This is a genomic window from Phocaeicola sp. HCN-6420 (assembly GCF_037890145.1).
GTDB lineage: Bacteria > Bacteroidota > Bacteroidia > Bacteroidales > Bacteroidaceae > Phocaeicola.
This window is the reverse complement of record NZ_JBBKBJ010000016.1, coordinates 1-53,898: the sequence shown is the minus strand read 5'-3', so window position 1 is coordinate 53,898 and position 53,898 is coordinate 1. Positions and strand designations below refer to the sequence as shown.

Sequence of the window (53,898 nt, the reverse complement as noted above, 5' to 3'; positions counted from 1 at the left end):
TTTCTTTCTGGCGAACAAACATTCTGCCAGACATTTTTCATGCCCTGAATCCGATACGGCAAGGTGATGTCAGTTTCAAATTCATCGCATGTAGGAAATTCATTTCCGCCTCTTTCACGTCGCATACTTCTATCGTACTGAACAATTGCAGACGTTTGTCTACAGGATGAGGCTCCGACATTACCCTCTGCGCCATACTCTTGATGATACCTTGTTCTACCAGATTGTGTACCCAGCGTCCGTTCCCAAAATATTCATCCCGCATTCTGGTTTCTTTTTCAATCAGACGGTTCAGATATTCATCAGCTTCAGGAGTCAGGACAAAGTTGCGGCTTTTCAAAATGCGATGCGCTATTTCACTCAGTTCGTCCGAAGTATAATCATCGAAGTAGAAACGGAGTGGAAAACGTTCCTTTAACCCCGGATTACTTTTGAGCAGTTTTTGCATTTTATCCTCATAACCGGCCAGGATGACAATCAGGTCGGGATTCGGCTCCGATAATATTGTAAGGAGTGCATTGATAACTTCTTAACAAAAAACTGAAAACGAGCCTCATCGTTTTGTAAAGAATATCATGAACTCTTGTCATATTAAGAGATAATCCTTACATTTGAGTGAAGATAAAAAACGGATGGGTATGTCGTACATGAAATTTTTCCTTTGTCATAGCACCGGCTCATGGAGGCAGCAATTTCTACGACGGCTGGATGAAAAATGAGCGTTCGGCCATGATTTCGTGTAATGACGGTTTCCGTTTCGTGAGTTTTCTGATTGAAGTAATAGACTAAAAATATAAAAATATGTTAGCATATACCTATATGGAGCATGGACGTTTTTCGCTGATAGAGAAGCCCGTGCCGGAATTGAAAGGCCCCCGTGATGCAGTGGTGCGCGTCACATTGGGAAGTATTTGTACCAGCGATTTGCATATCAAGCATGGAAGTGTACCTCGTGCCGTGCCGGGCATTACCGTAGGGCATGAGATGGTAGGCATTGTAGAACAGGTAGGCGAGGAGGTCACCACCGTGAAGCCCGGAGACCGTGTGACGGTCAACGTGGAAACTTTCTGCGGCGAATGCTTCTTCTGCCGGCATGGATATGTAAACAACTGCGAAGACGAACACGGAGGCTGGGCACTGGGCTGCCGCATCGATGGCGGACAAGCAGAATATGTACGGGTACCTTATGCCGATCAGGGGCTGAACCGCATTCCTGAAGGTGTAACCGATGAACAAGCACTTTTCGTGGGCGATATTCTTGCCACCGGATTCTGGGCGGCACGTATCTCGGAAATAACGCCCGACGATACCGTTCTTATCATCGGAGCCGGTCCCACGGGTATCTGTACTTTACTGTGTACGATGCTGAAACGCCCTAAACAGATTGTCGTATGCGAGCAGTCGGAAGAACGCATCCGCTTTGTTCGTGAGCACTATCCCGATGTACGGGTTGTACGACCGGAAGCATGTGCCGGAGAAGTACGCAGACTCAGTGCACATGGAGGAGCCGACGTCGTGATCGAAGTGGCGGGAACCGACGAGACATTCCGCATGGCGTGGGAGTGTGCCCGTCCGAATGCCATCGTAACCATTGTCGCACTTTACGATCGTCCTCAGGTACTTCCGCTGCCCGACATGTACGGAAAGAACCTGACCTTCAAGACCGGTGGCGTGGACGGCTGCGACTGTGCCGAGATTCTTCGCCTGATAGCCGAGGGCAAGATCGATACCACACCGCTCATTACCCACCGTTTCCCGCTCGATCAGATAGAAGAAGCCTATCGCATCTTCGAGAACCGTCTGGATGGAGTCATCAAGGTAGCCATTACCGAAAAGACAAAGTAGCATCTGGAAATCGGTCAGAAAGTTGGCAATGCCTTTGCCGACGGGCAGAAATTGAAATAAACAATAAAGTCAATCAGCCTGTATAAAAACAGTTCAGGCCGATTGACTTTTTCTATATACGATGATATTTACCTCAGAAAATTACTTTTTCTCTTCCCCCTTAAAGAACTTCTTCCGGTAATACGAATTGGCAGTATAAAGTGCGGCAGCAGGATTGTTCCCCGTAACACGGTCTTTGGTTACCAGCGTAGTGGTATACGCATCAGCATACTTGTAGAACAAGCTGTCATGTCCCACGCACAAACCGATTACCACATTCAAGTCCGTTTTTGCCTCGTTCAGCAGACGTGCTTGTAGAATCGGGTTGCACATCGCAGCACCTATGCTTTCACATTCGGCAGGAATACCCATCGAAGTCTTAGGCTTGCCGGCAACCTTACAGATGACCGAGTACGCTTCGAAACCATTCGCCCGGAGAATACGAGCAAAGATACGCGCCTCGTTTATCAGTCCGATACAGTTGGCTATGCCGATACGGTGCGCATTAATCTTGCGGGCAAACTCCATGATCTCCTGCACACGCGTCCACTGGCAATACCCCTCATATTCCACTTCCGCACTGGCAATCATTATCCGGCGGTTATCCCCTTCATCATACCGTTCCAGCGCCCATTGCATATCCTCTTCCTTCAAGTTTGTAGTCAGGCAGAAATCAGGATAAGTACGGTCCTTATACTTACAGTTCTGTGTGCCGCAGTCCACACAAGAGTGTATTTCTTTTTCCTTTTCCATAAAGCAATTCATTTAGTTTTCAGAGAACGCTGCAAAGATATATATTTCTTCATTCAGATAAGTCCCAGACGATGAATATATGCCATGAACTGTTCCTTATAGTTTTCTCCGATAGGAATATACACATCTTTTCCGAAGAGAATGCGGAAACGTGAAATCTCGGTTATCTTGCTCAGGTTGACGATATACGAACGGTGTACCCTCATAAAGTTCGAAGGAAGCATGGCTGACAACTTTTGCAGACTGTTTAGCGTGATGACAGGTTTCGGTCGGTCCTCCAGATAAATACACACATATTCACTCATCCCCTCTATATACAAAATCTTCTCCTTATCTATACGCACCACCTTATACTCACTCTTTACGAATAAAGTTCCCTTTTCATCTTCCGCCTCCGTAGTATGATGCGTCAGCTCGTACATTCTTCTGGCTTTTTCGGCTGCTTTCAGACAATCCGTAAAGCCGAAAGGTTTCATCAGGTAATCGATGGCGTTGAGGCGAAATCCCTCGATGGCATATTCTGAATAAGCCGTAGTAAAAATAACCATCGGCGGATTCGGAAGTGAGCGGACAAAGTCGATACCATTCAAGTCGGGCATGTTGATATCAGCAAAAAGCAAGTCGACTGGCGTATGCGCCAGCGTTTCAGAAGCCTGGCAGGCATCCTGGCACGAAGCCACCAGCGTAAGAAAAGGAATGCGTGCAATGTAGCCCGCCAGTTGTGCCAGAGCAAGCGGTTCATCGTCGATAATCAGACATTTCATGATAGTGGAGGAATTATAAGTAATACATGGTAGGAAACTTCATCTTCAGTAATGGTAAACGTATAGTTGTTGCCATAAAGCAGGTGAAGCCTTTTCTTTATATTCTCTATGCCTATGCCGTGATGCGCATCGTTTGTACAGGCATGCTTGCTGTTGTGGCAGGCAAACAAAATTCCCTCGTCTGCCTGTGCGATACGTACGTCGATGTACGAATCTTCCCGATAGCTTACCCCGTGCTTAAACGCATTTTCCAGCAGCGAGATAAAGAGCAGGGGAGGAATCTGCACATGAGGCACTATCAGCGGAAAGTCCGTCCGTATACTTAACTTTTCAGTATAACGCAACTGCATCAGTGCAATATAATTCTCAAGAAACTGAATTTCTCGTTCCAGCGAAATCTGACTGTTGTTCGCTTCGTACAGCACATACCGCATCAGTTTCGAAAGCTCGATAATGGTCTTTTTGGCCTTTTCCGCATCAATATCCACCAGTGCGTGAATGTTGTTCAGCGTATTCATGAAGAAATGCGGGTTCAACTGATACTTCAGATATTGCAGTTCCGATTCCAGATGCTGATGTTCAAGTTCCTTGAGCATCTCGTCGTCGTGGAGCGACTTGAGGAAAAAACGGATAGTCAGGTTAAACCCCACCAGCAAGATTGCCACCGTAATATGAATCAGCAGGAAAGGCGGATGCATGGGACGTATCGGCTGCATCATTTTTTCTCCCATAGGAGGTACCGGAAGCCGGTCGGGGAAAAAAACGTCGTGGGCTGAGTCTTGTACGACAAACTCTTTCTGTTGCCGGAATCCCGGATGGGGATTAAGTACCTGAATACATCCCGGCAAGTATAGAAACAAAATACCGATAGTGAAGATGAGTGACACCACATAACGTGTATAATATTTCTTGAGCAGAAGTCGTGGAATAAGCACATAGTTATGTATCAGAAACAAAAGGAAGAAAGGCAATACCATGAGCCAGGTATCGCTTACCTCTTTCCAAAGTTCGGTTCCTTCCAGCGGATGCTCGTCGTCGAGCAGGAAACCGATGAGCGGTGTTCCCAGTATCAGCAACCAGATGGTAGCATAAATAATCTGTTCCAGAAGTAATTGCTTTTGTAAATGTTTCATGTCGTGCGTCACTCTTTTTACGCCTGCAAAAATACGTCTGTACCTAACCCGGTGCAACTAAAATCGGCGAATGGAATGATTTTGCAGACCAAGCGGACTTATTTTATCTTTTACTTCCATCCTCACCGGTTCTATTCAGGCAAAATCTGATTCGTCGGGAGTTGACCGAGAGAATAAGCGGGTTGGCTGATTCTATTTTCCGGAAAGCATCCCCTTCTTTACCTTTGTTCTCCTGAAAAAGAATTTTAAAACCTACGAAGATGAACATGAAGAAAATTGTATGGATATTTTGTCTGACGGCCCTGATACCCATACCGTCGGCAGCCTTTGCCGTAGCCTTACCCGACGAACCGCAACAAGAGAAAAAAGCTCCGGTAAAAGAAATACCCAATCCTGAGAAAACCGCACGCAAGCGGACCGATGAAATGGACAAAGTTCTCAATCTGACCGAGAAGCAATACAAGAAAATTTACAAGCTCAACCTGAAGGAAGAAAGAGAAAAACTGGAAGCCCTGATAGGACGTGGTGACAGAGATACCGGTTGCCCTCCGATGATGGGTGGCGGTCGTCCTCCGATGCGGCACAGTGACGGCGAACCTCCTATGATGGATGGCGGCAGTCAGCCTCCTATGATGGGACACGGCAGACGTCCGATGATGGAACCACCTGCCGATAATGACAAAATGAAGGACGATATCAGAGAACGTACTGAAAAGAAGATGAAAAAAATCCGTAAGATTCTTACCGACGAGCAATATGATTTGTGGCTTACCATGAAGCCCGAACCTCGTCCGGAGCCGGCAGACGGAGCACCTGTTCCACCTGAAGAAGCGCCCCAGTTTGACATGATACAAAACGAAGCAGAACAATAATGAACATGAAAACAGTCTACGGGATGGTAGCGATGATATGCGCTGCCATCTGGTTTGGTTCCTGCCAGAACGAAACACTCGATTACTATCCTATTGGTAAAAAACATTTAGGCGAAACCTATACCGAATATTCCGTGAATAATGTCATAACAAATGATACCGTGAACCGCATTATTCTCAACTTCTATCCGGAGGAAGTAACCTCCCTCTCGTACATGAACTATGACGAGTCGGCTTGCACATTCACCTTTCATCGCGGAAATACCTCGAAGTACCGTATTTCGTGGGATTATGAAACCGACGGAAGTTATGTCGAAGTGCAATACGGACAAAACGGTATGTGGTTTACCGTAAACCAGCAAAAACATTCGGGTGAATACCTTCTTACCGCCAACGACGGCATGGGAGTACGCATGTGCATACAGAGTGGCGGAACCATGATTTCCGGTGACGAACAGATAAAATATGCCATTTCCGTCACCGTAAACCATTTTTCCATTGAAGAAGCCGATGACTAAAGCAGGGCAATCAGCGCATCTACATCAGACTCACGTGTAGCCCAGCTTGTAACGAAGCGTACTACCGTTTCCTTTTCCCCGCGCGGTCCCCACAGCTCAAACGTTGCATGCGCCGAAAGACGGTCTATATCCTCATTCGGCAGGCAGACAAACTGTTGGTTGGTCGGTGAATCCAGATGCAGCTTATATCCCTTCTGCACAAAAGCCCGTTTCAGTTTCTGTGCCAGACGTACGGCATGTTCTCCAGCCTTCAGATAGAGGCCGTCGGTAAACAAGGTCTCAAACTGAATACCCAGCAGACGTCCTTTGGCAAGCAGTGCTCCGTGCTGTTTTATCAGCGGGAAGAAATGTGGCAGACGTTCCGCATGAGGAGCCACCACGGCTTCGCCGAAAAGTGCCCCTACTTTCGTGCCACCTATATAAAACACGTCGCACAGGCGGGCAATATCCTGCAAGGTAACGTCCGTACCCTGAGCAGCCAGTCCGTATCCCAGACGTGCACCGTCCATGTAAAGCGGAATATTCGCCTTGCGGCATACACGGCTCAAAGCCTCCAGTTCGCTGAGCGAATACAGCGTACCATATTCCGTTGGGTGAGAGATATAAACCATTCCCGGCGCTACCATATGCTCGTATGTTTCATCGCGGTAAAAGTTTTCGATGTATGCCTCTACTTCATCAGCGCAAAGTTTTCCCTCGTGCTGAGGCAACGTCAGCACCTTATGTCCGGAAGCCTCGATAGCCCCGGCTTCGTGTACGTTGATATGTGCCGTTTCCGCTCCCAGCACACCTTCATGATGTGCAAGCAGTCCGTCGATGACAGTTGCATTCGTCTGTGTACCTCCTACCAGAAAATATACGGCCGCTTCGGGTTGTCCGCATGCTTTCCGTACCAGTTCGCGTGCATGGCGTGTATAATCATCGTTTCCATATCCGGCAGTCTGTTCCAGATTTGTTTCCATCAGGCGGCGCATCACCTCAGGATGTGCCCCCTCCATATAGTCAGTATCAAAATGTAGCATAGCTTTTTTGCTCTTTAATTTGTTTTCGTAGACAAAGGTAGAGAAAAAAACTTTGCTCCGGCCGATATTCTTTCTTAACTTTGGCCGGAAAAAAGAATACCTATGCCTGTAATAGAAATAACCAGCCTCGAACACCCCGGAGTAGAAGTATTCGGCACCCTGACCGAAGCTCAGTTGCGTAACCGCATAGACCCCGAAAGAGGTATCTTCATAGCCGAGAGTCCGAAAGTAATCCGTGTAGCGCTCGATGCCGGTTACCAGCCCCTTGCCTTGCTTTGCGAGCAGAAACACATAGCAGGCGATGCTGCCGACATTATTCTCCGTGCCGGCGACATTCCAGTTTATACGGGCAGCCGGGAACTTCTGGCACGTCTTACAGGCTATACACTGACCCGTGGTGTTCTGTGTGCCATGCGCCGTCCTGCTCCCCGTACACCTGAAGAAGTCTGCCGCGATGCCCGTCGTGTTGCAGTCATTCACGGGGTAGTCGATACAACCAATATCGGAGCCATCTTCCGTTCGGCAGCAGCCTTGGGCATCGATGCAATTCTTCTTTCGCCCGATTCCTGCGACCCTTTGAACCGCCGTGCCGTACGCGTGTCGATGGGTTCCGTGTTTCTGGTACCCTGGACATGGCTTCCGCGTCCCGTATCTTCGTTACGCGAAATGGGTTTCCGTACCGCCGCCCTGGCACTGACCGACCGTTCTGTTCCCATCGACTACCCGGAACTCAAGGACGTTTCCCGTCTTGCCATCGTAATGGGAACCGAAGGCGACGGTCTTCCCGCCGAAGTCCTGTCGGAATCCGATTACGTAGTCCGCATCCCGATGTGGCATGGCGTCGACTCACTGAATGTAGCAGCCGCTTCGGCCGTAGCATTCTGGGAGCTGAGGGTACGCCGGTAAAATTCTTTACTTGCCGATATCCATCAGCCATTTACCATCCACCTTAACCATTTTCTGAGTATCTTCTTTGACACTGCCGTCGCCATAATGCTGCTTAAACGTCACGACAGCAGAGTTACCGTCTTCTGCTATTTCCTCGGAAACGATTTCCGTTTCCTTTAGTCCACCTTTTTTCTCAATCGTCTTGGAGCCTTTTTCCTGAACCATGGCAACCAGGCCCTCGCGTATCTCCTTGGCCTTGTCGGAATCAGCTTCAGAGATATTACATCCATTGATAAACTCCTCGTAATCATTGTCGCTCAGTGCCGACATATAATCCTTCAGTGCAGCTCCGGGCGTACTTGGCGTACACGATACCATAGCAAGAACAGCTACCAGCATCAGTCCTAAACGAATCAGTTGTTTCATCATAGTGCTAAATTTTTAGGGTTAATAAAAAGAAATATTTAGAATCGAAAAAGCTCGAGTTTACGGGAACCTGTATATTATTTTCAAATGTTTGTTGCGTGCTATATCGTCGGGCATGAGGTATGTACCGCCCATTGCCGGAACATTAATCTGTGTACGTCTGCCTTCGGAAAGACAAATACCCGCTTTCCGGTAAGCAAACTCTACCAGTTCGCTGCAATACATTCGTGAAGTATCAGTCAGATTGTAGTCGTGATCGAAAAGAACCCCCTGACAGGCCATCTTCCAGGCAGTACATGCAGCCTCCGAAGCAGCAAGCGAATCCCCCGTCATTCTGGCTATCGCACCACGTACAGCCCTGTCGGCCGCAAAGAAGCGCGACAATGAATCCGTTTTTACACGGTCGGAATCACCTTCAAAATCAGGTTCGTCGGGGACAGCATGGATTACGTACCATTCGTTGCCAATCTTTTTTAGAATACCGATATGCGAATAAACCCCGTCTTTGCTGGCGGAAGTTACAACGTGGCTCAAGAGCCCTGTGCCGCGCCGGAATGCCAGATCGCCATCAGCCAGCATCCCGACAGGCATAATCCGCTGGCTCTTTGCCTTCGTGTTCTTACAAGAAACGCACAAACAAAGGACCAGCAGGGCAGGGAGTATGTGAAGCAGTTTCTTCATATACGAACAAAGGTAATAAATTAATTTTTTTTACCAATGTCCGATGGAATGTTTTTGTTTAGTTTTTTTATGAATTATATTGTAAAGGCCTCTGTCTTTACAATGCGTGTACCGCCTGAAGCGCAGCTTCGTAATCAGGTTCATTAGAAACCTCGCTTACAAGTTGCGTATAGCGCACCTTGCCGTTTTCGTCTATCACGACCACGGTCCGTGCCATCAGTCCTTTCAGCGGACCGTCGGCAAGCTGGATGCCGTACTCCTTTACAAAGTCATCACTGCGGAAAACCGACAGCGGAACGACATTATTCAGTCCTTCGATGGTACAGAAGCGTGACTGTGCAAAAGGCAAGTCCATGGAAAGACACAGCACGACCGTATTCTCCAGTTCCGAAGCCCGGGCATTAAACTGGCGGACGGACATGGCACATGTGGGCGTATCGAGGCTGGGGAAGATGTTCAGGATGACCCGTTTCCCCTTGAAAGAAGATAAGTTGATGTCTTTCATCTCTGCATTCGTAGCCTGAAAGTCAGGAGCTTGTTGCCCTACTTTCACCATTGGCCCGGAAGTATGCGATTCCTGACCGCGGCAGATTACCGTTTCTCCATTTTCTATACCAGCGTTTCCTGCTGTGACGTGCATGGGTGTCAGACTCAATGTCAACAAAGTTCCCATGCCTAAAATAATTTTTGTAGTATTCATGACGAGAGCTTTTTTATTTATAAAAAATAAACGGCGAAGAATGTTCTGTCTTTGTTTCGCTTTTTTGTTTTTTTAGTTTTTGAAAAATCCTGTTTGGTATTGAAATCGCGATGGGGGAAGGTGAAGCTATTTATTCTTGGGGATAGGAGCATAGTCATTGGTCGTATCTTCAGCAGCCATCAGCACATCTTCCTCTTCGTTAATGGAATAGCTTACCGTATGATCTTTTAAATAAATGTGATTAAGCGTATATTCCAGCGATACAAGTGTCTGCTCCCTTTTCTGCGGTTTCAGTTCACATTCCCATATCGTGATGCAATGCCATCCCATTTTAGCCAGTTCTTTCTGCACCTTTTTGTCGCGTGCAATATTACGGTTGATTTTGTTTGTCCAGAACTCTGTATTCGATTTGGGAATGACGTAATATTTACACCCTTCGTGTCCGTGCCAGAAGCAACCGTTGACAAAGATGCAAGTATGATATTTTCGCAGTACGATGTCCGGACGGCCAGGCAGACGAGGATGGTTCAGGCGATATCTGAATCCGTGGGCGAACAGATATTTTCTGACTATCATTTCCGGCTTGGTGTTGGCTGAATGTATGGCAGCCATGTTTTTGTGCCGTTGTTCTTTGGAAAGGACATCCATAGATTGGGGTTACTTATTATACAGCTGAATAATATTCTCAATCGAAATAACTTCTCCTGGGCGCATCTTGTCATAAATGGAATTCCAAGTTTTGCCGATATTAATATATTCTCCAAGTTTGAATTTCAAACAAGGTTGTGTATTGCCGTCTTTATCTTTATAATTGCCAAACTGTAATTTTTCTATTTTGTAAAATCCGTCAATCTTTCCGCTTAGCATGGGAAGGAAATATTTTACAGCAATCAGGTTTATCGGTGGAATTTTTTCCATTGTATATACCCGTGCCTGATGATTATAGAACATTTCATGTTCTTCGTCAGTGGCACGGATAAGTCCTGTGAATACATTTTTTTCGGAAGTAATTGTTTCTGTAGGTATACCATTACTTGCTTCGGGAGCGTCATTGTTGAACAATGTTTCTGGGTCTTCTCCCATTTTACATTCCTGAACAATGAAATATTTATTTAATTGATTCAAAAGAGTTTCGTTCTCTGTTTGAAACTCTTTTCCCAATGCAAGAGAATAGATATTTGGGTCGGTGTATGGCGTGTAAATCTTACCGAGTAATTCCTGAAAATGTTCTTTGATGTACGAGTTCGCATTTACTCCCGGACGTGCTTTCATGGCATGAAACTGGAAGTTTTCTTCCAGAATTTTTTGTATTTCCTGACGGAATTTTTCTCTAACTATTGCTTTCCATGAATCTTTTTGCAGAGTGTTGTTACGTGCATACAATGATATAATATAAAGGAAGTTTACATCATAATGACATACAAGCAATGTATCACGGTCGAACAAACGGTTGTCAAACTGTCTATTATAAAAATAAGTATCTTCTTTGTCTGTTATCTTTAATTCTTCTTTATAGCTTAATTCTTCATTTAAACGTGCACTTATAAAAAAGTTCGGCATGACATTATATCCTTCTGTTATATCGTCCCTAAGTTTGGCTACACCTTTTGCTTTGGTTAGATTTTTATTTTCATCGTCACTGCTCATGAACAAGTTCAGATTCCATTGAATGACATTGCGGGCATAAGTAAACTGCTTGTAAACAGAATATTTCCCGATGGAGTTTCCTCGTTTATAATATTTTGAGTCACCAATATAATAAATAGGCTGGTCAGCATTAGTTGTCAGGCTCTTGTAAGTATACATGTGGTCTACCATTTTGCCATCTTCCTGCTCCTTCAAACCGTTAGGTATATCCTTGTCACCTATCAGTTCATCAATGATAGCTTCGAATACAATATTGAAATTCTTTACCAGCAAATACTCTTGCAAATCTGTATTTATCTGGACTTGTCTGGCTGCATCAAAGAAAGCGTAACAAAGCGTCCACAGTTCCAGTGCCTTGTCGGAAAAGTATTTGTATTTGATTTGCAGCAATCGGGTTTTTCCAAATCCTTTTAAGTACGTTTCAAATTGTTTTCCCTTAATCAAATTGAAGTTACAGTCTATTTCTTTTGTAAATCCATATTGGTCGCCAATATAGTTTAATATGGAAAAGAAGATAATCAGAAGTTCTTCATCAAAATTTATTTGTCGTTTTTTATTGACCGGATTTAGATAAACAGGATGATTGTTTTGGATAATGGCTGTAGTGGTACCTATCGTACGGGTCCAGTTAATCTTGTTATATCCGGAATGCAGATTTTTCAGAATGAAGAAGAAAAAGCTTCTATTGTTTTTGTTAAACTGGATAAGAGAAAGCAATATATCCAGAAAAGTATTGCTAAGCCTGCGGCTTCCTTTCCCTATCTGGATAATCTTTTTATGGTATACAATATCAGTCTGATTATTGCGGTCGGTTCTGAAGACATCGATAGTACGGTAAATCCATACAGCAAATTCGTAAATGAAATTTTTTTCCGTTTGTGTAAGCGGATTGCTTGTGTCGAGATTGATAATATCTTCCGGCTCATATTTGCCGAATACCAGCTCTTTTCCGTTTATGTCTTCTAAGAGAACCTTTGGTAAGATAAAGACACAATCGCACAGTAATGTGTTGTAAAAGTAACCTACATAATTTAATATTACGTAACCTTCTACATTCTCCAAAGCATCAATGCCGTGAAGAACATTTTTTACACTTGCTGCGAGATATTTATGCCCTTCAATGATGATTCTCATTAGTACTCTACCTTTAGGTTTAGATTTAATTCATTAGATATAGTCGTCAATATATTGCGCATTGTTTTCCCGTTCATACCTTTTATAAAATAAAATCCATTGGCCTCAACATATGAATATCCTTGTGTATTATTTTCTATTTCTTCATATTTGTTAGGGCTTATCATTGGACATCCCAAGCGCGAATATTTTAGATTTTTGATGATTGGAGCTATTTGTTCTACTCCAATTTTTTTTATAGCATTAATGTAGACATCGAAACGAGTCTTTCCTACAACTAAACTTCCGTCTGGAAATAAAACTTTTAATCTACTATTTCCATTATTATCTATTTCTTCATTGTCATTTTTTTCTAAATCTTCTTCGATGTCGTTATAAATTGTATCAACATTCAAATTATTTAGGAATAATTCTACTTTATCATTTTGTACTATTGCTTTACCATTTTGTCCTGCTTTATAGAACTTATCGAAGGAAAGTGTACCTCCGTCTGTATCTTTGAAAATAGTCCCGTCGAACCCATAATCTTTAAATACATCATTCCATAAATAGAATATGACTTTTCCAACAAAAGTTTCTGCACTGATGCAGCCATTATTCGTCTTACAAAAGAAAAAGCCTAGTTTCTTGTCTTCTGAATTGGTTGTAGAACTAATTTGAAGATTGATTTTTTCAAGGAATGACCACCAACTGTATTTACTTGTACCAATACATATATTCCAGCTTAGTTCGTTTCCGCTTTCATCATATCCTTTGCCGATAGGCATGTATTTCCATTCCCATCGACGTTTGAATGCTGAGTCAACGGGGAAAAGCGACTGGTCACTGGTATTCATTGTTGCCCATATATACAGATTGTCTGGAAGGAGTAATATCTCTCCTTTAAGGACTTGTTCTGTAACATTTCGTCCATACAAATCATTGATTTTCTCCGCTTGAGGTATAGAAAGCCCTTCAAATGCTTTAAGAAGCTGCTTTCTCATATCGTTGTCTGTATAGATAGGATAATCGGAGAATCCTGCATCATTTCTGTCAAGAAGTTGGAATAAATCTCCGAAAATCTGAGCACAGTTACCACGGTTGATTTCTTCAATGATAAGATATTGCTTTTGTGGCTCAGCCTCAGAGGCGGTTTGGGCATAAAATTTCCATGCTTGAATATAAGCTTGAAGGAAAGCTTGATTGACAAATTCATAAATGATACGGTCTTCTTTGATTTCTTTTCCGTTTTCAATGATTTTATGGCCGGATACATCTCTCATTGTTACTTGGATAGTAGTTGGCTTATATGTTCCTACAAAAGTAGAATAATCACTGTCTGGATGAAATGTTGTGCGAATAACACTTTCATTTCTTGTTGCTTCATTTATAGTATATGACTTTCCTGTACCTGGTGCTCCGTAGAATATTATTTGATGAGAGTAGGAATTATTATAGGTTATCTCACTACTATTGTAAATAATTTTTTCATACCCTAAGGCCATTTTCGCCATTAGGGCAAGTGTAGAAGTATATCCATACTCAAATTTATCAATTGAAGTTAATCCAGACAAATCGTTTCTTGCATCATTGGCAGAAGCATCAGGTTTCTTTTTGAAATATTCTATATATTCTTTTAAAAGGGCTTTGGATATGGTACGAAGACCGTGAGCACCTTTACTTGTAGACTCAACAATATAGCAAAGTCTATCTTCATCTACAATTTTTATTTGTCCATTTGTAGATTCATCGTTCTTTCTGAGTATGGTATATTCTGACATAGTAAGGTCTTTTTATGTAATTTGATTAAAAGTTATGACTTATTATATATGTCAATGGTAGATTACTACAAAGATATTATAAAGAGGCTAATAATGAAAACAGATTACGGTTATTCTGATTTAGATGCTTATCATAAAGCTTGTTGATTGACTTGAACTATTGTAGTATTCATTATTGATAAAAATACTGATTTTTCCTTGTTTATTTCAAAATTTATATCCAATTTTACCTCGACACGAACGTGATAATATCTTAGCACGTTCGTGCTGATAGCTTGTCACGTTCGTGTCAATATCTAAACAGCTACGTGATGAGGCTTTTGTGTAAAGACGTTTGATAAAATATTTACTAACCAACTGATACTAAATGGCTATTAAATTCGATTTGTTTGAGAATCCGGTGAAAGAAGGTGTATCTTCTCCAAAACTACATGCGAAAGTAATTACTAAAGATGTCGTTACCACCCGTGAAATTCGTGAATCTATCTCCAAAAAATGTACGGTGGCTCCTGCTGATGTAGCAGCCGTCATTACTGCTTTGAGCAGTGAATTGTACGAAAAGCTGAGTAATGGCTATACCGTACATTTGGACGGAATTGGCTATTTTAGTTTAAGTCTGAAGTGCACGCCCGACATCAATCCGAAATATATAACGACTTCCGATATTCGTGTGCGAAGCATTAAGTTCACTCCCGATAAGGAACTGGCAGACCGTTTCAAGGAGGTGAAGTTTGAACGTTCGGCAGATTCTTCCCGACATTCTTCAAAGATGGACGATGAAGAGGTGAAACAGAAGCTCGCGGAATTCTTTGCAGGACATAGTTTTCTCCAGCGCCGTGACTTTGAACAGCTCACGGGATTCAATCAATCTAAGGCGACAAGATATATTCGTCGGCTGGTTGAGGAGGGAGTGTTGAAGAATGTCGGGTCGAAGTTTCAGCCGGTGTATGTAGAAATAAGATAAAAAATTAGTTATGTTAGATATAGATAAAGCAATATATGATAGCAATAGTACTATATGTAATAATATAGAATTGCTACGAGGTAATGAAAGAGGTTTATTGTCTCAGAATATTTTATCTCAATTACGAAATTTTCTAGAATGTATTTTTGTGAAAATATATGTGGCTTCGGGAAATTCATTAGTTGAGAAGGATTACGATAATATATGTCAAGCTGTCAAGTTTATGAAAACTAAACAGGGGCAATATCGTTTTTTGAATCAATTTCATAGGTTGTTGCAAATATCGGTTTCTCATTATACCCTAGACCCTGATAGCTCTGAAAGATTGATGCTTAAATACTATGAATATTTATTACGTATCAAGACTTTCATGAAGGAAAATTATAAAATGGAGTTGCTGCAAAATCTTGATAAATTTCCGTTGAATACAGATACTGCATTTACCTTGTATTATGAAGCTATAGAAAAGGTACTTGAGAATAAGGCTGCAATCATGCAAAAGACAATTCAGCACGGAAGATTTTATATAGAAAAGTCACATCCCGTTGTTGTTAATGGCACTATTTTCTATGAAGTTACATTTATTTCAGCTCATGATAAATCTAGTAAATTCGACAGGATAATAGCATTTACTCCATTAGAAATTCCTACTTATTATGCTGTTGAATTACATCTGGCTGAATGTGATATTCAAGTGTTAAACCGTAAAATGCCAATTATAGTGATTGTAGATTGGAATGTTTCTATTAGAAATTGTGAATTGAAAAATTTTGCAAAAATTTTTGGATATTCAGAAGAATATAGAGATACTAGAGAATATTCTAATTTGATGAAGTTTCTGACGGTGTATAAAATGAATATTGTAGAAATTTTGGATTCTTCACAAGAGTATTATGAAAGGTTTATTGAATATATTCAAAAGGGAGCGAAGCAACATGCTGTATCATCTCTTTTAATATCTTGTCGGAGCTTTATTTCAAAAAGAATGGACGGAGAAAATGTTATTCGTTACTTACTTTATCACTTAAGTAATAAGGTTATAAAAAAACAATTAGGTAGGCAACAATGTCCATATTTATCTAATCTGTATTTAAAGTATCAGTGCATTCCTTTTGATAAAATTCCATTTAATTTTTCATTGGTAAATCATAATCCGTCAATTTCCGATTTATTATATTGTATAGATGTTTCTGAGCGTAAGTATGAGTTATTTGCACGATTTATAAAAAATAATACGGAATGTAATGGAGTTTTATATACTCCGATAAATGACATACAGTACTTTGATAACCCAGAGGCATTGGCAGAAAAGTATAATAGTGTCTTATATGAAGGACATCAACATTTACGAATAGAGTCTTATAAAGGACATTTTTATATAAAAGAATATGAAGACCATGTCCGAGATATTATTTCAGGTCTCTTGAAATATACCAAAAATGGACTTGGTAATTATGTCAATTCGGTGGAGGCTTGGATGAGGACTTCAGGAATTAATATTGACAGTGAAGAAAAGAAAGTGGCTCTAAGAACTTTATTCAAGGATTCTAAAGTTGCTCTTATTTATGGTCCGGCAGGTACGGGGAAATCTATGATGATAAATTATATTTCTTTGTTTTTTAAAGAAAAACATAAGGTCTTTCTGGCAAATACAAATCCTGCTGTAGAAAATCTTCGTCGTAAGGTTACAGCTGAAAATGCGGATTTTATGACAATTGCAAAATATCTTTCGGGTAATGATTCTACTATAAAATGTGATATTTTATGTGTAGATGAATGTAGTACAGTCAGCAATCGGGACATGGTGAGAATTTTGGAAAAATCAAGTTTTCAGCTTTTACTCTTGGTGGGGGATGTATATCAAATTGAATCAATATTGTTTGGTAATTGGTTTAGTATTGCTCATTTTATTATGCCGAAAACTGCAGTAGTTGAACTAAATACTACATATCGTACGACTGATCATGGTTTGAAAGATGTTTGGGACCGAGTACGTCACATTACTGATGATAGATTGGAGTTCATTACTAGGAATGGATTTTCATCAGGATTGGACGATTCTATATTTCTTAAAAGTGCTGAGGATGAGATTGTACTTTGTTTGAATTATGATGGTCTATATGGAATAAATAATATAAATAGGTTTTTGCAGGGAAATAATTATAGTCCTTCTGTCAGAATTGGAGTGCAAACTTATAAGATAGGTGATCCTATTTTATTTAATGAATCAAATCGGTTCGCACCTCTTATTTATAATAATCTGAAGGGTAAAATTTTGAATATTGAAAAGGAGGAAGAATGCATTTATTTTACAATAGAAATATATATGGTTGTGAATGAATTGGATATATCAGGCTTAAATTTAGAGTTGTTAGATTCTGTGGCTGATAATACTTCCGTCATCCGTTTCAAAGTAGAACTTCAAACAGATGGAGATGAAGATGATGATGATTTGGATTCCATCGTTCCATTTCAAATAGCATATGCTGTTTCTATTCATAAAGCTCAGGGGTTGGAATATGATTCAGTCAAGGTGGTGATAACCAATGAAATTGAAGAAATGATAAGTCATAATATCTTTTATACAGCTATAACAAGAGCAAAGAAAAAATTGAAAATATATTGGAGTCCAGAAACGGAGAAGCGTGTTTTAGAAGATATGAAAGAACAGTTTAATGATAAAGATTACAGACTTTTCAGAGAGAAATTTAAATCTGAATTGAATTTGTAGTTTACTTTTAAGAAAATCAGATATATCGCGAGAAATATAGAGATTGATATTTGACTTTGTCGTAACAGCCCTTTGCAAGAGAAGTTTTTTGAAACAGGCAGCTACGGCAAAGTCTTTTATAATTTGCTTTAGTTTTGATGCTTACGTTCTTTGATTAGGTTGGTAAGTAAAAAAGAAGAAAACGTAAAAGCCTTTGAAATAAGATGATGTTTTTTATAATAAAATAAATGTTTCCTTTGTTCCCAACCATTAAGGACAAAGGAAACATCAGGTGAATACTTATTTTGCAGGATTGCCGTCTGCTGTCAACGGACTGACAGCATAATGCTGAAGTCACGGATAATGGGAGCTGCCGTACATTCTTCTACAATTAGACGGAATGACTTGGCTTCGACAGCAGGAAAGGCTTCGATGCGTTTGTGTCCTACGGAAGTAATGGAATACTACACCTATTTCGGCTTCGTGCCATTTTATCTGGTGGGGAGCAGGTATAGGTGTTGAATGGATGCTTCGTCTGCCGGATATCGTGTGGTCAAAAATGTTGGTCGATCCAGCGAAGAATGTTTTGTCTGGCTGTTTCCGGCTGAATAGCCTCTTCAATACTCATGCCTTCGGGGGTAATGCTGTCTACTCTTGCAAATCCGGCATTGAGAAGTTCCTGTCTGTCGCTTGCCTGTCCGGCGGTTAGCCATACCGGAACCTGATGCTTTCGTGCCCGTTGCAGAATGCGTTCGGGAAGTTTGCCCATAAGTGTCTGGCGGTCGGCGTGCCCTTCGCCGGTAATGACAAGGTCGGCATGTTTCAACAGTTCATCGAATTTTATGAGATCGAGCAGTAAGTCGGCTCCCGATTGTGCCGTAGCATTGAAATATTGCATGAAAGCGTAGCCTAAACCTCCGGCGGCTCCGGCACCGGGTTGCGTGGAAGTATCTTTTCCCATTAGGCGGGCGGAACTGTCGGCAAACTGTCGGGCGCGGCGGTCCAGTTCGTTTACCATCTGGGGAGTGGCTCCTTTTTGGGGAGCAAAGGTAAAGGCTGCTCCTTCTTTTCCATAAAGTGGATTGCGTACGTCGCTGGCTAAGGTAAACTGGCATCCGGCTGTTTGGCTGGTCAGTACATCGTTTATTGTTCCGTTAGGGGCGAGGATGTCGGTAAGTGCCTGAAGCATTCCTTTTCCGGCATCGCTGGTTCCGCTTCCTCCCAGTCCGATGATGAACTTTCTACAACCTTGTTGTATGGCGTGGGCTACGAGTTCGCCTACACCGTAGGTCGTGGCTATCAGTGGATTGCGTTCTTCGGCTTTCATCAATGTCAGTCCGCATGCCTTGGCTGTTTCGATAACGGCTGTTCCGTCGGGAGCAATACCATAGCTGGCAAGGATGGGACGCATCAGCGGATCGTGTACTTTGGTTTGGATGATTTGTCCGTGCAAGGCAGAGATAAAGGCTTCGAGCATGCCTTCACCACCGTCGGACATGGGGAGTGAATGGACTGTCACACCGCGGAAAGTCAGAACTTGTGCAAGGACTGCTTCTACTTCTTCTGATGTGAGGCAGCCTTTGAATGAATCGATGGCCAGAATGATTTGCATGGAACTATATTGTTAATAGTTTTTCTATTAGTGGAACGTAATATTGGTGTACCTCATCGGCTGTTGGAGTATGCCCGCCCGGGAAGTGCCAGGAGTGGGGATAGTATTTCAGAAAGAGTGGTTCGTAGTGGGCCAGATGGTCGTTCTCTCCAAAGATACCCCAGATGTGTTCGCGGTTCGCGGGCTGGTAGTGGTCCCATTGATGGAGCTGTACTTCGGCAAATTCATCAATCAGGGGCTGGTCGATGACGAAATGCTGGTTGCCGTTGGCACGAGGTGACTTGTATTCATGGGGCCCGATGCGTTCGGTCAGGAATTTGGTCATTTCGAAATATGGGTTTCCAAGCAGGGCGGGGAGTCCGTTTTCGGAAGCTATAATCTGGGCAAGAAAGGAACCGTTACTGTTTCCGACGAGTACATCGGGGGCTTCTTGTTGGCATAGTTGACGCAGGAATGAAAGTGCTTCTCGGGGATGCAAAGGCAAATCGGGAGTCAGAACTTGCGCTTTATTGCTGAGGCTTTCTTGCAATGCCTGGGCAGGTGTGCACGCACCGGAAGCGAAGAAGCCATGAAGGAAGATAACTTTTCGTTTCATTTTCAACAACCGCTTCCGTCGATGTTACAAGTTGCTCCTTCGCAGGCCGGGCGTGAATGTAGTCCGGCATCTTCGGGAGTTAATGTCACAGTACCGTCTTCCAGTACAAAACAGGGGATGCCGGCGGCTCCGCTTTTCTTTGCTTCGTCGAAAACGGGATGATGGTCGCGGAGTTTCAGGAATTCCTTGAGGTTTCTCACATGCTGGCCAATGTCGATAACTTCGTAGTTGCTGTCGCCTTTTATCTGTTCTTCTACGTAAGTGCAGTCGGGGCACGTGTGCATGCCGTATATCTTTATCATGATATTATATGGTTTAAAAAGTGATTTGTTACGCTGGCAAAGTTATATAAAAATCGGTTGTATGTATGAATGATTAATATTTTCTGTAAATTTGGTTGTTCCGAATAAGATTGTTTTTGATAAAACGTTGGTTGAATGAAAAAGACTGTAGCACTTATTGATAAATTTATTAGTCTGGCTAATGGTGAGGCTTTACCGGCAAGTAGTTTGAGAGGTGACTGGATTGAGCAGATGCTGGAAGATGGAGTTCTGATGGTTACTTCGCATGGCAGCCGGAAAACTTTACGTGCGATTGACGGACGTAGCTTTTGTGAGTACTTGTCGAATAAATGTAATATTCGGGATTTGGAGGAGTGTCGTCGGCTTTTGCTGTCGGATAATGTGGAAAGGGCTGTTCAGGTTGCTGTAACTGGTGATTCGAAATATAGGGAGAAACGTACTTTTTACGGTTTTCTGGTGAATAGTTATCAGCCTATACCAGCAACGGTAAACGGGTACCCCAAGACTATTTTGCCGTTGGAGGGGACTTTTGATTTTATCTACGATTATTGGAAATTTGCGATTCCGGAAGATGTGGTAGTAATAGGTATTGAGAATCCCGAAAACTTCAGGTATGTATCGGCCCAGAAAAAGCTTTTCGGTTCGGTTGTACCCGACGGGGGGAAGCAGCTTTTTGTGTCCCGCTATCCGCAGGAACAGAGTAAGGATTTGATTTGTTGGCTGCAAAGCATTCCTAACCGATATATTCATTTTGGCGATTTCGACTTGGCGGGCGTTCATATTTATCTTACATCGTTCTACAAATATTTAGGTGAGAGAGCTTCTTTCCTGATTCCGGCGGATTATGAATATCGGATAGCACATGGAAGCAGGGAAAGGTATAATCATCAACTTGAGAAATATGGGAAAATGCAGGTAACTGATCCACGCTTGGAAGAGCTGGTGGCTTGTATTCATCAGTATCATCGGGGGTATGATCAGGAGGGGTATATCGAAAGGATTTGAAGGTGATGGGAATAGATTGATTCCGGATGGTATTATACGATTATCGGTAGAAGCGCGAACGGATGTACATCTGTGTGGACGTATTTTGCATTTTTACAAGGGCAATATAACTGCAGGTAAGGTAGAACTACTATATTTGTATAGTATAAATTTGTATCATGATACCTCCTGCTATAGAACAATCAACGAAGGAAGAGCGTCGGGCGTATGTGCTCGAAGAGTGGAAATGCCTGCATAACTGTGAGCTGTGCGGTAAGTGTCACGTACTGAAAGGACAGGACGTGGAGGTTCTTTATGCGGATTACATAGAGGGATTGCGGAGCTATATGGATGTGACGATTGACATCCGGAACCGGAGTTATTGAGTTGATAAAGCTTGTCGGTTGCCGATGTTTCGTTAATTCCGAGATTCCGGAAAACAGACTTTTGCCGCATTCTTCAAACGGATAATCGGAAATCTTTTCGGAATCTCGGATAAAATGACGGGAAGGATACTTTACAGGAAGTTTTTTCAGAACTGAAAATGGATGGGTTTGGCAAAATCGGCTTTCTTCTCCAGTCCTTTTACGTTGCCTAAATTGGTCATCCAGCCGTCGATGTGCTTCAGGTAAAATACTTTGAACACGGGATTGGTGCGCATGTCTTTGTAAAGTTCGTGCACGATGGCACTCTTCTCGATAATGGCGTCGCGGATATCCTGACGTTCTTCGAAGACTGCTTCTGCCGAGAAACGGATCCAAGGTGTTTGTATTTCGTCCTTTTCCAGCTTGCATCCGCAAAGTTCGAGAGCGGGATTTGCCTGAAGCTCGGCATACACTTCTTTTTTTGCATTGGTACAGAACCAGAGCTTATCGTCTTCCAGTATCATGTATTGCATGGGGCGTACCTTGGGCTTGCCGTCGAGTCCGATGGTAGCCATAAACTGAATGCCGATGCGATCCAGGTAGCCGGCTACATCGCGCAGGGTAATTTCTTCGTTCATTATCGTTTCGTCTTTACTTGTGGGTTATTGCAAAAAAGGATCGATGGTTGACAACAGTTCAGCTTTCGGCATTGCACCGCTTGCTCTCCAAAGTACTTCTCCTCTGCGGAACAGCATGAGGGTGGGGACGGACTGAATCTGGTATTGTTGGGATAGTGCTGCATGCGTATCTACATCAATCTTGATAATACGGATACGGTCGCCCAGTATCTCTTTTACTTGTTGCAGGACGGGGTGCATCATTTTGCAGGGTTGGCACCAGGTCGCAAAGAAATCGACCAGCACGAGCTGATCGCCGGCAATTACGTCATAAAATGTTTCCATAGTTAATTTGTATTTTTGTTTATTATTGGTTGAGAAGTAAGCACGTTTCCGATCTTTTCGGTCTTGCTTGCCTTCGTAATATTGTTTTAGCAATGAAGTCCCATTTCGTAGGCTTCATTTAGTTTGGGGTTTCCGGTGATGGTACGTGGAGCAGTTACTCCGCCACAGAAAAGTGTACCCGCCAGACGGCTCTTCGGGAAACAATCAATCCAGCCTGTGAGGCCAGCTTCTGCTCGTTTGGGAACTTCCGGTTCTTCTTCGGCGGCAGTAGTTAGCATGTAGACGTCACGGAACTGATAATCCATGGTATACAACGCATTCATACGGTCGATGAGCACTTTCATCTGTCCGCTCATCTCGAAATAATAGATTGGAGTAGCCCATACGATGACATCCGCATGCAGCACTTTCTGCATGATGCTGTCGACGTCATCCTGAATAACACATTTGCCCAGTTTCTGGCAGGCTAAGCATCCACGACAAAAGTGTATATCTTTACCGATAAGTGAGATCTTTTCTACTTCGTGACCTGCCTGGAGAGCACCATTTATAAATTGATCAGCGAGCATGTCGCTGTTTGAGCCAGTGCGTAGACTGGTTGAAATAACAATCACTTTTTTCATGTTACTTTGTCTTTATTAGCTTTTGTAGACCAGCTCAAAGTTATAGGTTTCTTTCCAGTTTTCCGCATGTATTGTCTGAAAAAAATAGGTGTCCGGAATGTCTGAATGCAGGTCTTTCAGATTCTATTTTGTTTCTTGTCCGACTGTTTCCTGAAAATTTGTGCTGCGATGCTGCCCGAAAAGTTGTGCCATACGGAAAACATGGCTCCGGGAACGGCCGCCATAGGGAACATGGCAAAATGGGTAGTAGCCAGCGAAGTGGCCAGTCCGGAGTTCTGCATGCCTACTTCGATGGCAATGGCCGACCGTTTGGACGGCTCGCTTCCGGTAAGGGCAGTAAGTCCATAGCCTAAGGCCAGTCCGAGTACGTTATGCAGGATGACCGCTACGGCTACTATCAGGCTGCATGTAAGAATACTGGTAGAGTTGTGGGCAACGATGATGCCGATGATGAATGCGATGGATAGTGTGGAAATCATTGGTAACAGCGGTACGATTCGTCGGGTGGTTTGTCCAAAATAATGGTTCGCGGCAAATCCCAGTACGATGGGAACGATTACCACTTGTACGATACTTAAAAACATGCCGGCAATGTCTACGTCGACCGATTCGCCGGCCAGCAGCCACACGAGGGCAGGCGTGACGACGGGAGCCAGCAGGGTGGAAACGCCGGTCATTGCTACGCTCAGAGGAACATCGCCTTTGGCCAGGTAACAGATGACATTGCTTGCCGTACCTCCCGGACAGCATCCCACAAGGATTACTCCGAGAGCAAGTTCTTCGGGCAGGGCCAGCAGCTTGCTGAGCAGCCACGCCAGGGAAGGCATAATGAGAAACTGTGCCAGTTCGCCGATGAGGATGTCTTTAGGATGTTGCAGAACGGGCTTGAAGTCGGACGGGCGAAGTGTCAGTCCCATGCCGAACATTACCACGCCAAGCATCGGCGTGATGGCTGAAGTTCCTATCCAGGCAAACGAGGAAGGGAGAAAGAGTGCCACGACAGTCACCAGTACCACGATAAGAGTGATGTGTGCTGCAATCCATGCAGATAAGGTGAAGATTTTATTTTTCATTGCTCTCTATTCTAATTTTTTTGTCTTTCCAGTTTTTGTAATCTTCGGTGAAACGTTTTTTCTTCAGGAACAGACGAAGGGGGACGACGAATCATCTGGATTTTCTCTGCAAAAGTACGAAAACCTCGGATAACCGCAAGTCGAAAAATGGGTTTCAATAAGGAGGATTAGTTACGGTAAGAAATTTATGATGTTGAATTGCTCCTTAGTGTGAATGATAAGTAGTTTGTATGATTCGGATTTATTCAAAGTAGGTTTTCTTTTCACAATATAAATTCTTTGTAAAAATAATCTGCTATACGATAGATCTCTGTAATTTTGTCCCTTGGTAAATAGTGATTGTCCTTGCTCTTGAACTTTCTATAACATTGAAGTCTGGAAGGGAAAAGTTAGTTTCGTTTTGATGAATTATCTAAATAAAAATCATATGAATAAAATTTATTTCAACAAAGAGAAAAACATCCGTTTATGGTATATAGTTACCCTTTTACTATGTGTGCTGTTTTCGGGATGTGACAAGATGGAGGCACAGGAGTATATTCCTCAGGCACCTGACTATTCTGATTCAACTTTCTGGTATACAGAAGAAAATGATAAGACGGGAAAAAATGCCGACGTGTTTTATATTGTATCTACTTGGGAAAAAGATTGGAAGGACGAGAATGGAACAATAGTTCATTATGCGGATGTTTATAAAAAGAAACACCGTGATGATATGACAAAAGAGATTTCGGCTATAGCTGCTTATATGGGTAAGGATAATAATTTTTATTCTCCTTTTTATCGGCATATATGGGGCATAGAACGAAGCGGTTTTTTCAATGGTCGGGAAAAATGGGCGAAAGGTTTTGAAAACCAAAGGGTTTAGGCATGATCGGGAAAATGGGCTGAATATTTCGAAGCGGTTTTTCTCTTTACATGGCTTACATCTGCTTTACGTTTGAGGGGCTTTTCTTCGGATATTCGGGGGATTGCTTTACATCGGGCTTGCAGATGGGGCTAAAACGGCCTGGAAGGGTTTTATTTTCGGCTGTGTGGCCGTTTTATGGCTGGGTTGATGGATTTTGTTATATGATGGTGTGAACGGCTGTGTGGCCGTTTTTTTGTGCCTATTTTTAAAGATGTTGCCTTAAAATTCTTCCAAATAAGTATTATTTGGTATATTTGCAGCATAATAGAAACGAATATGGCAAAAGTGATTCATGTGCATTTGCTGCATAAAATAGACGGGACGAAGCAGAAAGATTGGTATTTCAGCAGTATATCGGCTGTTTATACGGTTCTGACGGCAGATCAGGTGGGGGCAACCAAGAATTACCTGCTTCATGCCGGGCTGTCTGGTAACGGCACAATATGCACGAAAAAGGCTATAATTAAGCAATCTACGCTCATCTCGGGTGGTAGTAAGGGAATGGTTAGAACGATATAATAGCGCCGTTAGAAAGGCTTGTAGGCGTTATTTCTTTGAATGCTGATTGGGGAGCTTATGGCTCCCTTTTTTTATGCCCCTACGGTTGGTTTTATTTGGTTAGGGGTTACTATTGGGGTTACTGTTAGGGGTTACTACTTCTTTAAGTTAGGGGTTACTTTAGGGGTTACTTTTTCAGTTCTCAGAGGGTACGCCCGAAATAGGAAACTATGTTATAAATGAAAGCAAGTGCCGTTTTTCTCTGTTTTCAGAGAGGAAAAACGACACTTGTTTGTGTGATATACCTTATTATAATAAAATAAATCCTTTGATTTACAGTGTATTTACGAGTTTGCTTCAGGTAAATTCCTTCAAAAGTGTGTGCGTGCGTCCTTTTTTAGCCTTCTGTAGGAGGCATGCGTGTACCACTTAGAAGAACTTGCTGATACTTCCGATTACTTCAAAGACATTGATGATGCGTGATTTGTCGAATTCCTGTTCATCGTAGTCATTGGTGTTGATGGGGATGAAGCGCAGCTTGTCCGGATCCGGCGACCTGCGGAGGATTTTAATGGTGCGGATGGTATCCAACACCACTGCATAGATTTCGCCATATTGGATGTCGTTGAGTGTGCATTGGTGCAGGGCAATGATGTCGCCATGGTTTATTTTGGGTTCCATGGAGTGCCCGGTGACATTGCACCAAAGGCTGGTTTTTTCGAATCCCCTTATTACAATGTTGGTGGCAGGTATGTTTACCTGTGAATTAAACACTTCATCAAAGCCCCCGATAAAGTCCACATCGTAGTATGGTGTACCGATGGATGGGTTCATAGATGTGGTAGGCAGAGTCGAAGAATTTGCTTCGTCTATTGTTTTAATGCCGTTCAAATCATCTTTCAACATGCTTCCTGCACCAGTAAGTAACCAATCGGCAGATAATTCCGGATAGGCTAATAGAATTTTTTCAATATTCATTGAGCTCATGCCTTTGCCAGACACCTTTGCTTTCCCAATAAGTCCAACAGAAAGACCGGCATTAACAGTCATTTGATTGTCATTTATGCCCTTTTTCTCCATGAAATATTGAAGTCTTTCTATAAAATTCATATCCTTATATTGATTTTCTTCCATATTTAGTTTGATGTATTGAAATAATTCTATATATTTGCAGCGTGTTTAAGATGTAAACAGCGCGCCAAATATACAAAAAAGGCGTGTGATTAGCGAATTTTAAGGATTAAAGAAAATGAAAGCAAAAGTAATTATAGCTCAAGCAACAGCCGAGACCGCCGAAGCTCTTTACGGACTGGTCAAGAAGATGGTAGATACAACAGCAATCAAGGCTTATCCCAGTGTAGATTATCAGGCAGTTTTCTTTTCAGCTGATAGATACGACTTAGACTTTGTAAAAAGAGTATTGGCGGATAAGTGCTTTTCTTTCAAAATTGAAGATGCAGAATAATACAATAAAATAAGTGAGTTTATGACACAGCAAGAATTTATGGAACGGACGGGGATAACCCCTACAGCAGAGGATTTTGATTACATCCATGCGGTTTATCTGAACACTTCGATGAACAAGGATGAGTTCTGCAAAGATTTCAAGAAACATGGGGACAGCCGGATTATCCGCGATGTTCATGTGCGAGTGCTGAACTATGAAATGAAATGTGAACGTCAAAAGGAAGTTATCGACAACCTGACCGATTTTCTGATTGGCAAGGCACATGCGTATGACGATACCGATTTCCGCAAAGAAGCGGTAGGGCTGGTCGGTGAGATGGAAGTGGTGAAACGGACCATTGAATTGGGGCTTCCGCTTTGGGATGAAGACAGGATGGTTGTCCTTTCGATGATAGAAGAACAAGGCAAATAGATTGCCGGATAACTGGCAGCCCGGAAAGACGGGCAGGGGCGGCAGGCACGGCCGGAGAGTTGGTAAATCGAAATAAGAAAGCGTAGAAAGCCGTCGGGGTTCGATTCCCCGCGCCCCACGATATAAACTTTTAAAATTTAGAGTTATGGCAAAGAATTTCAATCCGAGAACAGCAGAGAGTCTGTTCAAACAGAAGTTGCGCACGATGATAGGCAGTACGGCACATACGCAGAATATTGCCGACCAGGCGATGGAGCTGGCTGGACAATTCATGACGGAGGATGAGATAAGCAACTCGGATGCCTACCGGGTGATAGAGAATGTGAGCTGTGTGTGTGAGGAAGCGATGCAGGTGCTGGTCGAAGAACTGCAGAAAGGGACACGCCTTCATGAAATACTGACGGGTGATTAGGAAATAGCGGAAGCCGTTGAAAACCTTTGAACGAACGATAACGATTAAAAAGTATGACGATATGAGAAAGCAGATTTTGACAGATAACGAGACCAAGACCTTCTTGATGAAGACATTCGGATGCAGCCGTCAGGCTGTGTGGCAAGCACTGAATTTTGTCCGTGACAGCGATCAGGCGCGCCGGATACGCACTCTTGCCCTGAAGCGAGGCGGCAAACTGACTGACGGGAACTTCATCCCGAACTGCGAAACCACCTTCGAGGAGTGCGAGAAGACCATGACCTGCACTTTCGGTCCCCGTGTAAAACTCGTGGTCCACAGAAAGACCAATGATGTGGATGTGTACGTGGACGGAAAACGGACTGAAACCTACCAATGTGAATTTGTATCGGATTTCATGCAGCTGCAGCACGAGACCCAACAGATGGCATCTGCCTTATAAATAGAAATGAAATGGAGTATTATGGAAAGATATTGTGCATATCCTACAATGACCTGACTTACGATGACCGACCGGTGATGGTGAACGGAAAGGCAGACTACAGCAGAAGCCGCACGCTGAAAGGAGTTCATCCTTCCACTCTTTCCGAAGAAGAACTTGCTCCCATCATGTCGATACCCAATTACAAGAAGTTAGCGGCAAAGGAGAAAATCAATGTAGTTCGATCCGGAAGAGGTCTGGGAGGTTACGTTTTGGTAGAAATAGCCACCATGCCCCTACGGTTTCAGGAAAGGATAAAACTAAAATACGGAGATATGAAAGAAGACGTAATAAGAAACTGGCTCGGCAGCCATTACCACATCGATGCGAAAGCCCGGGAATTTTACACCCGGTTCCGTTTTGACAACGGAGATACACTGCCACCGGAACACATCCAAGAATATACGGTAAACGCTTCGGTAATTGAGGCAGTGATGCGTGCCATGGAGGATGCCACGTTTATGCGAAAGGCCATGAAGGCCGGGCCGGTGAACTGGGGCGAACTGGCAGGAGCCATCAGTTACTACCAAGCAGAGTTCGGACATACCTTGCCTGTCAGTTCCAACCGCTTCAAGAAGCGTGTGAATGACTTCAAGGCCAACGGCTATGAAAGCCTTATCAGCCGCAAGTTCATGAACCAGAACCGCCGGAAAGTGACCTATGACATTGAACGCCTGCTGCTGAGCATCGATGCCCAACCGGAGCAGCCCTTCAATACCACCGTGTGGGAACAGTACAATCTATTTGTGCAAGGAGAACTGGAGCTATATGACCCCGAAACCGGCGAGGTGTTGAATCCGGCAGACTTTACCGACAAGGATGGAAATCCGCTGGTATTGAGCCCGGCCACAGTAGCCAACTACCTGAACAACCCCAAGAACAAGGCCCTTCGCGGTAAGCTGCACATGAGCCAATGGGATTTCAACAATGCCTACCGTCCTTATCATCTGCGCAGCATCGGTGAATATTCCTTGAGTAAGGTTTCTCTTGACGACCGCGACCTGCCGCGCCCAATGAAGGATGGCAACCGAGTGAAAGCCTATTATGCCTACGATGTGGTGAGCGGTGCTGTGGTGGGATATGCCTACAACCGGTACAAGACTACCGAGTTATTTTTAGACTGCATGCGAAACATGTTCCAGACCCTGGACCGGAACGGCATGTATATCCCCGCCGAGTTAGAAGTGGAACACCACCTGGTAAGCGACTTTGCCGACGGATTGATGCAAGCCGGTACCGTCTTCCCCCTGATCCGCTGGTGTAACCCCGGGAACTCGCGTGAAAAACGTGCCGAGCACAAGAACCGCGAAAAGAAATACGGTGTGGAGAAACGCACGCAGGTAGGTATCGGCCGATGGTATGCCAAGCTGGAGGCCAACCGCCCGAAGGAAGAAAAGGTGTATGACGAAAAGAACAACACCTACAAGGTGAAGACCTATAGTTATGAAGAATTGGTAGCCGATGATATACGCGCCATTGAGACCTTCAACGCACAGCCTCACCCCAACCAAAAGCGCTATCCGGGCATGAGCCGTTGGGATGTGCTTTGCGCCCATCAGAACCCGAACCTTGCACCTTGGGACAAGGCCGTTCTTTACCGGTTCATCGGACAGCACACCGAAACAACCATCCGGCAGAACACCTACTGCACGGTGATGTACAACCAATACGGACTGCCCAGCCCGGAAATCATCGAAAAGCTGGAGCCGAGGAACTACAAGGTAGATGCCTATTATCTGCCCGATGCCGACGGAACCATCAACGAGGTATATATCTACCAGAACGGACGATATATCGCCACCTGCAAGCCCGTAGCCCGTTACAATGAGAATACAGCCGAGCAGACCGAGTACGACAAGGCAGCCTATACCGAACAGTCCAAGTATGTAGCTCAATTCGACAAGATGATGAAGGACGGCAAGATCAAGCGTGTGGGCATCCTTGCCAAAGAGGAAGCAAAGCTGATAACAGAGGTACAGGCGGAAGCCGTTCCCCTTCCTGCACAAGCCGAGGAAGAAGATTACTCAGCCTATATGGACATCAGTGCCTTCGAGCATGATGCAGTAGCCAAGATATAATTAACGACGTTAGAACGAATTTAAAACAGCATTCAAATGGAAATAACAAATGAAGTAAAGCAACGTATTGTGGCAGCGATAGCCGCCGACCGTGAAAATTATCCCAGTGACAACCGCCATGCCACGGCACTGGGCATAGCCCCCAGCGTTTACAATGCCATCAAGCGGGGCAATTATGAAAAGCAGGTCAGTGATGCCAACTGGGTAGGTATAGCCCGAAGATTAGGCGTGCAACTGCGTACAGAAATACCTTGGCTGGCAGCACAGACCCCGACCTACGTGTTTGTGAGCAAGCAGCTGGAAGTGTGCCAGGGAAGCGGGCTGAGTGCCATCCTGTGCGATATGCCCAATATCGGCAAGACCTTTACAGCGAAAGCTTACGTGAAGCAGCACAAGCACGCCGTATATGTGGACTGCAGCCAGGTGAAGACCAAACTGAAGCTGATACGCTACATTGCCAAGGAATTCGGTGTGACCAGCAACGGACGCTATAGCGACGTGTATGAGGATCTGGTGGCCTACCTGCGCACGATTGATACGCCCCTGGTTATCCTGGATGAAGCCGGGGACCTGCAGTATGAAGCCTTCCTGGAGTTAAAGGCGCTTTGGAACGCTACGGAACGCTGCTGTGCCTGGTATATGATGGGTGCCGACGGATTAAAGGAGAAGATCAACCGCGCCATCGAAGGCAAGAAGGTGGGCTATACCGAAATGTTGAGCCGCTACGGTGACTCCTACAGCAAGGTGACCCCGGACGATGCGCAGGAACGCGAAAAGTTTCTGAAGGCACAGGCTGCCATCGTCGCAAAAATCAATGCCCCGGACGGTGCCGACATTGCCAAGATTGTTCATAGCACCGGAGGCGGCTTGCGGCGCGTATATACCGAAATCGAAAAATTAAGGAGGATGCAGGCATGATAAGCAAGATAGAAATGCAAGCGATGGATGCTGTTATCGGTATCCATCGCGAGATGAGAAAAGCGAATGAGATAGACTGGGAACAGCGCAGATATGAAATTGCCAAAAGCATGCTTCCGGTAGTAAGAAGCAATTCATCAGGTATAATGTCTATAAAACAAGTTGCCAGACTTGCTGTGGACTATGCTGATGCTCTTATTGAAGAATTGAAAGGAGGTAACCGTGAAACTGAAGAGAGCCTACAGTCCCGGTGAGGTGCTGAACATGAAGATTCCCCGGTTCGAGTTTTCCGGGGACTGGCAAACCTCGATAGGCAACCCGGCCAAGAGCGGCGTGTGGATTATTTGGGGAGCCAGCGGAAACGGTAAGAGCAGCTTTGTGATGCAGTTGGCCAAGTACCTGTGTAGCTTCGGACGCGTAATTTATGACAGTTTGGAAGAAAGTACCGGTTTGTCGTTCCAGATGAGCCTGAAACGGCACAAGATGGGTGAAGTGAAAAAGAAGCTGATTATCCTTGACCGGGAACCGATGGAGCAATTGGAGGAACGGTTACGGCGCAGAGGCAGTCCCGGAATCGTGATTATCGACAGCTTCCAATACAGCGGCTTGAACTACAAAACCTACAAGGAGTTCAAGGAACGTCATCCCAAGAAACTGTTTATCTTCATCAGCCATGCCGAGGGGCTTCGTCCGGCAGGTAGAAGCGCCCGCAAGGTGGAATATGATGCCGATGTGAAAATCATGGTAAGCTGTTTCAAAGCCTGGTGCAAAAGCCGCTTTATGGAGCGGCCCGGTGAGCCCTACGTGATATGGGAAGAAGGTGCTGCCAAAACATTGAAGGACGATAATATGGAGGATTATTTGAATGATGGAATGGGAGAATAAGCTGTACCAGATACTCCTGAAAGAACAGGAAGCGGAGGCCGTGGTGGACGATTGGGTAGAACGTAACATACAAAGCGACCTCCGTCTGCGCAGGGCCAAGACAAAGGGACACGTAGTGATAGAAACCAGGGATGTGATGTTTGCTCGGAATATTCAGGTATGGCATCCGTCCTGCCAAATAAACATTAAAGATTTGAAGTGATGGAAAGGAAAGAAGAAAAGAAAGTGTGCTGCATCTGCGGCAAAGAGTATGAGGGCTACGGATACAATCCGTTCCCGGTGAAAGAAGAAGGCTGCTGCTGCCAATCGTGCAACTACAGTGTGGTGGTTCCGGAACGGTGGGAACGACACAAGGCTTTTCAACGTGGTGAAGCGACCGGTGCCGGGAAAGTGTACATCAGCGGAGCCATCGCGCACTATGATATGAATGAGCGCAAGGAAGCCTTCAGCCGTGCCGAGGAGAAACTGATGGCACAAGGCTATGATCCTGTAAACCCTTTCAGGAACGGATTGCCGGATGAAGCTCATTGGAGAGCCCACATGCGGGCCGACATTGCCCTGTTGCTGGCTTGTGACTATATCTACATGCTGAAGGACTGGGAACTGAGCAAGGGAGCCAAACTGGAGCTTGACGTAGCCAGTTCGTGTGGCATTAAAGTATTGTTTGAATAACCTTTTAATAGTGAATGTATGGAAGAAAAACAGAAAGTTCAGGTCGTATTTGAATTTGACCGTTCCGAGTATGACGCGTATCTCTTTTTGATGAATCAAAAGAAGACGAAAGAGGTAGAGCAAATATGGAACACCATGAGCGGTGAGCCTGTGGTTGCGGATATTGATTTGTTTGAAGAGGACAGCCAGTCTGTAAAACTTATGATGATAAGTTTGGCAATTCTTTCAGTGGAGAAAAAAGTGAAAGGATGATATGGCACAGGAAGTAACCAATTTCGCCCGGTTCTATGCATTGTTCAACAAACTGCCTTATCAGGGCGATCGGGAGGAATTCAAAAAACAAATCGTGCTGCAGTACACGTGGAACCGGACAGACAGTCTGAAGGAAATGACGGCCAAGGAGTATGAAGTTTGTTGTACTGCTCTGGAGAAACTGAGCGGACAAGACGAATGGCGGCAGAAACTTCGCGAGGAACTGCGACGGAAACGCAGCGTCTGCCTGAAGCTGATGCAACAGTTGGGTATAGACACCACCGACTGGAACCGGGTGAACGAATTCTGCAACAACCCCCGGATAGCCGGCAAGCCCTTTGTTCAGGTTAGTACAGCCGAGCTGGAACAACTGGCCATCAAACTGCGGGCTATCCAACGAAAAGGAGGTTTAACCGATAAATAGAGCAATATGGATAAAAAAGCACATGAAGCGCTTGAGCGCATAAGAAAAGACGTGACCCTTACGACATCCGATATGGAGAACCAGGATGCAGCGGAGTTTTTCAACGAACTGGCCGACTGGGCGTATGCCAATGGGGAGGCCATGCTGATAGACGATGAACCGGAAAAGCAGGATGATTATGAGGATAGATGACCAAGACAAGCTGATAAAAGCGGGGTTCTGTATAATACGAAAGGATGATTATCCAGGCCCGAGGATAAAGATGTGTACCGGCATAAACGGTGGCTGGAAGACATACAAGAAGTTTGAAACCAAAGCAGAAAGAGACAGGACATTCGCTTTGCTGCTGAAGGATGACAAAGTAATAGCTGATTAACAACTAAAATGATTTAAAATGGAAAAGAACAATCAAAGTGTGGACATCAAGTCCCTGAGTAAAGAACAGCGAGCAGCCCTCATGGCCCAGCTGCAGCAAGAAGAGAAAGAAGACCGCATCGCCCGTCGTGAAACTTACGAGGCATTACGCGGTGAGTTTATGCACGAAGTAAAGACCAACGTTCTTGAGATGGTGAATGCCGTGACCGGGTTCCGCGGATGGCTGGAAAAAGAAGCCGATGCCTTTACCAAGGTGATGAAGGAATACGGCCAGGTGAAAAGCGACGAACAGCGCAGCTATACCATTACGGACGGAGACTTCCGTCTGGAAGTGAAAAGCAACAAGGTGAAAGGCTTCGATGAACGAGCCGACATGGCAGCCGACCGTCTGATTGACTATTTGAAGCGCTACATGCAGAACAGCGAGAAAGGTTCTGATGATCCGATGTATCAGATGGCCATGACCCTGCTGGAGCGCAACAAGATGGGCGACCTGGACTACAAGAGCATTTCAAAGCTGTATGAACTGGAAGATAAGTTCGATGAAGAGTATGCAGACATCATGCGCCTGTTCAAGGAAGCTAATGTAGTGCAGCGCAATGCCACCAACTACTACTTCAGCCGCCGCAACCCTGAAAACGGCGTATGGACCCGCATTGAACCCAGTTTCTGCCGTTTGTAGCCGAAACCCGTTAACCCTATAAACAGAAAGCGCCGCAGTTGTTATAATTGCGGCGCTTTTGTTCTTAAAATAGATGGAAATCAGTTATTTTTGTAAGAGAAATAAAATGTATGGGCAAAGGACGGGATAAAGAACTGATCAAGCTGCGTGACGAGGCACTATGCCGTCGTTACTACTATTGGACAGAAATACAGCGGTTGCGGTTCGACGATGCTTTAAAAGTGTTGTCGGAGCGCGAATTCTTTATATCCGAGGAACGTATCATGACCATCATCCGCCGGAAATCACGTGAGGGAACAGACTACAATCTGAAGCCTGTTCCCAAGGTGAAAGCCCCCCGTCTGACTGCCGCCCAGCTGGAACTATTCCCCATAAGATGACGGCATGGCCGATTCATCGTGCAGTGTGAATGAGAACGTCATTTCATAGACCTTGATGTAATGCGGCATGGCATACGAACGGCTTTTCTCGCGTACCAGCGGCGAAGCGTTGTCCGTGCATTGCAGACACTGCAGCGACTTGTATAATTTCTTGGCCAGCTGCTGCCTTTCCCTCACCTTGTCATACGTGCCGGATGCGTAGCTTGTATCGTCGTAACAATCGATGGCCAGCCGGACGGTCAGTGCGGATTCGCTTTTCTGTGCCCCGTATCCGAGGTCGTGCCAGTCGGAGTTTGTATTTCCGATTAATACACAAGGGAAAGTGACCGGGTACTGGTCTTCTTCTGCTCCCATTTCCAATTGTCCGTAGTCCTCGTCGATGAGAGAGAGTTCCGGCATTTCCTGTGCAATCTGTTCCATGATTGCGATAAAAATTTCGTCCATATCGTTATTGGTTTAAAATGTTGGTAATTTCCTGGTCCACCTTTTCCCGGATACGCCGGTTCAATTCTTCGCTTTCGCCCATGAACTGGCGCTGCGGGATGCGGATGTGCAGTTTCTTTTTTTGGGTAAGCGCCATGTTCCTCCAGAACTGTGCCTGCGGATTCAGTTCCTTCGGCTTGGAACGTCGTTTGACGCGTTTCTTTTGCCCTGTGCCGGTTTTTTTTCTTTTTCCCGAAGCCTTGTAGAACTTGGCCCATGCAAAGCGCCTCATGCGGTCTGTGACGGTGACATCGATTTCCCCGCCCCAGTTGTTGATGGGTGCATAGACCACCTCGTTGAATACCCTTACCCGGTAGTCTGCAGGTGTATATCCGACCGATTTGAACAGATGTTTCCTGCCGGAGAGCAGCGTTCCATAATTGCTGGCGGCATCGGAACCTCCCGAGGACAGCCGTTTGGCTTTGGGCCAAGGGTGAAGACCGCCATTGACAAATCCACCCTGCCGGAAGTTATCCTGAAAATGGTCTTTGGCCATTCGTCCTACCATGACTGGCATTTTGCGGCGCATCATACTGTCCATCCTGTCACGTTTCCGCTTTATCATTTCCGTAAAATCTTTTATGTCCATAATCATCAGTAATTCAAGAATAATTTATAACTTTGCAACCGAGGCTTCCAATATGCCTTTTATGCGTTATGAATATACCGGAACAAGTAAAGAACGAGGCCCGTGTACTTATTGAGCAATACGGTGACACCTTCGAATACCTTGGTATTTATGAAGGCCAGGAAGCCTATGTGTTCAAGTTTCCGGGGGACTCCTGTACCGGTTATCCTTTCGTCTATCTGTATGACGGTAAAGACGCAACCGAAATAACCGGTCCGTTATCCCTTGACGTTATCGATTCATGTATCGAAAATATCGAGGAAGGAGACATCGAATAGCTTATTGTCAATTCTCAGGACTCCCCTGCAGTTGTGGGAAGTCGCAGCTCCTATTTCACATAAATATTTTACGTCTTTCCATTCCATTCCTGAACCGGCAGAATTATCGCTTTGGGGTTCGATATACCTTAGTTCACCATCCGCAAACCGTTGCAGGATTGTAGCATGACCTCCTCCACTTTTCCAGCCGATGCACAATTCATACACGCCTTCTTCCTTACATACCTCATTGAAATACTCCATGTACCTTTTAGGGGTCATTTTCAGGTATCCTTTGTGCGCAAGCCAGCTGTTTATACTTATATGTTGCGCCGGAGTACCGTCGGTGTTTTTCCAGACTTCAAAAGCACGTCCATTACTCAGATATTCAAGTTTAGACCCTGCGACATTGCCTTTGGCGGTAATATCCCATCCACGTAATCGTAAAGCGTATGCCGGTGCGCAAGTCTGGCAGTTGATACTGTATGGAGTATCCCGTTTTTTATCGTAATCGCTGTTCTTCCGGTATCTGTTTCCCCTTTTATCGCGGTATATTCCTTTGGAATCCCAAATATACTCTTCCACATGTTTGGGATTTGCATTCTGTTTGTCCGCCTTATCCACATCCATAGGTTTTCCTTTTTTGATTTTAAGAGCCTTTTCCATTTCGAGGTTGTTCCGGGCAATGGCCATTTTTTCCTCCCCGGTAAGGTAGTCCGGCATTTCCGCAATCATCTCGTCAATACGGGCCATAAGTTTATCCACCGCTTTTTGGGCACCCTTGTGGGCTTCTGCCTGATATGGATGATTGTCGGAAAACAGTTTGCCGTCCGTTCCCGGATTGTTATCCAGTCCGGGCTGGGGCTTGTTCTTGTCGTCTTCGTCCGGAAGTGGTGTCGGCTCCTCGTCGGTGGCAGTGAGGTCGCACTTGCAGTTCCACCGGTCGCCCGGTCGGTGGATGTTCCAGAACGTGTCATCAATCGGCCGGATGGTATTCCAGAACGGGCGGTGGTCAGCCCCCGGATGAATGGAGGTGGACGGTAGCCATTTGAGGTTGGGCAGAATATCGCGTTCGCGCAGGAACTGTTGCCAGTCAGCCGCCTGATGCGCCCGGATGACCGCCGTATCATACTCCGTCCGCAGCCAGTGACGAACCTGATGGGAAGCAATGGGCAAGACTTCCTGTACCCATTTGTCGAACGGTTTTAAAATGCCGTTTGAATCCAATAAAAGTCGTGCCATGTCATTCTGCATACGATGTACCTTGAATGCCGAGAATACGGCATTGTTCCGGAGTATGGCATTTCTGAAATCCTCGTCCGGAGTAATGGCCTTGGATTTGCTGAACCCTTCCTTTGCCGCCTTGTCCATCTTTGCCCATATTTCATTGAACAGGTTGATTTCGATTTCGGTTGCCGGATGAAAGTCCCTGCTGTATATGTTCAGCAAGGCACGCCGCAGCACCTCTTCGGAGAAGTCAAACTCCATGGAGATGCTGCCATTATCAGCCGCATACAGTCTGTCGACTACCAGTCTAAAGCTGCCCCGTCTGCCGGGGCTTTCACGAAAAAACCTTTGAGCCAGTTCCGGAAGTTTCTTTTCTGTTTCGGTGTCGGTTCATCATCCCGTCCCTTATTCGCTGGCTCCGGCTCCTTCTTCGGGCTTGGAATCTGGTCGGCTTGTTCAGCCGTCTTTTGTTCCGCCTTCAGCTGCTCGTAATTGGCCGGTTTGTCGATACCGAATTCCTCATAGAGATAGTCGTCGTCGATGGGGATGTTGAAGTTCTTCTTCAGCTGCGTGAGGATGGATATTTTGGTACCGGCATCCGTTTCCTTCGGTTCGGGGAAACAGAACGTACCCCCTTCGGTGTTGATGCCCATGCGCAGCAGAATGTCCGTCATGTCGTAATTCAGCACGTTGAGCACGTACTTCCGGTCGGCCTCCAGTACCTTGTCCTCTACTTTCTTATGAACCGTACCCAAAGCCTGCGTGCCTTTTTCGGACGATTCGGTGGTCAGCGTATTGCCCAGTATCAGTTTGGAAATTTCGTTGTTGCACCGCTCGCAGAGGCGTTCATAGACATCGGCAGACCCTGTTTTGTTTCCGGCTTCCGTGAGTTTGAGTTCCGTGTCCTTGGCATGGAAGAACTGCGCCAGACTTCCGGCATTGGCCGCATCCTCCATGGCCCGCTGGCGTGACTCGTCGTCGTCGGAATCATAGATATATTCCTGGATAGGCATGCCGAATACCTCGGAGAACTGTGCCCAGTCGCCCGTAGTGTTACGTTTGTAGATGACCCAAGGTGCAGCCTTGGCCAACAGCCCCAAATCGGACGGTGAACCCACAAACAGCAGGTCGGTATATTCATTCCAGGAATGGCCGGTAATGTCCGTCTGGTGGCGCAGGATGAGTTCCCTGACCGGATCCACATGCTTGCGTGGTACCAGGTCATAATCCACCCACTCCTGCAGCTTGTAGAACTGGCAGAGCGAGAAGCCCCAGAATTTCGCATCAAGGATGTCACCCACCAGCCGGTTGAACCAGGGCGACTGTATCTGTTCGTTGATTTTATCGTCGGGCTTCCCGTCCACCCGGAATTCCATGTTGGAGCACAGCACGGCATTCTTTCGCTTTTCGAGCACACAGGAAAGGTGGGTATCCATCAGAATGTCCTCGTAGAGGTCATAAAGTTTGTAACGTCGCGAGAAATCGACATTCTCGGCCACCCTTACGGCTGCCATGTAGTCGGAAATGTCCAGCCCGAAGCGTTTGGGCTGTGTGAGCACAATCACATTCGGTCTCTTTTGTCCCGGCAACGTGAAGTTTCCCCCTACGGTGATGATGCCGGCTTTGTTGTTTTTTCTGTTTTTCTTTTTCATGATGCTTGCTTTTTACCAGTGGTTCGTTCGTTTGCGGTTGCTTTGAATGCGGAAATCCGACCTGCCCGCCCTTTGTTCCTCGGGCAGCAGCGGAGCCCCTTCGATTGAAATGTCCTCGTCGGCCACCGCCTTCATCCATTCCACCGCCCGTTCGTAACGATCCTTGCGTACCTGGGAAAGTTTCTGCGGGTTGTGGATGCAGAAGATGTGATAGACCGCCATGTCGATGACCATCATCAGCACGAGCTGGTTACGGTTCTCGCCGGTGGCTGCAAAAATCTTGTTGCAGTCGTAGCGTTTGCCCAGATAACACCGCATTTCGGCAATGGCCCTGTCCTCGCAAACCTCAATGACCGTTTCGTCTTCGCGAACCAGTGCGTCGAGGATGTCTCGGTGGATGCTCGCATCGTAATCGGTAAGTTCAACAAATTTGCTCATAGTCCTATTGTTTTAGAGTTGTCATAATCTTTTCTTATTCCGTTTTCTTACATCCTTCCGTGATCGGAATACGGGCGGTTCAATGCGCCTGATCAGTTCGTCAATGATACGGTTCGCCCCTTCGACCGCATCCGGTCCGTCGGCCGGATAGCGCATGGTCAGGGTGAACAACTTGAATTGATCCTCCAGTTCCTTCATGTGCGGATTGTCCCGTTCAGCCTCGTTGAGGATGAGGTTCCCCTCGCGGTTGAGCGGTTCAAGGTTGGCCTCGATGCGCGTAGCCTTGTCCGTCTTCTTCTCCTCGTCGCCCCGGATGAACAGCGCAATCTTCTGTTCGCGGCGTACTTTTGCCACCAGCGGTTTGAACACCTGTTGGAAGAAAGGGTCCTGCAGCTTGTTGTTCTCCATGTAGCAATAGACATTGGTCTTGCCCCCGACAAATTCAAGCATCCGGACATACCAGTCAATGAACTCCGCATTGAGCGCCTGTGCCAGGAAAGTCTTGATGACGTAAAGCCTGCCACCCAATTTGCCACAGAGCGAAACCGTCTTGAAGGATTTGCCTTTCTTACCCTTGCTTTCGCCCGGTGCCGGGTCGCCATACACCACGAGGAACTTGAATTTGGAGAGTGCCGGAACCTTGCCGTATGCAATGTTTTCGAATACCTCTCCCACGGAAATCGGGTTGTTGAAATATTCTCCCTGTGCCGCCTTTTTGGATATTTTGGACAGTGTGCGGTCGATGTCCTCTTCCGAGTTCTTTTCCGGCCATGTGGAAAAACCGTTTTTGTCGCGGATGTTCACGATGTCCCAGGAGTCGGCCATTTCGCCCGCCCTCACCACGCAGCAGTCCTTGGCGATGATGTTTCCGCAGAAGATGACCAGTGTAGGTTCGGAAATGGACCTTGTGGGATACAGCGCATTTTCCCACCAGTCCCAGCGCTTCTGGATGATGTCCGGGTTCTTGGTATCCTCGTCCGTATCAAAGTCATCGACCAGCAGTACGTCGGGACGTATGGCCTCGTTTCGCGAACCACGCGGAGATTGTCCGGCACCCAGTGCGCGGAAAGAGACCTTCCCTTTGGTGGTGAATTCATCCTCGGTCCATGAGCCCGGCAGTTCCTGTTTGCCGTAGTATGCCATGATGCGTCCGTTGGCTTCGAGATTGGCCCGGTAGGGATCGAGCAGGCGCACCGCATTGTCCTTGCTGTTGGAGGTCAGAATCACATTCTTTTTGCGTCCGGTAAGCGTGAGATTCATGACGATGAACATGGTGACGGTGGATTTGGCCAGCTCACGGCTCCAAGAAAGCACCTCAAACCATTCATCGTGTGCAATGATCCGCCGGATAGCCTTTTTCTGGAAGTCGGCAAATTCATATTTGACATAATTCGGAAAAAAGAACTTGATCCATTCTATGGGATGTTTCTCAAGATATTCCCGGTGTTTTTCCCGTTCGGCTGCCGTCATGTTCCTATCGACCGGTGTAGCCCTTGCGATGTCTTCTTTGTACTTCTCCCAATCGAGGAGAGCGAGTCTGTCAGTCTGTTTCATTGTCTATCCCTTTATAATTTGTCTTTAATGTACGCATCGGCCAGGCGTGTAATTTCCTTTGCCTTTTCGAGGTCGGCCGCCCGTACCCAGTCGATGAGCCCGGTGAGGACACTGATGATGTCGGCAATGCCCACTTCCTGCTCCATGTTGCGTATGGCCGCCGACAGTTTCCCGAGGATGTCAGCCTCCTTGGATGAGGGGAACCGTTCCCCTTCGGGCCGTTCGGCGATGGCCTTGTTTATTTCGGCCACCTGCCGGTAGAGGTTAGCCACCTGTTCCTGCCTTGTGAGCGTAAGCCCCACCTTCTGTTCCTCCCACTTCCCGGCCCGTACCCAGTTGGACACGGACACCCGTGACACGCCCACCCGGTCGGCGATTTCCTGCTGTGTGAGGTTTTCCTTGAGGTACAAAGTTTTTGCCCATTCCTTTTTCTGGGCATTCGTCAAATCTGCCATAAATCGTCCTTTTTAGTTGTAAATCACGTTACAAAATTGCATGAAAAAGCGGGGTTTGTAAAAGCGCGTACGCATGATGACGGGTTACAGCGTTATGATAACGCCAGAAAACGTTATGATGCGGACGCGGTTTCTTGGTGCCATGGGAATGTTCTATTTTCGCACCATCGAAAGGCGGGGAAACCGCTGGTAAAGACATGACGATGAGCAGATTTTTCAATATTACAACGAGTGACGACGGCACCAGTACGATATTCCTGTACGGGGACATCGGAGACTATACGGAGGTGCAAAGCGGGCGCATAGCCCAGGAACTGATGGAAGCCGAACGCGTGAGCCGACGCATCCATGTGCGTATCAACAGCAACGGCGGGGAAGTGTACAGCGGCATTGCGATATTCAACGCCCTGCGCCATAGCCAGGCCGACATCCGCATTTATGTGGATGGCATAGCCGCCAGCATGGCCAGTGTGATAGCCCTTTGCGGCAAGCCCGTAGAAATGAGCAAATATGCCCGTCTGATGCTGCACAGTGTGAGCGGCGGGTGTTACGGCAACAAGCAGGACCTGCAGCGTTGCATGGAAGAGATAGAAAGCCTGGAAGGCAGCTTGAGTGAAATCTATGCCGAGCGGCTGGGCATGAGCAAGGAAGAAGTGAAACAGACCTATTTTGACGGCGAGGACCATTGGCTGACCGCCAAGGAAGCCCTGGACCTTGGTTTCATAGACGACATCTATGATGCAGACCCCGTGCCGGCAGACAGTACACCGGCGCAGATATATACTTTATTCAATAACCGGCTCGTTGAGCCACAAAAAAACAGAGAAGACATGAATCTGGAAGACGTAAAGAAACGCCCGCGCTTCAAGGACTGCGCGAGTGATGCGGATGTGTTCCGCCTGATGGACCAACTGGAGGAAGAGGCAGGCAAGGTACCTATCCTTACGAAAGAGAACACCGACCTGAAGGCCAAGGTGAAGACCTACGAAGACAAGGCTGAAGCCGAAGACCTTGCCGCCCGCAAGCAGCTGCTTGACGCAGCCGAGCAGGACGGTCGCATTGATGCGACTACCCGCCCCATCTACGAAAACCTTTTGGCCAATGACCGCGAGAACGGCGAAAAGGCCCTGGGCCAACTGCCGGTAAAGCGCCGTGTGATGGAAGACCTGCATCTGGAACCGAATGGTGAAGAAAGCCCCTGGAACAGGCGTATGCGAGAAATTAAGGACAAACGTAAAAAGTGATTGAACTATGGCAATAATTGTAAGAAACACGAATTACAGCGGCGAGGTACTGGAACAGTTGCTGACGCTTGCCGCTACGAGCAATGAGATTGTGGAAAAGGGGCTGATCATGGTGATTCCCGGTGTGGAGAAGAAAATCAGCCTGCCGCGCCTGAAGACCGGCAAGATGCTCCAGAAGCGCAAGGAGAACCCCGGCGTGGAGGATTCGAAGGGCAACTTCAACTACGACGAAAAGAGTCTTGACCCGGTGGACTTCATGGCCTTTACGGTGTTTAACCCCCGCACGTTCGAGAACATCTGGCGCAAATGGCAGCCGAAGGGCAACCTGGTATTCTCGGAACTTCCGCCCGAAGCGCAGAACGCCCTGCTTGCCGAGTTGGCCAAGCGGGTACAGTTTGAACTGGGTGACCACTATGTGAACGGTGAATATGGGGATGATGACGACCACTTGTTTAACGGCATCCTGACCCAGATGGCCAAGGATACTGAGGTGATTGTGGTGGACAGCGCAGAATCGACCATGCTGGGCAGACTGAAAGCCATGCGTGCGAAGATTCCCGTGGCCATCCGCAACAACCCGGACCTCCGCATTCTGATGAGCGTGAACGACTTTGACAAGTATGATGACGAGCTGACCCAGCGCGAGTCCAAGAACACGAGCGAAACCGATGTGAATGCCCGTCGCTACAAGGGCATTACCATTGAGACGCTTGCGGCCTGGCCCGATGATCTGATTGTGTGCACCCTCTGTTCGCCCGATGCCGGCGGCAACCTGTTTGCGGCTGTGAACCTGCAGGACGATGAAGACGTGATTCAGATTGACAAGATCTCGAACGCGAGCGAACTGTACTTCTTCAAGATGCTGATGAAGGCTGACACGAACATTGCCTTCGGTGAAGAAGTGGTGGTGCTGGACAAGCGAAGCAACCCCGTGTTCAAGGCGAGCGAGAAGAAGATTTCAGTTGACCCTGCCAGTGTGACCCTTGAGGCAACCGGTGGCAGTGAAGAAGTGACCGTGACCGCCAGCGGAGAATATGAGATAGGCAGTGCCCCTGCCGGCTTCAAGGTGGAAGCGACGGATAAAGGCGTGAAGATTTCGGCCGGTGCAAACAGTGGCAGTCAGAAAACCGGTACACTGACCCTTACGCTCAATGCCGACCGCAGCAAGACGGCCAAGATTACCATTACCCAAAACCAGAAAGAATAAGATGGTATGGCAAAATTGAAGTATCTGGTAATTCACTGTACGGCAACCCCGGAGGGGCGTGAGGTATCATCGGCGGACATCCGGAAGTGGCACACTTCGCCCGTAAGCCAGGGTGGCAGAGGTTGGAAACAGGTGGGCTACACCGACCTGTTCCACCTGCAGGGCGGTGTGGAACGCTTGGTGAACAACAACGAGGATGCGCAGGTGGATCCCTGGGAAGTGACCAACGGAGCCAAGGGGTACAACAGCGTGAGCCGCCACATTGTGTATGCCGGCGGTGTGGCCAAGGACGGCAAGACCCCGAAGGACACCCGCACCGGCTGCCAGAAAAAGGCACTGGAGAAGTATGTGAAGGACTTCCATCGCAGATTCCCGGATGTGCGCATTGTGGGACACAACGAGCTGGCGGCCAAAGCCTGCCCCAGTTTCGATGTACAGAAATGGCTGAAAGAAATAGGTATTAACCAATAATAAAAGAAGCAATCAATGAAACGAATTATGCTGTTTATGATGCTGATGCTGGGAACAGTATCGGCTGTGATGGCCCAAGGGGCCGATGTTCCGGCAACGGACTATGACGCAATGATTGGCACCTTTGCCGGTTTCGTCGGCGGTGTGGTGGTGCTTACTGAAGGGTTGAAAGGTTTGTTCCCCAACATGAAAGGCTGGGTGACGCAGCTGGTGAGCTGGTGTGTGGGCTTGGTGTGCGCGATGCTACTGTGGTGGCTTGATGCCGGATTTGTGAGTGATGTGAGCTGGGACATTGCCTTGCTCTATGGTTTTGGTGCCTCACTTGTAGCCAATGGGGTAGCCGACACGGGACTGGTGCAATGGGTTATCGGACTATTCCGAAAGAAACGCGAGGAAGCAGAATAAAAGGTTGACTGACTAAAAAACGGGTGGTATGGACTTTAGCGAGATCATGAACATTATTCTTAGCGGCGGCCTTGTGGGCACTGCAGCAGCCATCGGTTCCCTGCGTGCTACGGTGAGGAAAGCGAAAGCGGAAGCGATGAAAGCCGAAGCCGACGCAGAGGGTGTGCGTGTGGATAACGCAGAACATGCCACCCGCGTTTTGGTGAGCAATATTGTGGTACCCTTAAAAGAAGAACTGAATGCAACAAGAAAAGACCTGCAGGCCAACAAGCGCGAAATGGCGCGACTGCGCAAGGCCATTGACACTGCCAACAGTTGCCGCCATCATGATGACTGTCCTGTGCTTGGCGGGCTGCGCAAGCAGCAGGAAGAGCACGACGGTGGAGAAGATACAGACGGAATCGGCAAGCGCCGACAGCGCGAGCGGAAGCCGACGGGCGGGACTGGTGATGGCGGGTATACCGGCGAGTTCGGTGAAGCTGTCTATACCTGCGGACAGCCTCCGTAAACTTCCTGAAGGTGCCGTGTACCGTGGCAAGAGCGGACAGGCGAATCTGACCGTAGGCAGCGACGACAGCGGGAACATCGTGGCCGAAGCCTCGTGTGACAGTCTGCAGCAGCTGGTGCTATGGTATGAAGAAGAGCTGGCGCGCATCCGTAGCGAAACCAAGAGCGAAATTTCAAATGACGTTCAAACAGTAGAAAAACGCCCTCCGAACCGGATGCGGACGTTTATCACAGGTGTATTGGCCGGCTTATTGGCCGGTGTGTTATTAACCATCAAACTTTATAAACGATGAACAAGAATTTCATGTACGGCATAGGAGCCGTAAAGTATAAGGATTTCACAATCGGGTATATTGAAAAGAACTCGTTTGACCTGGGCGGCAAGAAACCCGAGGCCGCGAAGATCGAGGCCGAACAGGTGCAGGGTGCCCCGGTGCTGGTCATCCCACAGAGTAACGGCGGCATCGCCCCGACGTTCAATGTGATCCAGATGAACTATTCGAACCTGCACAAACTGCTTGGCGGCAGCCTGCATTATAAGAAAGAAGACTCGGAAAAGAAAACTCCGATCGGCTGGACAGCCCCGTCGGAGGTGCTTGTCATGCAGGGACCATGGGAACTCTCCCTCGTGTCCGGACAGAGCGTACTGATTCCCAACGCCACGCTGCTTTCCAATCCTGCAGGCAAGCTGACCCTTACAGAAACCTCCAAGATAGAGGTTACGCTCGAAGTGGCGATGCCGGAGGACGGTTCGCAGCCTTACGGCGTGTTCGATACGGAAGCAATACCGGACAAGTGGGGGCAGTACAAGCTGCCGCCGGCGGAAGCCGCGGCTGCAGCATCGCTCCAAAGTGAGGAGGGCTAACGTATGGCTGACCGTTTGGAACAACTGATAGAGATGGAGTGTGCGGACGCGCTGCTTGACAGCGGCGTGTCCGTACCTCTTAAAAGGTGGAAGCTTCCGTGGCTGAAACGCCCGGTGGAGGTGCGTGTGACGATGAAGCGTCCGAGGCTGCGGGGTCAGATTCTGCTGGCGCGGGAATACCTGAAGACGGGTGTCAAACCCGATTGGCAACCGAAGGACAAGACCGAGGAACTGGCCTTTGTGGCGGAGCATGGTAAGGCTGTGAGCCGCCTGCTGGCCTATACGGTATGCCGGGGATACGTGTCGCGGCACGTGGGCATCGGGGTGACAGCGTGGGTACTGCGGAACTTTGTGGAGTGGCGTTATCTGACGGCCATGTTCCGAACATTCGAGCGTCTGATGGGCACGAAGGATTTTATGCGTATTATCAGCTCGACAGCGCGGGCGAACCCGATGACTCCGAGACTGAGCCAGGCAAGGAAGGGGAGTTAAGAACCCGGTATGAAGGTTCCCATAGCCCTTTCGGCTTCGTGTGGCAGATTGCATCGGCGACCGGCTGGAGCGTGGATTACATCCTTGATGGGGTGAATTACCAGACGCTGATCATGATGCTGAGCGACGCGCCGCGGTATGTGCGGAAAAAGCAAGGCGGCGGAAACGGTGCTCCCAGACCGGAACACAGCGCCGAGGATGAAGCGAACGATATAGTAGGATTTTTTCAAAGCAAACTGGAATGAGCAAACCTGTAGAAGTTGAATTTTTGATGAAGGACAAACTCACGCCCGGCATGAACAAGGCCGAACGTGAGGCGCTGGAACTGCGTAATACCGTCAGGCTGCTGGAGGCTGAACTGGAAAGGCTGCGCCTTGCCGGGGAGACGGCTGCCCCCAATCTGGACCAGAGTGCCAATATCGCGCAGATCCATGCACTGGAGAAGCAGCTTGAGGAATTGCGCGGCAAACTGAAACTGCTGCAGGAGGAATCGGAATCCGTGCAGGTCACCCCTGCAGACATGCCCAATGCACAGCGCCAGTTGGGCGGGCTTCACAACAGCATCCAGCAGATGGCCCGTGAAATGCCTTCTTTGGCCATGGGACCGCAGATGTTCTTTCTGGCCATATCCAACAACCTGCCGATTTTTACGGACGAACTGGCCCGTGCCCGTAAGGAATATGATGAGCTGCAGAAGTCAGGCAAGAAAGGCACACCGGTATGGAAACAGGTCCTGTCCTCGCTCTTTTCCTGGCAGACGGCCATGACCACCGGCATCATGCTGCTGGTAATGTACGGTGATGAAATCTGGGATTGGACGAAAAACCTGTTCAGTGCCAAAAAAGGCGTGGATGAATTCAACGTATCAGTCAAGGAAATGACCGAGATAGAGAAGGACGGCCGTGCCCAGATGGTGCGTACCCGCTTCGAACTGAAATCGGTCATCGATGAAATAAAGAACTTCACCGGCAGCAAGGAACAGGAAAAGGCGAAGGTAGAGGAACTGAACCGCAAGTACGGGGAATCTTTCGGGTATTATAAAACACTTTCCGAATGGTATGATACCCTTATCCAAAAGAGCGAGGACTATGTACAGGTCCTGCTGCACCAGGCCAATGTCCAGAACCTTGTAAAAAAAGCTGCAGAAGCCGATGAAGAGGTGAATAAAATCAAGGCGCAGAAACCGGAAGAGGCGGAAAGCGCCATGGGTTTTTTCGGGAAATGGGGACAATATATCATGCAGTCAAGCATGGCAGAATCCGGGCAGTTCTATGATGCACAGGCTGCCATTAAGAAACATGATCAGGAAGCTTATGACATACTGTTGAAAAATGCCGAAAACAAACGCGACGGTTATCTGAAAAAAGCGGAGGAAGAGGTAAAGAAAGCGGCAGAAGCAGCCAAAAAAGGAAATATCGGCGGACATACCGACCCCGAACAGTCCGGGAAGAATCCGGAAGCGGAAGCCAAGCAACGGCTTGCCACAGAGCGCAGGCTGGCGCAGGATCTTGCCGCCCTGCAGGCCGAGAACCGGAAGGAAGAGATAGACCGTATGCAAGCCGGTACCGAAAAGAAACTGGCACAAATCGAATATGACTATAACGCCCGGAAAGAAGAAATAAACCGGCAGGAAGCCGACTGGAAGCGTGAGAACAAGGAAGCCGGTCTTTCCACCGGAGATAACGGACTTACCCGGGAGCAACAGGATGAACTTGAAAAAGCCCGTGCCTCAAACACCGAGTCAAGGAAAAAAGCGGAGGCGGACGTGTACAGGGAAGAGGCGGAAGCCATGCGTGACTATCTGAAGGAATACGGGACCTTCCAGCAGCAGAAACTGGCCATCGCTGAAGAATATGCCGAGAAAATCCGCAAGGCACAGTCCCAGGGAGAAAGGCTGACTTTGGAGAAGCAGCGTGATGCGGCTGTGCACAAAGTGGACATGGAAGCCCTTACCCAGAAGATAGACTGGGGAGCAGCGTTCGGGGATTTGACCGGTCTGCTTGCAGACCAGATGAAGAACCTGCTTGGCGAGCTTAAACAGTATGTCAAGACGGATGAGTTCAAAAAAACGGGAGCCGCAGACCAGCAGGTCGTTTACGATGCCATCGAACGGATTCAAAGCATGCTCCCCGGTGGCAACGGGACATTGGATTTTGCCCGGCTGCAAACGCAGATGCACGCTTTGGGGGATGCCGTAACACGCGTGCAAAATGCGGAACTGCAGCAGGAAGCGGCATTCATCCGGTTGAAAGCAGCGCAGACCGATTACAACAAGGCTCTTGAAAGCGGTAACCAGGCAGAAATAGAACGTACTAAAATCGCTCTTCAAATGGCCCAATCGTCCAGCATTTCAGCTGACGAAGAATACCTGAACGCCACCTCTGAAATGAAGGCGCTTGCCGGGGAGGTGAAAAGTGCCTCCCGGGACACGGTTGACGGGTTGAACATGGTATCCGACGGGTTGCACGGCTTTGCGAGCGGAACCTTGCAGGGATCATTTGAAGGAATCCAGAACATGCTTACCGGTCTTTCAAAACTGAATATCGGAGGCAAGGTCGGCGATGCCATCAGCCGGATGTCCGAAACCCTGTCAAGTGCCGGAGTCATCGGACAAATCATATCGGCCATTCTCTCCATACTGGATTTGCTGAAAGACGGTATTGGCCCGATTATCTCATCATTGATAGATACCATTTTCAATGCGATAACCGGAATACTCGACAATATCCTCAGCGGAGACCTGTTCAAACAGATAGGCGGTTCCCTTGTGAATGGTATCGGAGGACTGCTGAACACGGTGTCTTTCGGAGGTTTCAACAAACTGTTCGGCATCGGCGGGAACGCCAGGGAAGTGCAGGCGGCTATAGACCGTCTTACGGACCGGAACGAGAAACTGCAGACTTCCATCGAAGACCTGACCGATACCATTAAGGCAAGCAAGGGGACAAAATCGGTGGAAGCTTACCGGGATGCTTACAAATACCAAAAAGAAACGAATGCAAACTATCTGCAGATAGCAAAGGAACAGGCACGCTACAGCGGAAGTCACCACAGCTGGAACTACTACTGGGGCGGTTTCAACCAGGCACAGATAGACAAACTGAGCGGACAGATCGGCCGCCAGTGGGACGGGAACCTGTGGAGCCTGAGCCCGGAGGAAATGAAGGCACTGCGCAGCAACGTGGATATGTGGACGCAAATCCAGAATACCGGTAAGGGAGGCTATGGCGGGCGACTGACCGAGAAACTGGATGACTACATAGACCAGGCCGGCAAGCTGGAGGAACTGACCGACCAGCTGTATGAAGGGCTGACGGGCATTTCGTTCGACGGTATGTACAGCAGCTTCATCGACAACCTGATGAACATGAAGTACGGTGCCAAGGATGCGGCGGAGGATATATCCGAGTACTTCATGCGGGCGATGCTGAGCAACAAGATCGGTGAGATGTACAGCGACAAACTGAAAGGCTGGTGGGAGAAGTTCGGCAAGGCCATGGAGGACAACGAACTGACCGAGGCGGAACGGAACGCGCTGATGGAAGAGTACATGCAGTATATGGATGAAGCCCTTGCCCTGCGTGACAACCTGGCGGCAGCCACCGGTTATGACAAGACGCAGCAGGGCGGTACGAGCCAAAGTGCGAAAGCGGGCGGCTTTACGGCCATGACGCAGGACCAGGGCACGAAGCTGGAGGGCATGTTCACCGGCGGGCTGCAGCACTGGAGCAGCATGGACGACCGGCTGGAAAGCGTGGTGGAGAAGATGGACACGGCTGAAGGGCATCTGGCCCGGATAGCCGAGAACACCGGTGTGAGCGCCGGACACCTGGGCGAACTGAAGGAAGTGATAAAGAAAATGATACGTGACGGACTAAAAGTGAAGTGATATGGGCAATATACTGAGCGGACTGGTGCTGGTGAACGGCACGGACATCTGGACGGAATACGGCGTGTTCCTGGTGGAAGACCGACGCGGGGGCATGGAGAACCTGACGGCCATCCTGACCCCGAGCAAGGCCAAGAAGGATACGGCTGTGGACATACGGGAAGAGCACGGGGAAAAATACAGCCCCGTGCTGACCCCACGGAATGAAGCGCGTGACGTGACGCTGCATTTTGCGCTTTACAACAAGACCCAGGCAGGCTGGATGAAGCAGTACTTTGCCTTTGTGAATTTCCTGAAGCAAGGGAAGGACGGCTGGCTGGAGATCCGTTTCCCCCAGCTGGATCTGCAGCTGCGGGTGAAGTATGCCGACTGTACGAAGTTCACCCCGCTGACCTATCTGTGGACGGAAGGTGTGCATGCCGGAAAGTTCCGGGTAAAGTTCCGGGAACCGAAACCGATTATATAACCATTCAAACGCTATTAGAATATGCTTCTAACGATATATGATAAAGCCGGAACCAAGCGTGCGGATGTGGCCGTGAACGACAGCTCGACGCAAAGCAAGGAAGTGCAGGGAGACAATGTGCTTTCCCTGTCGTTCAGCTATTATGCCTTCCTGCCCCTGGACGTGAACGACTACACGGACTATCTGGGCGAACGGTACTGGCTGACAGAACGCTACACGCCGAAGCAGGTGAGCGATGGTGAATGGGAGTATAACCTGAAGCTGTACGGTATCGAGAGCCTGATCAAGCGGTTCCTGGTGCTGGAGACGACGGACGGGGACACCAACCCCCTGTTTACCCTGACGGCCACGCCCCGCGAGCATGTGGCGATGGTGGTGAAGGCTATCAATAACGGCATGGGCCACATTACTGACTGGAAGACGGGTACGGTGGAAGGTACGGAGCTGATCACGATAGACTACGAGGGGATGTACTGCGACGAAGCGCTGAAAGCCATCGCGGAAAAGGCAGGCGGCAAGGTGGAATGGTGGGTTGAGGGGCAGACTGTGAACGTGTGCCGCTGCGAACACGGGGAAGAAATCACCCTTGGCTATGGCAAGGGGCTGACCTCCCTGGAAAGAGATACGAGCAACACGGCCAAATTCTATACGCGCCTGTTCCCGGTAGGCTCGACCCGCAACATCGATGCGGAGAAATACGGCAGCCCGCGTCTGATGCTTCCCGGCGGCAGGAAGTACATCGAGCAGGGCGTGGAGGAATATGGCATCTATGACCATTACGAGCAGGATGCTTTCAGCGGCATCTTCCCCCGTCGGGTCGGTACGGTGAGCTCGGTTCGCAGCGAGGAGGTGGCAGACGATGAAGGAAACAAATTCACCGTCTATTATTTCCGGGACGGGGAACTGGACTTTGACCCCAACCTGTACGAGCTGGCGGGTGAGACAAAACGTGTGTCGTTCCAGACAGGCGACCTGGCCGGACTCGGGGAGAGTGACGACCACTATTTTGAGGTGAACTACGACAGCGCGGCACGTGAATTCGAACTGATCACCATCTGGCCCTACGATGACGACACCCAGCTGCCGGGCGGCAAGCTGGTGCCCCGAGCAGGCGACACCTATATCCTGTGGAATATCCGGATGCCGGATGAGTATTACCGGCTGGCCGAAGAGGAGTTTGCGGTTGCGGTGGACGAGTACAACCGGGACCACTGGCTGGACATTGCCGCCTACAAAGCCCCGACAGACCCGGTATACATCGAGGAGCACGGCATAGACCTGTTTGTGGGCAGACGGGTGAAGCTGGAGAGCCGGAAGTATTTCCCGGAAAAAGGCTACCGTCAGAGCCGTGTCACCAAGATCAGCCGCAAGGTGAACGAACCCGGGCAGATGGACATCGAGATAAGCGATGCGCTGCAGGTGGGCAAGTTCGACAAGGTGACGGACAGCATCGGTGCGCTGAAAAGCTATACGAAATCAAAGACGGAAGGCGCTGCCCTTCCGGACATCATACGAAGCTGGGACAAGACGCTGCCCACGGACAACAACCTGTTTTCCGCCCGGCGCAGCCAGAAAGAGTTCCTGAGCAAGAACCAGCCGGACACAGCCAAAGAGTCCATCCGCTTCCTGAAGGGTGTGAGCTTTGGCGAGGCTGCTGGCGGCAAGCCCTGCGGCATCGTGGATGGTGAGGGCAATGCCGAATACTTGACTGCCGTGATCCGCGAACTGCTGCGCAGCACGGAGTTTGTGGACGGGCTGACCGGTGAGGGCTGGCAGCTGTGGATTGACCAGCTGACCGGACTGACAAACCTGACGGTGGACAAAGTGACTGCCCGGCAAAGCCTGGTGGCGCTGGAACTGCTGATCGAGAAGGTGCGCAGCGTGTGCGGCCAGCTGGTGGTGTCCGCTGCCAACGGCAAGATCAAGGACGTGGTGAAGCAGGGCGACAACTACCGCATCGTGTTTGAGCAGGAATCGGGCTTTGTGGCCCATGACCTGATGCGCTGTGCGGTTACGGGTGGTAAGAAACTAAAAGCATACTGGGTGGAGGTGGCTTCGGTGATAGCCGGCGGTGTGCTGGTCCCGGTAAGCGAGTTTGGCGGGGTGAAGCCGGAGGCAGGCGATGAGTGCGTGCTGATGGGCAACACCGAAAACCCGCTCCGGCAGAACCTTATATCCATTGCGGCCACGGAGGACGGGCAGCCCCGTATCGACATTCTGGACGGTGTGAAGGCCAAGAACTTCAACGGCTGCCTTCGTTGCCGGCTGGGTAAGCTGGACGGCATCAGGAGCAGCGCTTTCCCGGCAGACAAACAGCCGAAAGGAAACGGCCTGTATGCCGACAACGTGTGGCTGAAGGGTACGTTCGTGTTGATGACGGGCGAGGACATCCTGACGCGGTTTGAGATAACCGAGGGGAAAATCCATTCAGCCGTGGAAA

The 53,898-nt window shown here is 47.5% G+C and carries 65 protein-coding genes and 2 pseudogenes; 41 read left to right on the top strand and 26 right to left on the bottom strand.

Annotated features, from left to right (window positions below; translation table 11 throughout):
- Positions 1-37: 37 nt before the first annotated feature.
- Positions 38-448 carry an ATPase AAA family gene (locus tag WKT12_RS10575; protein WP_021971391.1) on the bottom strand — a complete coding sequence of 137 codons (411 nt, stop codon included), beginning with the start codon at positions 446-448 and terminating at the stop codon, positions 38-40.
- A 212-nt stretch (positions 449-660) separates the two neighbouring features.
- On the opposite strand from WKT12_RS10575, the pseudogene WKT12_RS10570 reads away from it, so the two are divergent.
- Together WKT12_RS10570 and WKT12_RS10565 are read left to right on the top strand one after the other, a co-directional pair.
- Positions 661-789: pseudogene (locus WKT12_RS10570) on the top strand (TIGR04076 family protein); the annotation flags it as partial.
- 12 nt (positions 790-801) lie between these two features.
- Positions 802-1,845 carry an alcohol dehydrogenase gene (locus WKT12_RS10565; RefSeq protein WP_340319659.1) on the top strand — a complete coding sequence of 348 codons (1,044 nt, stop codon included), beginning with the start codon at positions 802-804 and terminating at the stop codon, positions 1,843-1,845.
- A 141-nt stretch (positions 1,846-1,986) separates the two neighbouring features.
- Here the strand turns inward: WKT12_RS10565 and WKT12_RS10560 are convergent, their stop codons facing one another.
- From WKT12_RS10560 to WKT12_RS10550, 3 genes are read right to left on the bottom strand one after another with little or no spacing between them, the layout of a single operon-like run.
- Positions 1,987-2,637: a DUF1847 domain-containing protein gene (locus WKT12_RS10560; RefSeq protein ID WP_021971394.1), complete on the bottom strand. Its 651-nt coding sequence runs from the start codon at positions 2,635-2,637 to the stop codon at positions 1,987-1,989.
- A gap of 53 nt (positions 2,638-2,690) precedes the next feature.
- On the bottom strand, positions 2,691-3,401 hold the full coding sequence (locus WKT12_RS10555) for a LytR/AlgR family response regulator transcription factor (RefSeq protein ID WP_021971395.1): 711 nt from the start codon (positions 3,399-3,401) through the stop codon (positions 2,691-2,693).
- Positions 3,398-4,534, bottom strand: coding sequence for a sensor histidine kinase (locus WKT12_RS10550; protein ID WP_021971396.1), 1,137 nt, complete (start codon positions 4,532-4,534; stop codon positions 3,398-3,400). The genes WKT12_RS10555 and WKT12_RS10550 overlap by 4 nt, the downstream gene beginning before the upstream one ends.
- A 260-nt stretch (positions 4,535-4,794) precedes the next feature.
- Here WKT12_RS10550 and WKT12_RS10545 point away from each other — a divergent pair, with 260 nt between their 5' ends.
- Entirely contained in the window at positions 4,795-5,406 is a 612-nt protein-coding gene (locus tag WKT12_RS10545) for a hypothetical protein (RefSeq protein WP_340319658.1), read from the top strand.
- A gap of 5 nt (positions 5,407-5,411) precedes the next feature.
- Positions 5,412-5,924, top strand: coding sequence for a hypothetical protein (locus tag WKT12_RS10540; RefSeq protein WP_021971398.1), 513 nt, complete (start codon positions 5,412-5,414; stop codon positions 5,922-5,924).
- On the opposite strand, the gene WKT12_RS10535 is transcribed toward WKT12_RS10540, so the two are convergent.
- Entirely contained in the window at positions 5,921-6,946 is a 1,026-nt protein-coding gene (locus tag WKT12_RS10535; protein ID WP_340319657.1) for a threonine aldolase family protein, read from the bottom strand. The two genes, WKT12_RS10540 and WKT12_RS10535, sit on opposite strands and share 4 nt — an antisense overlap.
- 102 nt (positions 6,947-7,048) lie before the next feature.
- Here WKT12_RS10535 and WKT12_RS10530 point away from each other — a divergent pair, with 102 nt between their 5' ends.
- Positions 7,049-7,852, top strand: coding sequence for a TrmH family RNA methyltransferase (locus WKT12_RS10530; protein ID WP_340319656.1), 804 nt, complete (start codon positions 7,049-7,051; stop codon positions 7,850-7,852).
- A 6-nt stretch (positions 7,853-7,858) separates the two neighbouring features.
- Here WKT12_RS10530 and WKT12_RS10525 read toward each other — a convergent pair whose 3' ends face one another.
- The 6 genes from WKT12_RS10525 to WKT12_RS10500 form a co-directional block, all read right to left on the bottom strand.
- Complete coding sequence (locus tag WKT12_RS10525; RefSeq protein ID WP_021971401.1) at positions 7,859-8,263, bottom strand: DUF4878 domain-containing protein; 405 nt, start codon at positions 8,261-8,263, stop codon at positions 7,859-7,861.
- A 57-nt stretch (positions 8,264-8,320) separates the two neighbouring features.
- A complete protein-coding gene (locus tag WKT12_RS10520; RefSeq protein WP_021971402.1) occupies positions 8,321-8,941 on the bottom strand; it encodes a YiiX/YebB-like N1pC/P60 family cysteine hydrolase in 621 nt (206 codons plus the stop codon).
- Between the two features lie 97 nt (positions 8,942-9,038).
- The gene (gene tpx, locus WKT12_RS10515) at positions 9,039-9,581 is read right to left on the bottom strand and encodes a thiol peroxidase (RefSeq protein ID WP_340319671.1); all 543 of its coding nucleotides are present in this window, start codon (positions 9,579-9,581) and stop codon (positions 9,039-9,041) included.
- Between the two features lie 186 nt (positions 9,582-9,767).
- A complete protein-coding gene (locus WKT12_RS10510) occupies positions 9,768-10,289 on the bottom strand; it encodes a very short patch repair endonuclease (RefSeq protein WP_021971405.1) in 522 nt (173 codons plus the stop codon).
- Between the two features lie 9 nt (positions 10,290-10,298).
- Positions 10,299-12,422 (bottom strand): llaJI restriction endonuclease, encoded by a 2,124-nt coding sequence (locus WKT12_RS10505; protein WP_021971406.1) that lies wholly within the window; start codon positions 12,420-12,422, stop codon positions 10,299-10,301.
- Positions 12,422-14,182 carry an AAA family ATPase gene (locus tag WKT12_RS10500; RefSeq protein ID WP_340319655.1) on the bottom strand — a complete coding sequence of 587 codons (1,761 nt, stop codon included), beginning with the start codon at positions 14,180-14,182 and terminating at the stop codon, positions 12,422-12,424. Before WKT12_RS10500 ends, WKT12_RS10505 begins: the two co-directional genes overlap by 1 nt.
- A 367-nt stretch (positions 14,183-14,549) precedes the next feature.
- Here WKT12_RS10500 and WKT12_RS10495 point away from each other — a divergent pair, with 367 nt between their 5' ends.
- From WKT12_RS10495 to WKT12_RS10485, 3 genes are all read left to right on the top strand, one after another.
- A complete protein-coding gene (locus WKT12_RS10495; RefSeq protein ID WP_340319654.1) occupies positions 14,550-15,146 on the top strand; it encodes an HU family DNA-binding protein in 597 nt (198 codons plus the stop codon).
- Positions 15,147-15,156: 10 nt separating this feature from the next.
- Positions 15,157-17,877: an ATP-dependent DNA helicase gene (locus WKT12_RS10490; protein ID WP_340319653.1), complete on the top strand. Its 2,721-nt coding sequence runs from the start codon at positions 15,157-15,159 to the stop codon at positions 17,875-17,877.
- 324 nt (positions 17,878-18,201) lie between these two features.
- On the top strand, positions 18,202-18,378 hold the full coding sequence (locus WKT12_RS10485; protein ID WP_340319652.1) for a hypothetical protein: 177 nt from the start codon (positions 18,202-18,204) through the stop codon (positions 18,376-18,378).
- 31 nt (positions 18,379-18,409) lie between these two features.
- On the opposite strand, the gene WKT12_RS10480 is transcribed toward WKT12_RS10485, so the two are convergent.
- From WKT12_RS10480 to WKT12_RS10470, 3 genes are read right to left on the bottom strand one after another with little or no spacing between them, the layout of a single operon-like run.
- Positions 18,410-19,468 carry a glycerate kinase family protein gene (locus WKT12_RS10480; RefSeq protein ID WP_340319651.1) on the bottom strand — a complete coding sequence of 353 codons (1,059 nt, stop codon included), beginning with the start codon at positions 19,466-19,468 and terminating at the stop codon, positions 18,410-18,412.
- A 4-nt stretch (positions 19,469-19,472) separates the two neighbouring features.
- Positions 19,473-20,063 carry a YqiA/YcfP family alpha/beta fold hydrolase gene (locus WKT12_RS10475; RefSeq protein WP_340319650.1) on the bottom strand — a complete coding sequence of 197 codons (591 nt, stop codon included), beginning with the start codon at positions 20,061-20,063 and terminating at the stop codon, positions 19,473-19,475.
- A gap of 2 nt (positions 20,064-20,065) precedes the next feature.
- Complete coding sequence (locus WKT12_RS10470; RefSeq protein ID WP_340319649.1) at positions 20,066-20,365, bottom strand: glutaredoxin-related protein; 300 nt, start codon at positions 20,363-20,365, stop codon at positions 20,066-20,068.
- A gap of 135 nt (positions 20,366-20,500) precedes the next feature.
- Between WKT12_RS10470 and WKT12_RS10465 the strand changes: the two genes are divergently transcribed.
- Complete coding sequence (locus WKT12_RS10465) at positions 20,501-21,370, top strand: DUF7281 domain-containing protein (protein WP_340319648.1); 870 nt, start codon at positions 20,501-20,503, stop codon at positions 21,368-21,370.
- A 158-nt stretch (positions 21,371-21,528) separates the two neighbouring features.
- Positions 21,529-21,735: a hypothetical protein gene (locus tag WKT12_RS10460; protein ID WP_340319647.1), complete on the top strand. Its 207-nt coding sequence runs from the start codon at positions 21,529-21,531 to the stop codon at positions 21,733-21,735.
- Positions 21,736-21,881: 146 nt separating this feature from the next.
- Here WKT12_RS10460 and WKT12_RS10455 read toward each other — a convergent pair whose 3' ends face one another.
- From WKT12_RS10455 to WKT12_RS10440, 4 genes are all read right to left on the bottom strand, one after another.
- Positions 21,882-22,352, bottom strand: a complete 471-nt coding sequence (locus WKT12_RS10455; protein WP_340319646.1) for a pyridoxamine 5'-phosphate oxidase family protein — start codon at positions 22,350-22,352, stop codon at positions 21,882-21,884.
- Positions 22,353-22,376: 24 nt separating this feature from the next.
- Positions 22,377-22,676, bottom strand: coding sequence for a thioredoxin (gene trxA / locus WKT12_RS10450; RefSeq protein ID WP_340319645.1), 300 nt, complete (start codon positions 22,674-22,676; stop codon positions 22,377-22,379).
- 86 nt (positions 22,677-22,762) lie between these two features.
- The gene (locus WKT12_RS10445) at positions 22,763-23,299 is read right to left on the bottom strand and encodes a flavodoxin family protein (RefSeq protein WP_021971419.1); all 537 of its coding nucleotides are present in this window, start codon (positions 23,297-23,299) and stop codon (positions 22,763-22,765) included.
- Between the two features lie 116 nt (positions 23,300-23,415).
- Positions 23,416-24,372 carry a bile acid:sodium symporter family protein gene (locus WKT12_RS10440; protein WP_021971420.1) on the bottom strand — a complete coding sequence of 319 codons (957 nt, stop codon included), beginning with the start codon at positions 24,370-24,372 and terminating at the stop codon, positions 23,416-23,418.
- Between the two features lie 427 nt (positions 24,373-24,799).
- Here WKT12_RS10440 and WKT12_RS10435 point away from each other — a divergent pair, with 427 nt between their 5' ends.
- Positions 24,800-25,240, top strand: a complete 441-nt coding sequence (locus WKT12_RS10435) for a DUF3089 domain-containing protein (protein WP_340319644.1) — start codon at positions 24,800-24,802, stop codon at positions 25,238-25,240.
- Positions 25,241-25,558: 318 nt separating this feature from the next.
- Positions 25,559-25,801: a hypothetical protein gene (locus WKT12_RS10430; protein WP_007751495.1), complete on the top strand. Its 243-nt coding sequence runs from the start codon at positions 25,559-25,561 to the stop codon at positions 25,799-25,801.
- A 408-nt stretch (positions 25,802-26,209) separates the two neighbouring features.
- Here WKT12_RS10430 and WKT12_RS10425 read toward each other — a convergent pair whose 3' ends face one another.
- Entirely contained in the window at positions 26,210-26,914 is a 705-nt protein-coding gene (locus WKT12_RS10425; RefSeq protein WP_143869350.1) for a S24 family peptidase, read from the bottom strand.
- A gap of 115 nt (positions 26,915-27,029) precedes the next feature.
- Between WKT12_RS10425 and WKT12_RS10420 the strand changes: the two genes are divergently transcribed.
- The 16 genes from WKT12_RS10420 to WKT12_RS10345 all read left to right on the top strand — a co-directional run bounded on the left by WKT12_RS10420 (position 27,030) and on the right by WKT12_RS10345 (position 35,218).
- Positions 27,030-27,245, top strand: a complete 216-nt coding sequence (locus tag WKT12_RS10420; RefSeq protein WP_007751500.1) for a hypothetical protein — start codon at positions 27,030-27,032, stop codon at positions 27,243-27,245.
- A gap of 21 nt (positions 27,246-27,266) precedes the next feature.
- A complete protein-coding gene (locus tag WKT12_RS10415; RefSeq protein ID WP_007758936.1) occupies positions 27,267-27,659 on the top strand; it encodes a hypothetical protein in 393 nt (130 codons plus the stop codon).
- A 145-nt stretch (positions 27,660-27,804) separates the two neighbouring features.
- Entirely contained in the window at positions 27,805-28,071 is a 267-nt protein-coding gene (locus tag WKT12_RS10410) for a hypothetical protein (protein WP_007751507.1), read from the top strand.
- 61 nt (positions 28,072-28,132) lie between these two features.
- Positions 28,133-28,513 (top strand): hypothetical protein, encoded by a 381-nt coding sequence (locus tag WKT12_RS10405; RefSeq protein ID WP_007758937.1) that lies wholly within the window; start codon positions 28,133-28,135, stop codon positions 28,511-28,513.
- Positions 28,514-28,524: 11 nt separating this feature from the next.
- Complete coding sequence (locus WKT12_RS10400; protein ID WP_032558185.1) at positions 28,525-30,630, top strand: hypothetical protein; 2,106 nt, start codon at positions 28,525-28,527, stop codon at positions 30,628-30,630.
- A 36-nt stretch (positions 30,631-30,666) separates the two neighbouring features.
- On the top strand, positions 30,667-31,548 hold the full coding sequence (locus WKT12_RS10395) for an ATP-binding protein (RefSeq protein WP_007751516.1): 882 nt from the start codon (positions 30,667-30,669) through the stop codon (positions 31,546-31,548).
- The gene (locus tag WKT12_RS10390; protein ID WP_007751518.1) at positions 31,545-31,802 is read left to right on the top strand and encodes a hypothetical protein; all 258 of its coding nucleotides are present in this window, start codon (positions 31,545-31,547) and stop codon (positions 31,800-31,802) included. The genes WKT12_RS10395 and WKT12_RS10390 overlap by 4 nt, the downstream gene beginning before the upstream one ends.
- On the top strand, positions 31,771-32,433 hold the full coding sequence (locus WKT12_RS10385) for a hypothetical protein (RefSeq protein ID WP_340319643.1): 663 nt from the start codon (positions 31,771-31,773) through the stop codon (positions 32,431-32,433). Before WKT12_RS10390 ends, WKT12_RS10385 begins: the two co-directional genes overlap by 32 nt.
- The gene (locus tag WKT12_RS10380; RefSeq protein ID WP_007751522.1) at positions 32,414-32,635 is read left to right on the top strand and encodes a hypothetical protein; all 222 of its coding nucleotides are present in this window, start codon (positions 32,414-32,416) and stop codon (positions 32,633-32,635) included. Before WKT12_RS10385 ends, WKT12_RS10380 begins: the two co-directional genes overlap by 20 nt.
- A complete protein-coding gene (locus WKT12_RS16530; RefSeq protein ID WP_445323137.1) occupies positions 32,635-33,105 on the top strand; it encodes a DUF4406 domain-containing protein in 471 nt (156 codons plus the stop codon). Before WKT12_RS10380 ends, WKT12_RS16530 begins: the two co-directional genes overlap by 1 nt.
- A gap of 18 nt (positions 33,106-33,123) precedes the next feature.
- Complete coding sequence (locus WKT12_RS10370; protein WP_007562534.1) at positions 33,124-33,357, top strand: hypothetical protein; 234 nt, start codon at positions 33,124-33,126, stop codon at positions 33,355-33,357.
- Position 33,358: 1 nt separating this feature from the next.
- Positions 33,359-33,781: a hypothetical protein gene (locus WKT12_RS10365; protein WP_007562532.1), complete on the top strand. Its 423-nt coding sequence runs from the start codon at positions 33,359-33,361 to the stop codon at positions 33,779-33,781.
- Positions 33,782-33,787: 6 nt separating this feature from the next.
- Positions 33,788-33,973, top strand: a complete 186-nt coding sequence (locus WKT12_RS10360; protein WP_007562531.1) for a hypothetical protein — start codon at positions 33,788-33,790, stop codon at positions 33,971-33,973.
- Positions 33,960-34,157 carry a hypothetical protein gene (locus WKT12_RS10355; RefSeq protein ID WP_007562529.1) on the top strand — a complete coding sequence of 66 codons (198 nt, stop codon included), beginning with the start codon at positions 33,960-33,962 and terminating at the stop codon, positions 34,155-34,157. Before WKT12_RS10360 ends, WKT12_RS10355 begins: the two co-directional genes overlap by 14 nt.
- 18 nt (positions 34,158-34,175) lie before the next feature.
- Positions 34,176-34,838, top strand: a complete 663-nt coding sequence (locus WKT12_RS10350; RefSeq protein WP_007751532.1) for a DUF3164 family protein — start codon at positions 34,176-34,178, stop codon at positions 34,836-34,838.
- 110 nt (positions 34,839-34,948) lie between these two features.
- A complete protein-coding gene (locus tag WKT12_RS10345; protein ID WP_007562525.1) occupies positions 34,949-35,218 on the top strand; it encodes a hypothetical protein in 270 nt (89 codons plus the stop codon).
- On the opposite strand, the gene WKT12_RS10340 is transcribed toward WKT12_RS10345, so the two are convergent.
- Positions 35,201-35,662 carry a hypothetical protein gene (locus WKT12_RS10340; protein WP_007562523.1) on the bottom strand — a complete coding sequence of 154 codons (462 nt, stop codon included), beginning with the start codon at positions 35,660-35,662 and terminating at the stop codon, positions 35,201-35,203. The genes WKT12_RS10345 and WKT12_RS10340 overlap by 18 nt on opposite strands.
- A 4-nt stretch (positions 35,663-35,666) precedes the next feature.
- A complete protein-coding gene (locus WKT12_RS10335; protein ID WP_182283808.1) occupies positions 35,667-36,290 on the bottom strand; it encodes a hypothetical protein in 624 nt (207 codons plus the stop codon).
- A gap of 68 nt (positions 36,291-36,358) precedes the next feature.
- On the opposite strand from WKT12_RS10335, the gene WKT12_RS10330 reads away from it, so the two are divergent.
- Positions 36,359-36,607: a hypothetical protein gene (locus tag WKT12_RS10330; RefSeq protein WP_007562519.1), complete on the top strand. Its 249-nt coding sequence runs from the start codon at positions 36,359-36,361 to the stop codon at positions 36,605-36,607.
- On the opposite strand, the gene WKT12_RS10325 is transcribed toward WKT12_RS10330, so the two are convergent.
- Genes WKT12_RS10325 through WKT12_RS10305 form a run of 5 tightly spaced genes read right to left on the bottom strand, consistent with a single transcriptional unit; the run spans position 36,569 to position 41,912 of the window.
- Positions 36,569-38,074, bottom strand: a complete 1,506-nt coding sequence (locus WKT12_RS10325) for a toxin glutamine deamidase domain-containing protein (RefSeq protein WP_340319642.1) — start codon at positions 38,072-38,074, stop codon at positions 36,569-36,571. The two genes, WKT12_RS10330 and WKT12_RS10325, sit on opposite strands and share 39 nt — an antisense overlap.
- 38 nt (positions 38,075-38,112) lie before the next feature.
- On the bottom strand, positions 38,113-39,465 hold the full coding sequence (locus WKT12_RS10320) for a phage portal protein family protein (protein ID WP_007562517.1): 1,353 nt from the start codon (positions 39,463-39,465) through the stop codon (positions 38,113-38,115).
- A gap of 12 nt (positions 39,466-39,477) precedes the next feature.
- Positions 39,478-39,903, bottom strand: coding sequence for a phage protein Gp36 family protein (locus WKT12_RS10315; RefSeq protein WP_007562516.1), 426 nt, complete (start codon positions 39,901-39,903; stop codon positions 39,478-39,480).
- A 21-nt stretch (positions 39,904-39,924) separates the two neighbouring features.
- Positions 39,925-41,457 carry a hypothetical protein gene (locus WKT12_RS10310; RefSeq protein WP_007562515.1) on the bottom strand — a complete coding sequence of 511 codons (1,533 nt, stop codon included), beginning with the start codon at positions 41,455-41,457 and terminating at the stop codon, positions 39,925-39,927.
- Between the two features lie 11 nt (positions 41,458-41,468).
- A complete protein-coding gene (locus WKT12_RS10305) occupies positions 41,469-41,912 on the bottom strand; it encodes a helix-turn-helix domain-containing protein (RefSeq protein ID WP_007562513.1) in 444 nt (147 codons plus the stop codon).
- Between the two features lie 203 nt (positions 41,913-42,115).
- Here WKT12_RS10305 and WKT12_RS10300 point away from each other — a divergent pair, with 203 nt between their 5' ends.
- From WKT12_RS10300 to WKT12_RS10245, 12 genes and pseudogenes are all read left to right on the top strand, one after another.
- Positions 42,116-43,156: a head maturation protease, ClpP-related gene (locus tag WKT12_RS10300; RefSeq protein ID WP_181980438.1), complete on the top strand. Its 1,041-nt coding sequence runs from the start codon at positions 42,116-42,118 to the stop codon at positions 43,154-43,156.
- A 7-nt stretch (positions 43,157-43,163) separates the two neighbouring features.
- Positions 43,164-44,363 carry a BACON domain-containing protein gene (locus WKT12_RS10295; RefSeq protein ID WP_117737026.1) on the top strand — a complete coding sequence of 400 codons (1,200 nt, stop codon included), beginning with the start codon at positions 43,164-43,166 and terminating at the stop codon, positions 44,361-44,363.
- A gap of 6 nt (positions 44,364-44,369) precedes the next feature.
- Positions 44,370-44,834 (top strand): N-acetylmuramoyl-L-alanine amidase, encoded by a 465-nt coding sequence (locus WKT12_RS10290; protein WP_007562507.1) that lies wholly within the window; start codon positions 44,370-44,372, stop codon positions 44,832-44,834.
- 15 nt (positions 44,835-44,849) lie between these two features.
- Positions 44,850-45,239: a hypothetical protein gene (locus WKT12_RS10285; RefSeq protein ID WP_007562505.1), complete on the top strand. Its 390-nt coding sequence runs from the start codon at positions 44,850-44,852 to the stop codon at positions 45,237-45,239.
- Positions 45,240-45,267: 28 nt separating this feature from the next.
- Positions 45,268-45,747, top strand: a complete 480-nt coding sequence (locus WKT12_RS10280; RefSeq protein ID WP_151878908.1) for a hypothetical protein — start codon at positions 45,268-45,270, stop codon at positions 45,745-45,747.
- Positions 45,713-46,039, top strand: a complete 327-nt coding sequence (locus WKT12_RS10275) for a hypothetical protein (protein WP_224205180.1) — start codon at positions 45,713-45,715, stop codon at positions 46,037-46,039. Before WKT12_RS10280 ends, WKT12_RS10275 begins: the two co-directional genes overlap by 35 nt.
- On the top strand, positions 46,036-46,611 hold the full coding sequence (locus WKT12_RS10270; RefSeq protein WP_340319640.1) for a hypothetical protein: 576 nt from the start codon (positions 46,036-46,038) through the stop codon (positions 46,609-46,611). Before WKT12_RS10275 ends, WKT12_RS10270 begins: the two co-directional genes overlap by 4 nt.
- Positions 46,612-46,614: 3 nt before the next feature.
- Positions 46,615-47,103: a hypothetical protein gene (locus WKT12_RS10265; protein ID WP_005798252.1), complete on the top strand. Its 489-nt coding sequence runs from the start codon at positions 46,615-46,617 to the stop codon at positions 47,101-47,103.
- Positions 47,104-47,141: 38 nt separating this feature from the next.
- The gene (locus WKT12_RS10260) at positions 47,142-47,348 is read left to right on the top strand and encodes a hypothetical protein (protein ID WP_007562496.1); all 207 of its coding nucleotides are present in this window, start codon (positions 47,142-47,144) and stop codon (positions 47,346-47,348) included.
- Positions 47,345-50,992 carry a viral A-type inclusion protein gene (locus WKT12_RS10255; protein ID WP_134771335.1) on the top strand — a complete coding sequence of 1,216 codons (3,648 nt, stop codon included), beginning with the start codon at positions 47,345-47,347 and terminating at the stop codon, positions 50,990-50,992. The genes WKT12_RS10260 and WKT12_RS10255 overlap by 4 nt, the downstream gene beginning before the upstream one ends.
- A 1-nt stretch (position 50,993) precedes the next feature.
- Positions 50,994-51,458 carry a hypothetical protein gene (locus WKT12_RS10250; protein WP_005798248.1) on the top strand — a complete coding sequence of 155 codons (465 nt, stop codon included), beginning with the start codon at positions 50,994-50,996 and terminating at the stop codon, positions 51,456-51,458.
- Between the two features lie 21 nt (positions 51,459-51,479).
- Positions 51,480-53,898, top strand: a pseudogene (locus WKT12_RS10245) (hypothetical protein); the annotation flags it as partial.

What these genes read in the sequence shown, in the direction of transcription:
- WKT12_RS10575 (WP_021971391.1), bottom strand. Translation starts at nt 448, where the DNA reads ATGCAAAAACTGCTCAAAAGTAATCCGGGGTTAAAGGAACGTTTTCCA.
- WKT12_RS10565 (WP_340319659.1), top strand. Translation starts at nt 802, where the DNA reads ATGTTAGCATATACCTATATGGAGCATGGACGTTTTTCGCTGATAGAG.
- WKT12_RS10560 (WP_021971394.1), bottom strand. Translation starts at nt 2,637, where the DNA reads ATGGAAAAGGAAAAAGAAATACACTCTTGTGTGGACTGCGGCACACAG.
- WKT12_RS10555 (WP_021971395.1), bottom strand. Translation starts at nt 3,401, where the DNA reads ATGAAATGTCTGATTATCGACGATGAACCGCTTGCTCTGGCACAACTG.
- WKT12_RS10550 (WP_021971396.1), bottom strand. Translation starts at nt 4,534, where the DNA reads ATGAAACATTTACAAAAGCAATTACTTCTGGAACAGATTATTTATGCT.
- WKT12_RS10545 (WP_340319658.1), top strand. Translation starts at nt 4,795, where the DNA reads ATGAACATGAAGAAAATTGTATGGATATTTTGTCTGACGGCCCTGATA.
- WKT12_RS10540 (WP_021971398.1), top strand. Translation starts at nt 5,412, where the DNA reads ATGAAAACAGTCTACGGGATGGTAGCGATGATATGCGCTGCCATCTGG.
- WKT12_RS10535 (WP_340319657.1), bottom strand. Translation starts at nt 6,946, where the DNA reads ATGCTACATTTTGATACTGACTATATGGAGGGGGCACATCCTGAGGTG.
- WKT12_RS10530 (WP_340319656.1), top strand. Translation starts at nt 7,049, where the DNA reads ATGCCTGTAATAGAAATAACCAGCCTCGAACACCCCGGAGTAGAAGTA.
- WKT12_RS10525 (WP_021971401.1), bottom strand. Translation starts at nt 8,263, where the DNA reads ATGATGAAACAACTGATTCGTTTAGGACTGATGCTGGTAGCTGTTCTT.
- WKT12_RS10520 (WP_021971402.1), bottom strand. Translation starts at nt 8,941, where the DNA reads ATGAAGAAACTGCTTCACATACTCCCTGCCCTGCTGGTCCTTTGTTTG.
- tpx (WP_340319671.1), bottom strand. Translation starts at nt 9,581, where the DNA reads ATGCACGTCACAGCAGGAAACGCTGGTATAGAAAATGGAGAAACGGTA.
- WKT12_RS10510 (WP_021971405.1), bottom strand. Translation starts at nt 10,289, where the DNA reads ATGGATGTCCTTTCCAAAGAACAACGGCACAAAAACATGGCTGCCATA.
- WKT12_RS10505 (WP_021971406.1), bottom strand. Translation starts at nt 12,422, where the DNA reads ATGAGAATCATCATTGAAGGGCATAAATATCTCGCAGCAAGTGTAAAA.
- WKT12_RS10500 (WP_340319655.1), bottom strand. Translation starts at nt 14,182, where the DNA reads ATGTCAGAATATACCATACTCAGAAAGAACGATGAATCTACAAATGGA.
- WKT12_RS10495 (WP_340319654.1), top strand. Translation starts at nt 14,550, where the DNA reads ATGGCTATTAAATTCGATTTGTTTGAGAATCCGGTGAAAGAAGGTGTA.
- WKT12_RS10490 (WP_340319653.1), top strand. Translation starts at nt 15,157, where the DNA reads ATGTTAGATATAGATAAAGCAATATATGATAGCAATAGTACTATATGT.
- WKT12_RS10485 (WP_340319652.1), top strand. Translation starts at nt 18,202, where the DNA reads ATGCTGAAGTCACGGATAATGGGAGCTGCCGTACATTCTTCTACAATT.
- WKT12_RS10480 (WP_340319651.1), bottom strand. Translation starts at nt 19,468, where the DNA reads ATGCAAATCATTCTGGCCATCGATTCATTCAAAGGCTGCCTCACATCA.
- WKT12_RS10475 (WP_340319650.1), bottom strand. Translation starts at nt 20,063, where the DNA reads ATGAAACGAAAAGTTATCTTCCTTCATGGCTTCTTCGCTTCCGGTGCG.
- WKT12_RS10470 (WP_340319649.1), bottom strand. Translation starts at nt 20,365, where the DNA reads ATGATAAAGATATACGGCATGCACACGTGCCCCGACTGCACTTACGTA.
- WKT12_RS10465 (WP_340319648.1), top strand. Translation starts at nt 20,501, where the DNA reads ATGAAAAAGACTGTAGCACTTATTGATAAATTTATTAGTCTGGCTAAT.
- WKT12_RS10460 (WP_340319647.1), top strand. Translation starts at nt 21,529, where the DNA reads ATGATACCTCCTGCTATAGAACAATCAACGAAGGAAGAGCGTCGGGCG.
- WKT12_RS10455 (WP_340319646.1), bottom strand. Translation starts at nt 22,352, where the DNA reads ATGAACGAAGAAATTACCCTGCGCGATGTAGCCGGCTACCTGGATCGC.
- trxA (WP_340319645.1), bottom strand. Translation starts at nt 22,676, where the DNA reads ATGGAAACATTTTATGACGTAATTGCCGGCGATCAGCTCGTGCTGGTC.
- WKT12_RS10445 (WP_021971419.1), bottom strand. Translation starts at nt 23,299, where the DNA reads ATGAAAAAAGTGATTGTTATTTCAACCAGTCTACGCACTGGCTCAAAC.
- WKT12_RS10440 (WP_021971420.1), bottom strand. Translation starts at nt 24,372, where the DNA reads ATGAAAAATAAAATCTTCACCTTATCTGCATGGATTGCAGCACACATC.
- WKT12_RS10435 (WP_340319644.1), top strand. Translation starts at nt 24,800, where the DNA reads ATGAATAAAATTTATTTCAACAAAGAGAAAAACATCCGTTTATGGTAT.
- WKT12_RS10430 (WP_007751495.1), top strand. Translation starts at nt 25,559, where the DNA reads ATGGCAAAAGTGATTCATGTGCATTTGCTGCATAAAATAGACGGGACG.
- WKT12_RS10425 (WP_143869350.1), bottom strand. Translation starts at nt 26,914, where the DNA reads ATGGAAGAAAATCAATATAAGGATATGAATTTTATAGAAAGACTTCAA.
- WKT12_RS10420 (WP_007751500.1), top strand. Translation starts at nt 27,030, where the DNA reads ATGAAAGCAAAAGTAATTATAGCTCAAGCAACAGCCGAGACCGCCGAA.
- WKT12_RS10415 (WP_007758936.1), top strand. Translation starts at nt 27,267, where the DNA reads ATGACACAGCAAGAATTTATGGAACGGACGGGGATAACCCCTACAGCA.
- WKT12_RS10410 (WP_007751507.1), top strand. Translation starts at nt 27,805, where the DNA reads ATGGCAAAGAATTTCAATCCGAGAACAGCAGAGAGTCTGTTCAAACAG.
- WKT12_RS10405 (WP_007758937.1), top strand. Translation starts at nt 28,133, where the DNA reads ATGAGAAAGCAGATTTTGACAGATAACGAGACCAAGACCTTCTTGATG.
- WKT12_RS10400 (WP_032558185.1), top strand. Translation starts at nt 28,525, where the DNA reads ATGGAGTATTATGGAAAGATATTGTGCATATCCTACAATGACCTGACT.
- WKT12_RS10395 (WP_007751516.1), top strand. Translation starts at nt 30,667, where the DNA reads ATGGAAATAACAAATGAAGTAAAGCAACGTATTGTGGCAGCGATAGCC.
- WKT12_RS10390 (WP_007751518.1), top strand. Translation starts at nt 31,545, where the DNA reads ATGATAAGCAAGATAGAAATGCAAGCGATGGATGCTGTTATCGGTATC.
- WKT12_RS10380 (WP_007751522.1), top strand. Translation starts at nt 32,414, where the DNA reads ATGATGGAATGGGAGAATAAGCTGTACCAGATACTCCTGAAAGAACAG.
- WKT12_RS16530 (WP_445323137.1), top strand. Translation starts at nt 32,635, where the DNA reads ATGGAAAGGAAAGAAGAAAAGAAAGTGTGCTGCATCTGCGGCAAAGAG.
- WKT12_RS10370 (WP_007562534.1), top strand. Translation starts at nt 33,124, where the DNA reads ATGGAAGAAAAACAGAAAGTTCAGGTCGTATTTGAATTTGACCGTTCC.
- WKT12_RS10365 (WP_007562532.1), top strand. Translation starts at nt 33,359, where the DNA reads ATGGCACAGGAAGTAACCAATTTCGCCCGGTTCTATGCATTGTTCAAC.
- WKT12_RS10360 (WP_007562531.1), top strand. Translation starts at nt 33,788, where the DNA reads ATGGATAAAAAAGCACATGAAGCGCTTGAGCGCATAAGAAAAGACGTG.
- WKT12_RS10355 (WP_007562529.1), top strand. Translation starts at nt 33,960, where the DNA reads ATGAGGATAGATGACCAAGACAAGCTGATAAAAGCGGGGTTCTGTATA.
- WKT12_RS10350 (WP_007751532.1), top strand. Translation starts at nt 34,176, where the DNA reads ATGGAAAAGAACAATCAAAGTGTGGACATCAAGTCCCTGAGTAAAGAA.
- WKT12_RS10345 (WP_007562525.1), top strand. Translation starts at nt 34,949, where the DNA reads ATGGGCAAAGGACGGGATAAAGAACTGATCAAGCTGCGTGACGAGGCA.
- WKT12_RS10340 (WP_007562523.1), bottom strand. Translation starts at nt 35,662, where the DNA reads ATGGACGAAATTTTTATCGCAATCATGGAACAGATTGCACAGGAAATG.
- WKT12_RS10335 (WP_182283808.1), bottom strand. Translation starts at nt 36,290, where the DNA reads ATGGACATAAAAGATTTTACGGAAATGATAAAGCGGAAACGTGACAGG.
- WKT12_RS10330 (WP_007562519.1), top strand. Translation starts at nt 36,359, where the DNA reads ATGAATATACCGGAACAAGTAAAGAACGAGGCCCGTGTACTTATTGAG.
- WKT12_RS10325 (WP_340319642.1), bottom strand. Translation starts at nt 38,074, where the DNA reads ATGGAGTTTGACTTCTCCGAAGAGGTGCTGCGGCGTGCCTTGCTGAAC.
- WKT12_RS10320 (WP_007562517.1), bottom strand. Translation starts at nt 39,465, where the DNA reads ATGAAAAAGAAAAACAGAAAAAACAACAAAGCCGGCATCATCACCGTA.
- WKT12_RS10315 (WP_007562516.1), bottom strand. Translation starts at nt 39,903, where the DNA reads ATGAGCAAATTTGTTGAACTTACCGATTACGATGCGAGCATCCACCGA.
- WKT12_RS10310 (WP_007562515.1), bottom strand. Translation starts at nt 41,457, where the DNA reads ATGAAACAGACTGACAGACTCGCTCTCCTCGATTGGGAGAAGTACAAA.
- WKT12_RS10305 (WP_007562513.1), bottom strand. Translation starts at nt 41,912, where the DNA reads ATGGCAGATTTGACGAATGCCCAGAAAAAGGAATGGGCAAAAACTTTG.
- WKT12_RS10300 (WP_181980438.1), top strand. Translation starts at nt 42,116, where the DNA reads ATGAGCAGATTTTTCAATATTACAACGAGTGACGACGGCACCAGTACG.
- WKT12_RS10295 (WP_117737026.1), top strand. Translation starts at nt 43,164, where the DNA reads ATGGCAATAATTGTAAGAAACACGAATTACAGCGGCGAGGTACTGGAA.
- WKT12_RS10290 (WP_007562507.1), top strand. Translation starts at nt 44,370, where the DNA reads ATGGCAAAATTGAAGTATCTGGTAATTCACTGTACGGCAACCCCGGAG.
- WKT12_RS10285 (WP_007562505.1), top strand. Translation starts at nt 44,850, where the DNA reads ATGAAACGAATTATGCTGTTTATGATGCTGATGCTGGGAACAGTATCG.
- WKT12_RS10280 (WP_151878908.1), top strand. Translation starts at nt 45,268, where the DNA reads ATGGACTTTAGCGAGATCATGAACATTATTCTTAGCGGCGGCCTTGTG.
- WKT12_RS10270 (WP_340319640.1), top strand. Translation starts at nt 46,036, where the DNA reads ATGAACAAGAATTTCATGTACGGCATAGGAGCCGTAAAGTATAAGGAT.
- WKT12_RS10265 (WP_005798252.1), top strand. Translation starts at nt 46,615, where the DNA reads ATGGCTGACCGTTTGGAACAACTGATAGAGATGGAGTGTGCGGACGCG.
- WKT12_RS10255 (WP_134771335.1), top strand. Translation starts at nt 47,345, where the DNA reads ATGAGCAAACCTGTAGAAGTTGAATTTTTGATGAAGGACAAACTCACG.
- WKT12_RS10250 (WP_005798248.1), top strand. Translation starts at nt 50,994, where the DNA reads ATGGGCAATATACTGAGCGGACTGGTGCTGGTGAACGGCACGGACATC.